Annotated in this window: 61 protein-coding genes (1 of these 61 cut by a window edge); 32 read left to right on the top strand and 29 right to left on the bottom strand. The window is 72.1% G+C overall.

Annotated elements, in window-relative coordinates; translation table 11 throughout:
• Positions 1 to 76, bottom strand: partial view of an SgcJ/EcaC family oxidoreductase gene (locus tag HJC40_RS36525; RefSeq protein ID WP_250008057.1) — the start only. Its footprint begins 335 nt before the window's first position; 76 of the gene's 411 nt are visible here — the first part of the coding sequence; it begins with the start codon at positions 74 to 76; its stop codon lies off the left edge, out of view.
• A 418-nt stretch (positions 77 to 494) separates the two neighbouring features.
• On the opposite strand from HJC40_RS36525, the gene HJC40_RS36520 reads away from it, so the two are divergent.
• A complete protein-coding gene (locus HJC40_RS36520) occupies positions 495 to 1,355 on the top strand; it encodes an NmrA family NAD(P)-binding protein (protein ID WP_250008056.1) in 861 nt (286 codons plus the stop codon).
• Positions 1,356 to 1,636: 281 nt separating this feature from the next.
• Here HJC40_RS36520 and HJC40_RS36515 read toward each other — a convergent pair whose 3' ends face one another.
• Positions 1,637 to 2,464, bottom strand: a complete 828-nt coding sequence (locus HJC40_RS36515; protein WP_250008055.1) for an SAM-dependent methyltransferase — start codon at positions 2,462 to 2,464, stop codon at positions 1,637 to 1,639.
• Positions 2,465 to 2,526: 62 nt separating this feature from the next.
• Here HJC40_RS36515 and HJC40_RS36510 point away from each other — a divergent pair, with 62 nt between their 5' ends.
• Positions 2,527 to 2,910 carry an ester cyclase gene (locus HJC40_RS36510; RefSeq protein WP_250008053.1) on the top strand — a complete coding sequence of 128 codons (384 nt, stop codon included), beginning with the start codon at positions 2,527 to 2,529 and terminating at the stop codon, positions 2,908 to 2,910.
• 11 nt (positions 2,911 to 2,921) lie between these two features.
• On the opposite strand, the gene HJC40_RS36505 is transcribed toward HJC40_RS36510, so the two are convergent.
• On the bottom strand, positions 2,922 to 4,316 hold the full coding sequence (locus HJC40_RS36505; protein WP_250008052.1) for an APC family permease: 1,395 nt from the start codon (positions 4,314 to 4,316) through the stop codon (positions 2,922 to 2,924).
• 80 nt (positions 4,317 to 4,396) lie between these two features.
• Here HJC40_RS36505 and HJC40_RS36500 point away from each other — a divergent pair, with 80 nt between their 5' ends.
• A complete protein-coding gene (locus HJC40_RS36500; RefSeq protein WP_250008051.1) occupies positions 4,397 to 4,816 on the top strand; it encodes a universal stress protein in 420 nt (139 codons plus the stop codon).
• Here HJC40_RS36500 and HJC40_RS36495 read toward each other — a convergent pair.
• Genes HJC40_RS36495 through HJC40_RS36485 form a run of 3 tightly spaced genes read right to left on the bottom strand, consistent with a single transcriptional unit; the run spans position 4,813 to position 5,854 of the window.
• Entirely contained in the window at positions 4,813 to 5,199 is a 387-nt protein-coding gene (locus HJC40_RS36495) for a CPCC family cysteine-rich protein (RefSeq protein WP_250008050.1), read from the bottom strand. The genes HJC40_RS36500 and HJC40_RS36495 overlap by 4 nt on opposite strands.
• Entirely contained in the window at positions 5,199 to 5,432 is a 234-nt protein-coding gene (locus HJC40_RS36490) for a hypothetical protein (RefSeq protein WP_250008049.1), read from the bottom strand. The genes HJC40_RS36495 and HJC40_RS36490 overlap by 1 nt, the downstream gene beginning before the upstream one ends.
• A complete protein-coding gene (locus tag HJC40_RS36485; RefSeq protein WP_250008047.1) occupies positions 5,423 to 5,854 on the bottom strand; it encodes a hypothetical protein in 432 nt (143 codons plus the stop codon). Before HJC40_RS36485 ends, HJC40_RS36490 begins: the two co-directional genes overlap by 10 nt.
• Positions 5,855 to 6,067: 213 nt before the next feature.
• Between HJC40_RS36485 and HJC40_RS36480 the strand changes: the two genes are divergently transcribed.
• A complete protein-coding gene (locus HJC40_RS36480) occupies positions 6,068 to 6,313 on the top strand; it encodes a hypothetical protein (protein WP_250008046.1) in 246 nt (81 codons plus the stop codon).
• 154 nt (positions 6,314 to 6,467) lie between these two features.
• Positions 6,468 to 8,012 carry a hypothetical protein gene (locus HJC40_RS36475; protein ID WP_250008045.1) on the top strand — a complete coding sequence of 515 codons (1,545 nt, stop codon included), beginning with the start codon at positions 6,468 to 6,470 and terminating at the stop codon, positions 8,010 to 8,012.
• A gap of 85 nt (positions 8,013 to 8,097) precedes the next feature.
• Here the strand turns inward: HJC40_RS36475 and HJC40_RS36470 are convergent, their stop codons facing one another.
• Positions 8,098 to 8,967 (bottom strand): NAD(P)-dependent oxidoreductase, encoded by an 870-nt coding sequence (locus HJC40_RS36470; protein ID WP_250008044.1) that lies wholly within the window; start codon positions 8,965 to 8,967, stop codon positions 8,098 to 8,100.
• Positions 8,968 to 9,121: 154 nt separating this feature from the next.
• Here HJC40_RS36470 and HJC40_RS36465 point away from each other — a divergent pair, with 154 nt between their 5' ends.
• The 8 genes from HJC40_RS36465 (at position 9,122) to HJC40_RS36430 (ending at position 13,629) form a co-directional block, all read left to right on the top strand.
• Positions 9,122 to 9,424, top strand: coding sequence for a helix-turn-helix domain-containing protein (locus HJC40_RS36465; protein WP_250008043.1), 303 nt, complete (start codon positions 9,122 to 9,124; stop codon positions 9,422 to 9,424).
• A 58-nt stretch (positions 9,425 to 9,482) separates the two neighbouring features.
• Complete coding sequence (locus HJC40_RS36460) at positions 9,483 to 10,094, top strand: YdeI family protein (protein ID WP_250008042.1); 612 nt, start codon at positions 9,483 to 9,485, stop codon at positions 10,092 to 10,094.
• A gap of 302 nt (positions 10,095 to 10,396) precedes the next feature.
• Complete coding sequence (locus HJC40_RS36455) at positions 10,397 to 10,732, top strand: hypothetical protein (protein ID WP_250008040.1); 336 nt, start codon at positions 10,397 to 10,399, stop codon at positions 10,730 to 10,732.
• 58 nt (positions 10,733 to 10,790) lie between these two features.
• Complete coding sequence (locus tag HJC40_RS36450; protein ID WP_250008039.1) at positions 10,791 to 11,294, top strand: pyridoxamine 5'-phosphate oxidase family protein; 504 nt, start codon at positions 10,791 to 10,793, stop codon at positions 11,292 to 11,294.
• 22 nt (positions 11,295 to 11,316) lie between these two features.
• A complete protein-coding gene (locus HJC40_RS36445) occupies positions 11,317 to 11,640 on the top strand; it encodes a helix-turn-helix domain-containing protein (RefSeq protein ID WP_250008038.1) in 324 nt (107 codons plus the stop codon).
• Positions 11,637 to 12,128, top strand: coding sequence for an SRPBCC domain-containing protein (locus HJC40_RS36440; RefSeq protein ID WP_250008037.1), 492 nt, complete (start codon positions 11,637 to 11,639; stop codon positions 12,126 to 12,128). Before HJC40_RS36445 ends, HJC40_RS36440 begins: the two co-directional genes overlap by 4 nt.
• The gene (locus HJC40_RS36435) at positions 12,125 to 12,763 is read left to right on the top strand and encodes a dihydrofolate reductase family protein (protein ID WP_250008036.1); all 639 of its coding nucleotides are present in this window, start codon (positions 12,125 to 12,127) and stop codon (positions 12,761 to 12,763) included. The genes HJC40_RS36440 and HJC40_RS36435 overlap by 4 nt, the downstream gene beginning before the upstream one ends.
• Before the next feature lie 20 nt (positions 12,764 to 12,783).
• On the top strand, positions 12,784 to 13,629 hold the full coding sequence (locus HJC40_RS36430) for a DUF1028 domain-containing protein (RefSeq protein ID WP_250008035.1): 846 nt from the start codon (positions 12,784 to 12,786) through the stop codon (positions 13,627 to 13,629).
• A gap of 3 nt (positions 13,630 to 13,632) precedes the next feature.
• On the opposite strand, the gene HJC40_RS36425 is transcribed toward HJC40_RS36430, so the two are convergent.
• The gene (locus HJC40_RS36425) at positions 13,633 to 15,114 is read right to left on the bottom strand and encodes a polysaccharide biosynthesis protein (protein ID WP_250008033.1); all 1,482 of its coding nucleotides are present in this window, start codon (positions 15,112 to 15,114) and stop codon (positions 13,633 to 13,635) included.
• Positions 15,115 to 15,198: 84 nt separating this feature from the next.
• On the opposite strand from HJC40_RS36425, the gene HJC40_RS36420 reads away from it, so the two are divergent.
• The 9 genes from HJC40_RS36420 (at position 15,199) to HJC40_RS46385 (ending at position 26,105) form a co-directional block, all read left to right on the top strand.
• Positions 15,199 to 15,873, top strand: coding sequence for a hypothetical protein (locus HJC40_RS36420; protein WP_250008032.1), 675 nt, complete (start codon positions 15,199 to 15,201; stop codon positions 15,871 to 15,873).
• Positions 15,874 to 15,963: 90 nt separating this feature from the next.
• Entirely contained in the window at positions 15,964 to 17,511 is a 1,548-nt protein-coding gene (locus tag HJC40_RS36415; RefSeq protein ID WP_284044239.1) for a long-chain fatty acid--CoA ligase, read from the top strand.
• Between the two features lie 91 nt (positions 17,512 to 17,602).
• A complete protein-coding gene (locus HJC40_RS36410) occupies positions 17,603 to 18,904 on the top strand; it encodes a hypothetical protein (protein ID WP_250008030.1) in 1,302 nt (433 codons plus the stop codon).
• Positions 18,904 to 19,863, top strand: a complete 960-nt coding sequence (locus HJC40_RS36405; protein ID WP_250008029.1) for a glutamate ABC transporter substrate-binding protein — start codon at positions 18,904 to 18,906, stop codon at positions 19,861 to 19,863. The genes HJC40_RS36410 and HJC40_RS36405 overlap by 1 nt, the downstream gene beginning before the upstream one ends.
• The gene (locus HJC40_RS36400) at positions 19,860 to 21,038 is read left to right on the top strand and encodes a hypothetical protein (protein WP_250008028.1); all 1,179 of its coding nucleotides are present in this window, start codon (positions 19,860 to 19,862) and stop codon (positions 21,036 to 21,038) included. The genes HJC40_RS36405 and HJC40_RS36400 overlap by 4 nt, the downstream gene beginning before the upstream one ends.
• Positions 21,035 to 23,221: a serine/threonine-protein kinase gene (locus HJC40_RS36395; protein WP_250008026.1), complete on the top strand. Its 2,187-nt coding sequence runs from the start codon at positions 21,035 to 21,037 to the stop codon at positions 23,219 to 23,221. The genes HJC40_RS36400 and HJC40_RS36395 overlap by 4 nt, the downstream gene beginning before the upstream one ends.
• A 30-nt stretch (positions 23,222 to 23,251) precedes the next feature.
• Entirely contained in the window at positions 23,252 to 24,190 is a 939-nt protein-coding gene (locus HJC40_RS36390) for a protein phosphatase 2C domain-containing protein (protein WP_250008025.1), read from the top strand.
• Between the two features lie 2 nt (positions 24,191 to 24,192).
• Positions 24,193 to 25,467 (top strand): VWA domain-containing protein, encoded by a 1,275-nt coding sequence (locus HJC40_RS36385; protein ID WP_250008024.1) that lies wholly within the window; start codon positions 24,193 to 24,195, stop codon positions 25,465 to 25,467.
• Complete coding sequence (locus HJC40_RS46385) at positions 25,464 to 26,105, top strand: FHA domain-containing protein (RefSeq protein ID WP_250008023.1); 642 nt, start codon at positions 25,464 to 25,466, stop codon at positions 26,103 to 26,105. Before HJC40_RS36385 ends, HJC40_RS46385 begins: the two co-directional genes overlap by 4 nt.
• A 15-nt stretch (positions 26,106 to 26,120) precedes the next feature.
• Here the strand turns inward: HJC40_RS46385 and HJC40_RS36375 are convergent, their stop codons facing one another.
• Positions 26,121 to 26,312 (bottom strand): hypothetical protein, encoded by a 192-nt coding sequence (locus HJC40_RS36375; protein WP_250008022.1) that lies wholly within the window; start codon positions 26,310 to 26,312, stop codon positions 26,121 to 26,123.
• Positions 26,313 to 26,399: 87 nt separating this feature from the next.
• On the opposite strand from HJC40_RS36375, the gene HJC40_RS36370 reads away from it, so the two are divergent.
• A complete protein-coding gene (locus HJC40_RS36370; RefSeq protein ID WP_250008021.1) occupies positions 26,400 to 27,092 on the top strand; it encodes a carbon-nitrogen hydrolase family protein in 693 nt (230 codons plus the stop codon).
• Positions 27,093 to 27,098: 6 nt separating this feature from the next.
• Here HJC40_RS36370 and HJC40_RS36365 read toward each other — a convergent pair whose 3' ends face one another.
• From HJC40_RS36365 to HJC40_RS36355, 3 genes are all read right to left on the bottom strand, one after another.
• On the bottom strand, positions 27,099 to 27,902 hold the full coding sequence (locus HJC40_RS36365) for an inositol monophosphatase family protein (protein ID WP_250008019.1): 804 nt from the start codon (positions 27,900 to 27,902) through the stop codon (positions 27,099 to 27,101).
• Positions 27,903 to 28,000: 98 nt separating this feature from the next.
• The gene (locus HJC40_RS36360) at positions 28,001 to 28,744 is read right to left on the bottom strand and encodes a methyltransferase domain-containing protein (protein WP_250008018.1); all 744 of its coding nucleotides are present in this window, start codon (positions 28,742 to 28,744) and stop codon (positions 28,001 to 28,003) included.
• Positions 28,741 to 29,733: an NADP-dependent oxidoreductase gene (locus tag HJC40_RS36355; RefSeq protein ID WP_250008017.1), complete on the bottom strand. Its 993-nt coding sequence runs from the start codon at positions 29,731 to 29,733 to the stop codon at positions 28,741 to 28,743. Before HJC40_RS36355 ends, HJC40_RS36360 begins: the two co-directional genes overlap by 4 nt.
• 23 nt (positions 29,734 to 29,756) lie before the next feature.
• Between HJC40_RS36355 and HJC40_RS36350 the strand changes: the two genes are divergently transcribed.
• Positions 29,757 to 30,290 carry a GNAT family N-acetyltransferase gene (locus tag HJC40_RS36350; protein WP_250008016.1) on the top strand — a complete coding sequence of 178 codons (534 nt, stop codon included), beginning with the start codon at positions 29,757 to 29,759 and terminating at the stop codon, positions 30,288 to 30,290.
• A 376-nt stretch (positions 30,291 to 30,666) separates the two neighbouring features.
• Here HJC40_RS36350 and HJC40_RS36345 read toward each other — a convergent pair whose 3' ends face one another.
• Entirely contained in the window at positions 30,667 to 31,176 is a 510-nt protein-coding gene (locus tag HJC40_RS36345) for a GNAT family N-acetyltransferase (RefSeq protein ID WP_250008015.1), read from the bottom strand.
• A gap of 10 nt (positions 31,177 to 31,186) precedes the next feature.
• Complete coding sequence (locus HJC40_RS36340; protein ID WP_250008013.1) at positions 31,187 to 31,762, bottom strand: hypothetical protein; 576 nt, start codon at positions 31,760 to 31,762, stop codon at positions 31,187 to 31,189.
• Between the two features lie 225 nt (positions 31,763 to 31,987).
• Between HJC40_RS36340 and HJC40_RS36335 the strand changes: the two genes are divergently transcribed.
• Positions 31,988 to 32,545 (top strand): helix-turn-helix domain-containing protein, encoded by a 558-nt coding sequence (locus HJC40_RS36335; protein ID WP_250008012.1) that lies wholly within the window; start codon positions 31,988 to 31,990, stop codon positions 32,543 to 32,545.
• Positions 32,542 to 33,759, top strand: coding sequence for an MFS transporter (locus tag HJC40_RS36330; protein WP_250008011.1), 1,218 nt, complete (start codon positions 32,542 to 32,544; stop codon positions 33,757 to 33,759). The genes HJC40_RS36335 and HJC40_RS36330 overlap by 4 nt, the downstream gene beginning before the upstream one ends.
• 130 nt (positions 33,760 to 33,889) lie before the next feature.
• Here HJC40_RS36330 and HJC40_RS36325 read toward each other — a convergent pair whose 3' ends face one another.
• Positions 33,890 to 34,381 (bottom strand): DUF2306 domain-containing protein, encoded by a 492-nt coding sequence (locus HJC40_RS36325; RefSeq protein WP_284044226.1) that lies wholly within the window; start codon positions 34,379 to 34,381, stop codon positions 33,890 to 33,892.
• A gap of 21 nt (positions 34,382 to 34,402) precedes the next feature.
• Between HJC40_RS36325 and HJC40_RS36320 the strand changes: the two genes are divergently transcribed.
• A complete protein-coding gene (locus tag HJC40_RS36320; protein ID WP_250008009.1) occupies positions 34,403 to 34,987 on the top strand; it encodes a TetR/AcrR family transcriptional regulator in 585 nt (194 codons plus the stop codon).
• Positions 34,988 to 35,117: 130 nt separating this feature from the next.
• Here the strand turns inward: HJC40_RS36320 and HJC40_RS36315 are convergent, their stop codons facing one another.
• From HJC40_RS36315 to HJC40_RS36305, 3 genes are all read right to left on the bottom strand, one after another.
• Positions 35,118 to 36,770, bottom strand: a complete 1,653-nt coding sequence (locus tag HJC40_RS36315) for an RNA polymerase sigma factor (protein WP_250008007.1) — start codon at positions 36,768 to 36,770, stop codon at positions 35,118 to 35,120.
• A 13-nt stretch (positions 36,771 to 36,783) separates the two neighbouring features.
• Complete coding sequence (locus tag HJC40_RS36310) at positions 36,784 to 37,128, bottom strand: YciI family protein (RefSeq protein WP_250008006.1); 345 nt, start codon at positions 37,126 to 37,128, stop codon at positions 36,784 to 36,786.
• 348 nt (positions 37,129 to 37,476) lie between these two features.
• Positions 37,477 to 40,230, bottom strand: a complete 2,754-nt coding sequence (locus HJC40_RS36305) for an RNA helicase (protein ID WP_250008005.1) — start codon at positions 40,228 to 40,230, stop codon at positions 37,477 to 37,479.
• 87 nt (positions 40,231 to 40,317) lie between these two features.
• Here HJC40_RS36305 and HJC40_RS36300 point away from each other — a divergent pair, with 87 nt between their 5' ends.
• Complete coding sequence (locus HJC40_RS36300) at positions 40,318 to 41,058, top strand: HAD-IA family hydrolase (protein WP_250008004.1); 741 nt, start codon at positions 40,318 to 40,320, stop codon at positions 41,056 to 41,058.
• A 62-nt stretch (positions 41,059 to 41,120) separates the two neighbouring features.
• Here HJC40_RS36300 and HJC40_RS36295 read toward each other — a convergent pair whose 3' ends face one another.
• A complete protein-coding gene (locus HJC40_RS36295; RefSeq protein WP_250008003.1) occupies positions 41,121 to 41,609 on the bottom strand; it encodes a group II truncated hemoglobin in 489 nt (162 codons plus the stop codon).
• 73 nt (positions 41,610 to 41,682) lie between these two features.
• Here HJC40_RS36295 and HJC40_RS36290 point away from each other — a divergent pair, with 73 nt between their 5' ends.
• Positions 41,683 to 42,027: a helix-turn-helix domain-containing protein gene (locus HJC40_RS36290; protein ID WP_250008002.1), complete on the top strand. Its 345-nt coding sequence runs from the start codon at positions 41,683 to 41,685 to the stop codon at positions 42,025 to 42,027.
• A 3-nt stretch (positions 42,028 to 42,030) separates the two neighbouring features.
• On the opposite strand, the gene HJC40_RS36285 is transcribed toward HJC40_RS36290, so the two are convergent.
• The 8 genes from HJC40_RS36285 to HJC40_RS36250 form a co-directional block, all read right to left on the bottom strand.
• On the bottom strand, positions 42,031 to 43,674 hold the full coding sequence (locus HJC40_RS36285) for an alkaline phosphatase (protein WP_250008000.1): 1,644 nt from the start codon (positions 43,672 to 43,674) through the stop codon (positions 42,031 to 42,033).
• Positions 43,675 to 43,741: 67 nt separating this feature from the next.
• On the bottom strand, positions 43,742 to 43,975 hold the full coding sequence (locus tag HJC40_RS36280) for a hypothetical protein (protein ID WP_250007999.1): 234 nt from the start codon (positions 43,973 to 43,975) through the stop codon (positions 43,742 to 43,744).
• 30 nt (positions 43,976 to 44,005) lie between these two features.
• A complete protein-coding gene (locus HJC40_RS36275; protein ID WP_250007998.1) occupies positions 44,006 to 44,905 on the bottom strand; it encodes a diacylglycerol kinase family protein in 900 nt (299 codons plus the stop codon).
• A 30-nt stretch (positions 44,906 to 44,935) separates the two neighbouring features.
• Positions 44,936 to 45,898, bottom strand: coding sequence for a twin-arginine translocase subunit TatC (tatC, locus tag HJC40_RS36270; protein WP_250007997.1), 963 nt, complete (start codon positions 45,896 to 45,898; stop codon positions 44,936 to 44,938).
• A gap of 9 nt (positions 45,899 to 45,907) precedes the next feature.
• A complete protein-coding gene (gene tatA / locus HJC40_RS36265; RefSeq protein WP_250007996.1) occupies positions 45,908 to 46,258 on the bottom strand; it encodes a Sec-independent protein translocase subunit TatA in 351 nt (116 codons plus the stop codon).
• A gap of 137 nt (positions 46,259 to 46,395) precedes the next feature.
• The gene (locus tag HJC40_RS36260; RefSeq protein ID WP_250008150.1) at positions 46,396 to 46,641 is read right to left on the bottom strand and encodes a hypothetical protein; all 246 of its coding nucleotides are present in this window, start codon (positions 46,639 to 46,641) and stop codon (positions 46,396 to 46,398) included.
• A gap of 15 nt (positions 46,642 to 46,656) precedes the next feature.
• A complete protein-coding gene (locus HJC40_RS36255) occupies positions 46,657 to 47,619 on the bottom strand; it encodes a YafY family protein (protein WP_250007995.1) in 963 nt (320 codons plus the stop codon).
• On the bottom strand, positions 47,616 to 48,596 hold the full coding sequence (locus tag HJC40_RS36250; RefSeq protein ID WP_250007994.1) for a YafY family protein: 981 nt from the start codon (positions 48,594 to 48,596) through the stop codon (positions 47,616 to 47,618). Before HJC40_RS36250 ends, HJC40_RS36255 begins: the two co-directional genes overlap by 4 nt.
• Positions 48,597 to 48,685: 89 nt before the next feature.
• Here HJC40_RS36250 and HJC40_RS36245 point away from each other — a divergent pair, with 89 nt between their 5' ends.
• Together HJC40_RS36245 and HJC40_RS36240 are read left to right on the top strand one after the other, a co-directional pair.
• Positions 48,686 to 49,729, top strand: coding sequence for a cation diffusion facilitator family transporter (locus HJC40_RS36245; protein WP_250007993.1), 1,044 nt, complete (start codon positions 48,686 to 48,688; stop codon positions 49,727 to 49,729).
• Positions 49,730 to 49,739: 10 nt separating this feature from the next.
• The gene (locus tag HJC40_RS36240) at positions 49,740 to 50,819 is read left to right on the top strand and encodes a DUF3866 family protein (RefSeq protein ID WP_250007992.1); all 1,080 of its coding nucleotides are present in this window, start codon (positions 49,740 to 49,742) and stop codon (positions 50,817 to 50,819) included.
• On the opposite strand, the gene HJC40_RS36235 is transcribed toward HJC40_RS36240, so the two are convergent.
• Together HJC40_RS36235 and HJC40_RS36230 are read right to left on the bottom strand one after the other, a co-directional pair.
• On the bottom strand, positions 50,768 to 52,228 hold the full coding sequence (locus HJC40_RS36235) for a GGDEF domain-containing protein (RefSeq protein ID WP_250007991.1): 1,461 nt from the start codon (positions 52,226 to 52,228) through the stop codon (positions 50,768 to 50,770). The genes HJC40_RS36240 and HJC40_RS36235 overlap by 52 nt on opposite strands.
• A gap of 59 nt (positions 52,229 to 52,287) precedes the next feature.
• Positions 52,288 to 52,935 carry an O-methyltransferase gene (locus HJC40_RS36230; protein WP_250007990.1) on the bottom strand — a complete coding sequence of 216 codons (648 nt, stop codon included), beginning with the start codon at positions 52,933 to 52,935 and terminating at the stop codon, positions 52,288 to 52,290.
• 89 nt (positions 52,936 to 53,024) lie between these two features.
• On the opposite strand from HJC40_RS36230, the gene HJC40_RS36225 reads away from it, so the two are divergent.
• Positions 53,025 to 54,305 (top strand): MFS transporter, encoded by a 1,281-nt coding sequence (locus HJC40_RS36225; protein ID WP_250007989.1) that lies wholly within the window; start codon positions 53,025 to 53,027, stop codon positions 54,303 to 54,305.
• Positions 54,306 to 54,727 lie beyond the last annotated feature (422 nt).

The raw sequence follows: 54,727 nt of genomic DNA, 5'->3' as shown, positions 1-54,727 counted from the left end.
ACGCGTCGTTCGAGTTGAAGGCAGCCTCGTACTGCTTGATGAGCTCGATCAACTCCTGGTGTCCCTCAACGTGCATGAGAACCCCTTCTCTTCGCTGACTGCTGGAAGTCTGCAATCTCTACCGCACTTCAAGTCAAGAACGTCGCGGCGGCTATCGGCGGTGGAGTACGAGGCATCAACGCACTCTCATCGGCAGTTCGGTGTGCGGCCAGGCGCCGCGGGACACGCTGCGCTGACGGTTCAGGTGCTCGTTCCGAAGTTGCAGATCGAATCCGCGTGCGGGACGGCCGAGTTGTGCGGGGTCGGAGAAGAGGCCCAGCGCCTGGGCCGCGCGAGGGTCGCCAGCACGAGACCAGGCAATCGGCAGCTGTCGCGTCACCCGCAACGCGTCTCGCCCCTATCGTCCGGGCCGCTCCGCGTAGCCGGCTCTTGACCTGAACTTCGGTTGAGGTACCAGGATGTGCGGATTCTCCCGAGGGAAAGGCTCATGTCGGATGTCTGTAGATCCAACCGTCCTGGTCACCGGCGCTACCGGGCGCGTCGGCCGTCGCGTTGTGGCCGGTCTTCTCGACCGCGGCGTCCGTGTTCGTGCCTTGGTCCGTGCGCCGCGTGCAGCCGGCCTGGCGCCCGAAGTGGATCTGGTCCAGGGTGACATGTTCAGGCCCGACACGATTGCGGCGGCCGCAGCCGAAGCGGATGCGGCTTTCCTGCTCTGGCCCGGCTATTCCGCCGATGGCGCAGCACAAGTGATCGCCGAGCTGTCACACCACGTTTCTCATGTCGTCTATCTGTCGGCGGCCCGCCTGCAACGCGACGAGGACGGTCCCATGCCGGGAGTTTGGGAAGAAATCGAAGCGATCCTCCGGAGAGCGCCCATAACGTGGACATTCATACGGGGCGGAGGATTTGCGGCCAACACGCTGGAGTGGGCTGAGCAGATCCGCTCCGGCGTGGTGGTGCGCATGCCCTATCCCGAGGCCGCACGGTCCTTGGTGCACGAACACGACGTCGCCGACCTGGCCGTGCCGGCGTTGCTGGATCGCGCGCGCGCCGGCCGCGCCTACGTTGCCACGGGTCCGGAGACGCTTACTCAGCAAGATCAAGTAAGGATCATCGGTGACGTGCTGGGGCGCCCTCTACGGGTAGAACGCCAATCACCCGACCAGGCTGAGGCCGAGCTGGCCGAGTCTGCCGGGAAGGCTTTCGCCCAGCAGGCCCTTGCCTATTGGGCGGGGCTCGTCCGCGATCCCGAACGGGTTTCCACCGACGTCCAGGACATCACCGGGCGTCCAGCCCGCTCGTACGCGCAATGGGTCAGTGACCATGCGAGTGACTTCGCTTCCCCCTCGACGTGACGGCTGTTGCACGAACGATCACGGAAACAACCCCATACAGGGCGTGCTCTCATCGGCAGATCCGCGCAGAGGGCACCACAGCTGCTGGACCGTCGCGTCACACAGCAGCGTAACGGGCCATCAAACGATCAATCACACTTCCCGTGCCAGAACCCCTCACCCGCGCCCAGAACCATTCCCCGCATGGCCGGGTGGTGCACCATGCCGGGGCCGGCACGACCGCCGCCGGGCTGCGGCAGCGCCGCCATGGTTGCGGTGCCGGCCGGGCTGGGTTGGGACGGTCAGGGTTTGCGGGCGACGGCGCCGTACACGGAGACGTGCTCGGCCGGGGGCGGGGTGACGCCCGGGTCGGGACGCCACTCACTGGCCACGGTCAGGCCGGGCTCGAGCAGTTCGAGCCCGTTGTCGTCGAGCAGGCGGGTGATCTGCGCGCGCGAGCGGCCCTCGAAGCTGCCCGCCCCCTTCACCTTGCCGCTGGTCAGGGCGGCGGCGATCTCGGGCGGGAGGAAGTCGGCCGTGGCGTGGGTCAGGGCCAGGAAGCTGCCCGGTGGCAGCGCGCCCATCAGGGTGGCGATCGCCGCGTTGGCCTCGTCGTCGTCGTGCACGAAATGCAGGACCGCGATCAGCATGACCGCGACGGGCCGGCCCAGGTCGAGCGTGGCGGCCAGATCGGGGTTGGTCAGTATCCGGCCGGGCTCGCGCAGGTCGGCCGGGATGTAAGCGGTGCGCCCGCGCGGGTCGCTGGTGAGCAGCGCCCGGGCGTGGGTGAGCACGAGCGGGTCGTTGTCCACGTAGACCACGTGGCTCGTCGGGTCGATGCGCTGGGCGACCTGGTGCGTGTTGTCGGCCGTCGGCAGTCCGGTGCCGACGTCGAGGAACTGGCGGATGCCGTACTCCTGGGTGAGCGCGCGGACGGCGCGGCCCAGGAACCGGCGGTTCTCCACCGCGGCCGTCCGGATGTGCGGGAAGACCGCCTCGATCGCGTCCGCGGACTCGCGGTCGGCGGCGAAGTTGTCCTTGCCGCCCAGCCAGTAGTTGTACCGGCGCGCCGGGTGGGGCACCGAAGTGTCCACCGTGGAGCTATCGACGTTTCCCGCTGCCTCAGTCACGCGGTCACCCTACCGGCTGTGACCAAGCCGGCGGAACCAGGCGGCCGGGGCATGATCTCCGCATGACCCTGGAAGACACCTACCGCGACTATCTGCGGGCTCTCAACGACCGCCGGCTCGACGATCTCGTGTCCTTCGTCCACGACCAGCTCACCTACAACGACCGGCCGATGAGCCGCGACCAGTACGCGGCATCGATCGCCTCGGACGTCGACGCCGCCCCCGACCTGTTCTACGACGCGCGGATCGTCGTCGCCGCCGGCAACCGGCTCGCGTGCCGGCTGCTGTTCGCTCGCACCCCCCGGCGACCGTTCCTGGGCCTCGAGCCGACCGGCCGGAGCGTGAGCTTCGCCGAGCACGTCTTCTACGACTTCCGCGACGACCGCATCGCGGCGGTCACGTCCCTCATCGACCGCGACACCGTACGGAAGCAGCTGGGCGCCTGAGACGGCCGCGATCAGTCGCGCAGGTTGGTCGGGTCGAGGGTGGTCTCGCGGTGGCGGACGTTGCGGTTGTAGAGGTACGTGATCAGCCACAGGATGACGCCGATGACCAGGAGGATGCCGGCGATGCGGTAGTCGTCGGCTGCCCGGCCCGACAGCGGGCTGGCCAGGTAGGCGCAGACCACGGCGCCGATCACCGGGATGACCGTCGGCGCCTTGAAGTGCTTGTGCTCGACCGGGTCGCGGCGCAGGACCAGGACGGCGATGTTGACCACGGTGAAGACGCACAGCAGCAGCAGCGACGTCGTGCCGCCCAGCGCCGACAGGTCGGCGAACCAGATCAGCCCGAAGGCGATGACCGTGGTGAAGACGATGCCGACCCACGGCGTACGGCGGCCGGGGTGGACCTTGCCCAGGACCTTGGGGAGCACGCGCTCGTTGGCCATGCCGTAGAGCAGCCGGCTGGCCATCAGCATGTTGATGAGGGCGGAGTTGGCGACGGCGAACATCGTGATGAAAGCGAAGATCCACAGGGGGAAGGCCGACGCGCCCGCCTCGACCACCTTGAGCAGGGGCGCGTCGCCCTCGCCGAGCTCCGCCGGGGACACCAGCGCCACCGCCGAGATCGACACGAGCACGTAGATCACGCCGGTGATGCAGAGACCGGTCAACATCACCTTGGGGAAGATGCGTACCGGGTCCTTGGTCTCCTCGGCCATGTTGACCGAGTCCTCGAAGCCGACCATGGCGAAGAAGGCCAGCGCGGTGGCCGCCGTGACCGAGAAGAACGCGGACTCGCCCTCGGCCGCCGTGAAGTCGGTGAGCCGGGACAGGTCGCCGTTGCCGCCGCCGATCGCCCAGGCGCCGATGCAGATGACGATCAGCAGGCCGGTCAGCTCGACGCAGGTGAGCAGCACGTTGAGCTTGACGCTCTCGCCGACGCCGCGGAAGTTGATGAGCCCGATGAGCAGCATGAAACCCAGCGCGACGGCGGTCAGCGCGGCGCCGTCGCCCAGGGACAGGTCGAACGCCTCGTCGAAGTTCGACGCGAACGCCTTGGACGCGCTGGACGCCGAGGTCAGGCCGGAGCACATCACGGCGAACGTGACGATGAACGTCAGGAAGTGGATGCCGAAAGCCTTGTGCGTGTAGAGCGCCGCGCCGGCCGCCCGCGGGTACTTGGTGACCAGCTCGAGGTAGCTGAACGCGGTGAGCAGCGCGACCAGGAACGCGATCAGGAACGGCAGCCACACCGCCCCGCCGACCTCGGACGCGACGCGGCCGGTGAGCGCGTAGACGCCCGTGCCGAGGATGTCACCGACGACGAAGAGCAGCAGCAGGCCCGGGCCCAGGACCCGCTTGAGTTCCGGTTCGCTTCGTGCTTCCTTCACTACCGCGTCGTCCGCCATGACCACGACACTGGTACAGATCACCGCATCTGTCGAGTCAGAGCTATCGACGAGTCGCGATCACCCGCTAACGTCGGGTGATGCGCATCGTCGTCGCCACCAAGCCCGAAGCCGATCAGCCGTGGCTCGCCGACGCGGTGATCAGCCTGGCCAAACAGACCGGCGCCTCGGTCGCGGTGGTCGCCGCCGACGAGGTCGAGCTCGAGCGGCTGGCCGCCGTGCCCCGCAAGGTGTTCGCCGACAACGCGTACGCGTCGGCCGCCTCCATCGCGCGCCGGCTCGCCGAGGCGGGGGTCGAGGCGAGCGTGACCGTGCTCGCGGGCCGCGCGGTGCCGGCCGTGCTCGAGTTCTCCCGGCAGCACAACGCCGACCTGATCGTCGTGGGTTCGAGCACCCGTCCCAAGGTGGCCGAGCGGCTGCTGGGCAGCGTGCCGCTCGACCTGATCAAACAGTCGACGAAACCGGTCCTGGTGATCACCCATCCCGGGCATCCCGCTTAGCTCGGGCCCGCCCGCCGCCAGAAACCCGTGTCGCGGTAACGCCACCAGTACAGGACGGTGAGGTCGGCCGGCCACGCCGCCAGCGCCACACCGCGCGGCTCGAACCGGTCGCGGCCGAGGTCGATGGGCCGCCAGGCCGGGTCGGCCGGCTCGTCGTCCCCGGGCGGCCGCACGAGATGCCGGGTCCGCTCCTCGCAGCCGCCGATCTGCTGGTAGGAGCGCTGGGCGTCGATCAGGCAGGGCCGGTTGGCGCCACCGGCCCAGTCCGGCCAGCGGAGTTGCAGGTTGTCGTCCTCCCAGAAGCAGACCGGGCAGATGAAGAACGAGCCGGGCGGCTCGTCCATCGTCAGGTGCCCGCAACACACGCACGGGTATCTCGGCATCACGACATCCTGCCCTCCAGCCAGCGGAGCAGGTGCCCGGCCTGCTCCCGCTGCATCCTCCGCAGTCCGGGCACCTCCGGCGGCTCGGGCCGGTGACCGTCCCGCCAGGCCCGACCGGCCAGCCCGGCCAGGGCCACGTCGACCAGCCCGGCCGGGGCGCCGGCCCAGCCGGAGCGCCGCAACTGCTCCTCCGGGTCGTGCCCACAGGCAGCGAGGTCGGGAATCAGGCGCACGACATCGAGCCATCCCGGCGCGGTCCACAGATGACTCCAGTCCACGATGCACAGTCGGCCGTCCGGCTGCCGCAACACATTGTCCCGCCGCAGGTCGCCGTGGTGCAGCGCGGCGCTTCGCCCTCGATCACCTCGTAGGCCGCCACCCGCCAGGCGCCGGTCTCGGCCGCGCCGACCAGCCGTGGACCGAGGTCACCCACGACCCCGGCCAGAACGACTCCGGCCGCCACCGCCTCGCCCAGCCCGTCCCCGACCGGCGCCGCCTTGACGAACAGCCACCCGCGCGGGCCGGCGACCACCGAGGCGATCGACGGCGTGAAGCCGGCCGTGGACGGGCGCTCGGCCCGGATCGGCCCGCAGAGCATCTCCGACACCGCTTCCCGTACGGCTGCGGGCGCCTCGGACAACCGTGGGCGCCTCACCCGGTGAGCGCCGCGCTGTCGATCACCCGGTAGGTCGTCGTCACCCGCCCATCTCAGCCCACGCAAACCGCCCTGTCGAAGCGTTTATCCGCTCCTGGGCTCCGAGGTGGTTGAAGCAGTAACGCGTGTCGCAGTCGCACCTGCCGGCGTTCGGCGCGGGATGTTGTCTACCCTCATCGCGTGAAGAAACGGACATATCGGATGAGTGCTGTGATGGTGCTGGCGCTCGGTTGCCTGACGGCTCAAGGGGCCCAGGCGGCGCAGGCCGGACAGCCGCGGGCGGCCGGCCCCTGCGATGCAAACTACACCGGCGGCTGCGTGCCGATCGCCCGCGACGTCGACTGCTCCTCCGGTTCCGGCAACGGACCGGCCTACGTCACCGGCCCGGTCCAGGTGATCGGAACGGACGTCTACGGCCTCGACCGGGATAACGACGGCATCGGCTGCGAACAGAGCTGACCCTTTGATCCGAGGGTGACCGCCTCGTTCGCCGGCGGGCGGATCAGGCGATCACGCCATACAGCAGGTACGGCTTCGCCCCTTTTGGTAGGCATGGAGTGAGAACGTCTCGCATCACCGCAGGCGTTGCCCGCCCGCTGCCGACTGAGGACCCATGATCCGGTTGCACCGTCTCGCTGCCCTGACGATGTTCCTCACGGTCGGGCTCACCCTGTTGTCCGCTCCGGCCCAGGCGGCTCCGGCCGACGTCGAAGGCGGGGTCTATCCGCGCAATCTCACGCTGCCGGTCGGCGGGAGCGTCGAGGAGAGCCTGTCCCCTCTGCTGTTCGCCGACGAGGACGGCTGGGCCGACCGGGTCACCCTCACCATCGACACGTCCCGGGTGGCCGTGGCCGACGTGGCCGTCGCCGGTTTCGCGGACGAGGCCAACTGCTCGGCCGGGCCCGTCGTGCGGTGCGTCCTACCCGGTCCGCATCGCGTCTACGAGCGCCCCGAGGGCGACGGCGCGTACGGTTTCGTGACGTTCAGTTCGGTCTCGCTGAGCTTCACCGCCAAGCAGAGCGCGCCGGTCGGCGACACCGGCACCCTGTCCATCGCGACGAAGGTCGACGACCAGCCGGCGACCACCGAGACCGCAACCGTCCGCATCGGGGAGGGCGTCAACCTGACGGCGGTCGACGACAAGCCGCGGACGGTGGCTCCGGGCGGCGGGGTGAAGCTGCAACCCAAGGTCCGAAACACCGGGCCGGTCGCGGTCGACGGACTCACGGCTGTGATCACCGCCGGCCAGGGTGTGCTGGCCGATACGAACTACGGCAACTGCACGTACGGCTTCTCCGTGGCCTGCGCCTTCGACACGACGCTGACCGCCGGCACCACGTACGGGATGTCCACGCCTTTCGCGCTGCGAGTGCCCGGGGACGCGGCGGCGGCCAGCCGGATGACGGTGAGCGTGCAGTGGATGACCGCCGCCGAGTGGGAGGACTGGGTGGGCGAATACGGCGACCTGCTCGGCGGTCGAGCGGGCACCGGGCCCGCGCTCAGGCTCGAGGAGGTGGCCGTGTCGGCCGCCGGCGTGCCCCAGGCGGACATCGACCAGGACGACAACGGCTCGTACACGACGGTGACCGTCTCCGGCCGGCGCACCGACGTGCGGGCCCTCGGCGCCACCGTCCCGGGCCGAGCCGGTGAGCACACGATCTCGGTGGGAGTCGTCAATCAGGGGCCGGGCACGCTGCGCTACCCGCCCTTCCAGAACAACCTGGGCATCGTACGGGTCTCCCTGCCCGGACCGATGTCGGTGGTCACCGCCGATGACCGTTGCACGTCGCGGTCCGACGACTACGACTTGCCACCCTCCTCCGCCCCTGACGAAGGTCCCCCCGAGTTCTCCTGCGCGCTGCGGCCGACGGCGCTGCGGCCCGGGGACCGCCTCATGTTCAGATTCACGGTTCGCATCGCGCCGACCGCGCAGGACGAGGAGGGGGCGGTGGGCTTCTTCCTGTACAGCGAGGACGTCGACGTCGATCGGGATCCGCGCAACAACCAGGCGCCGATCAAGGTGACCGGGACCGGCCGGGCACCGGGACTGCCCATCACCGGCACCATCGCGGCGACCATCACCAGCACCGGGATCATCCTCCTGCTCATCGGAGCGGCCGTCGTGGTGGCCGTGCGCCGCAGCGCCGTACGCAAGTAGGCCCGCCGGCTAGATCCTCCGCTCGACCGGCCGCTCGCGATCCCACAGCGCCGGATCGATGCCGAGCACCGGGCGGTCGGGCGATCTACCCGGCCTTGATGCTCTCGATGATGCGGGCGAAGCCCTCGGCGCCGTGGCCGGCGTCGACCTGGCGCCGGATCAGGGTCTGCACCATGTCGATCACCTCGGTGCTGATGCCCTGATCGGCGCTGGCGGCCACGATCGTCCCCAGGTCGGAGAAGAGGAGGCTCTGCTGCCCGGCCACCGCGTAGTCGCCGCCGTCGACGACGCGGGCGAACTCCGGCAGGCCGGTGGTCATCGCGGCCAGCCAGGGTGTGGCCCGGGCGGCGAACTCACCGGCGGTCACCCCGGCCGGCGCCACCATGGCCGCGCCGTGCAGGAATCCGGCGAACATGACGTACATCCCGGCCAGCAGAGCCAGGTCGTACAGTGCGGCCATTCCGGGATCGGGGCCGAGATAAGTGCTCTCCGCCCATTTGTCGGACAGCGGGCGGCACCTCTCGAAAACAGCACCGGATCCGCTGTAAAGAATGGACGCGCCGGCCTCTCCGATCATGGACGGAACCGCCAGGATTCCACCATCCAGGTATTCGGCCCCGAGCGCGGCGGACCAGGCGGCGAGTTCCCGGGCTTCCGCCGGCGAGGTGGTCGTCAGATTGACCAGCGCGCGGCCGTCCAGTTCAGCAGCGAGCGGATCCAGCACCTCATGAACCGATCGGTGGTCCAGGAGGCAGACAACGATGACGGGGCTGCTCCGGACCGCCTCGACGAGGGAGCCGGCTGCGACGGCCCCCCGTGCGGCGAGATCCTCGGCCGGGCCGGGTGAACGGTTCCACACAGTGGTTCGCAAGCCGCCCCTGATCAGCGCGGCGGTGAGGGCGGTGCCCATCGCGCCGAGCCCGAGGACGGTGACGGGGGATGCTTCGGTCGTCATGTGACCGATCCTCAGGGCCGGCTGGCCCGGTCCGCCAGTACACACTATTTTGTGGGGTACTCACTTTTCGGTAAGTATCAGGCGACGAGAATCGGGGGATGAAATGGTGCGGGGAACGCGGAACGGGCCCTATTTCTGCGGCATCGACGCGGCCATGGACGTCATTTCCGGAAAATGGAAGGTCCTGATCCTCTGGGAACTGCACCACCACGGCGTCCGCCGATTCGCGGAACTGCGGCGCGGGCTGCCCGGCGTCAGTGAGAAAATGCTGACCCAGCATGTGCGCGAACTGGAGGAGGACGGCCTGGTGCGTCGCGAGGTGTACCCGGAAGTACCGCCCAGAGTGGAGTACTCCCTCACCGACGACGGCACCTCGCTCAATGCCTCGCTGGCGTCGCTGGGCCTCTGGGGCACCGAGCGCATCCGCCGGACAGGCGCCGCGAAGGTCACCCCCTGACGATGGCGGAGGCCGCCGGTGGGCGATTCGCGGTGCGCCGACCCGTTAGCCTGCGGTGGTGGCCGGAACAGAACTGGACGAGTTGATCGTGGCTGACGGCCCGGCGCTGCGCGCGTGGCTGACGGACAACCACACCACCTCTCCGGGAGTCTGGCTCGCCCTGACCCGCAAGGGCGGCTCCGTCACCACGCTGACCTGGCAGCACGCGGTCGACGAGGCGCTGTGCTTCGGCTGGATCGACGGGCAGGGCCGTAAACGGGACGAGGAGAGTTCGTGGGTGCGGCTCACCCCCCGGCGGCCTCGCAGCGTCTGGTCCCGGCGCAACGTCGCCAACGTGGCCCGGCTGGAGGCGGCCGGCCTGATCCTGCCCGCCGGCCACGCCGCGGTCGACGCCGCGAAGGCCGACGGACGGTGGGCGGCCGCCTATGCGCCGCCCTCGGAAGCCGAGGTGCCCGCCGACCTGCGAGACGCGATCGCCGCCGACCCGGCCGCGCAGGCGATGTTCGACGTGCTCACCAAGACCAACCGCTTCTCCATCATCACCCGGGTCAACGCGGTCAAGCGGGCCGAGACGCGCACCCGCAAGATCACCGAGTACGTGGCGATGCTGGCCCGGCACGAGACGATCCACCCGCAGCGAGCCCGGCCGGCGGACCCGCCGGAGTCGTGACCGGGTCGTCCACGTCGGCCGCCGGGCCATCGAGTGTCCGCAATGGCCGGTGTCGGCTTCCCGTCAGGTGCGCGGCATCCATCGACCGGGTGGTGCAGTCTTCACGCAGCGATAGTTGAAATCAACACCAAATCGCGAAATTGGCCGGACGGCTGGGGCGAAGAGACCGATCGCGGTCGATGCGGGTGGATCAGTCCGGTCACTTATCCATAACAGCGGATATGCAGAAGGTGACGGGCGCGTTTAGGTAGATCTCGCCCGGACATCGAGAACCATCAGAGGCGTACGAAGGGACCGACCCGGTGCTTGACGCAGTCATTTACGTGCGACCGGAGAACTACAGCGCGAGCGCTGCCCGTTGCCTCGACTACTGCTCCGCCCGCCGCTACAACGTGGTCGGTCTGATCCCGGGCGACTGGGACGCCGCGATGCGCATGCTCCACGAGGGCAAGGCTTCCGTCGTCGTGGTGTCGTCGGTCGAGCAGATGGAGCCGCAGCCGGGCGTGGAGATCGCGCCCAAGCCGTCGTCGCGCCGCCGCTCGGGCGCGCGCTCGACCGGGAACGCGGCCCGCAACCGGTGGTCGGCCGAGACGCCGCCGACGGCCCAGCCGGCCGCGGCCAAGCACTACCGCTACTGAGCCGCCACGCCCGGCGGAAGGGCGAAAAGCGGCCCCTCCCGCCATTACCATGCGGGAGATGAGCGATCCCGTAGGCGAACTCGACCAGCGATTCAGCGACCCCGCAGCCACGGCCCGGCCCTGGTCCGAAGTGGACGGCATCCTGACCCGGGCCGAGATCTTCTGGCTGTCGACGGTACGCGGCGACGGCCGGCCGCACGTGACGCCGCTGCCCGCCGTCTGGGCGTTCGACGCGCTGCACTTCTGCACCGGCGCCGGCGAGCAGAAGGGCCGGAACCTCGAGCGCAACCCGCACGTGGTGCTCGCGACCGGCACTCCCGAGCAACGGGCGGGCCTGGACGTGGTGGTCGAGGGGGCCGCGGTCCGGGTGAGCGACGAGCGGCGCCTGACCGAGCTGGCCGCGCTCTGGAAGGACCGTCTGGACTGGGACTTCGCGGTCCGCGACGGGGTCTTCGCGCCGGACGGCGAGCATCAGGCCCTGGTCTTCGCGGTCTCCCCGGCCAAGATCCTGGCTTTCGGCAAGGGCGACCCTTTCTCGCAGACCCGCTTCCTTTTCTCCTGATCGGCGAGTAACGTACAACCACATGGTTGTAGGTGACGGCGCCGACCGCGTGTTCCAGGCGCTGGCCGACGGCACCCGGCGCGACATCCTGGCCCGGGTGATCCACGACGGCCAGTCCGTGTCGGCGCTGGCCCGGCTCTATCCGATGAGCTTCGCCGCGGTGCAGAAGCACGTGGCCGTGCTGGAGCACGCCGGGCTGGTCACCAAACAACGCCGCGGCCGGGAGCAGGTCGTGCACGGCGAGGTCGACGCGCTGCGCCGGGCCGCCGGGCTGCTCGCCGGGCTGGAGGAGATCTGGCGCCACCGGGTTCGCGGCATCGAGGACGTTCTGAGGGGAGAGACATGACTGTGCTGGACGTACGCCGTGACGAGGAGGCGCTGACCTTCACGCTGGTCGCCGAGTTCGACGCGCCACCCAGCCGGGTGTGGCTGGTGTGGGAGGACCCGCGCCGGCTCGAGCGCTGGTGGGGCCCGCCGACCTGGCCGGCCACGTTCGACGGGCACGACTTCCGGGTGGGCGGTCGCTCCGCGTACCACATGACCGGCCCGGACGGCACCGAGGCGCACGGCTGGTTCGCGTTCACCGTGGTCGACGCGCCGCACCGGCTCGAGTTCGACGACGGGTTCGCCGACGAGCGGGGCGAGCCGGTCGCGACGATCGAGTCGACGCATGCCACGGTCACGTTCGAAGCGCTCGGCGACCGCACCCGGATGACCGTGCTCTCCCGCTTCACCAGCCTCGATCAGCTGCACGAGATGGCGAAGATGGGCATGGAGGAGGGACTGCGCCTCTCGCTCGGGCAGATCGACGCCGTGCTGGCGGAGCCCTCATGAGGGAGCTGGTCGTGGTCGGCTCGATCAGCCTGGACGGGGTGATGCAGGCGCCGGGCACCCGCGACGAGGACGAAAGCGGCGGCTTCGCGCACGGCGGGTGGCTGGTGCCGTGGTGGGACGACGACCTCGGCGCCTTCCTCGGCGAGACGATGGGCAAGCCGTTCGACCTGGTGCTCGGGCGCCGCACGTACGACACGCTGGCCGCGTATTGGCCGACCGCGCCGGCCGAGGCGGGCGCCGAGCCGCTCAACAACGCGACCAAGTACGTCGCCTCGCGGGCCGCGGACCCGGAGCTGCCCTGGCAGCATTCGGTGCTGCTGCGCGGCGATGTGGTGGCGGCGGTGACCGAGCTCAAACAGCAGGACGGTCCCGAGCTGCAGGTGCACGGCAGCGGTGACCTCGTCCGGACGCTGTGGGGCGCCGGGCTGGTCGACCGGTTCCGGCTGGTCGTCGCCCCGATCGTGCTGGGCGCCGGCAAGCGGTTGTTCGCCGACGGCTCGGCCGCCGGCGCGCTGCGCCTGGTGAGCAGCCGGGTCACCGGCAAGGGGGTCCTGACGGCGACCTACGAGCCGGCCGGCGAGGTGGCCACCGGGTCGTTCGCCGACGGGGAACCGGCGACGGTCAGCTCCGGCTGAGGCGGCGTTACAGTCGCGGCATGACGTTTTCGATCGTGGCCCGGTCCGCCGACGGGCAGGCCCTCGGAGTGGCCGTGGCCAGCAAGTTCCTGGGAGTCGGCGCGGCCGTGCCGGCCGCTCTGACCGACGTCGGCGCGGTCGCCACCCAGTCGTACGCGAACCTGGCCTACCGCCCGCAGGCGCTCGCGCTGCTGGGCACCGGCGTGGCCGCGACCGAGACGGTGAAGGCGCTGATCGCCGGGGACGACGGCCCGATCGAGCACCGCCAGGTCGGCGTGGTCGGCCCCGAGGGCGCCGGGGCGACCTTCACCGGCGAGAAGTGCCACGACTGGGCCGGCGGCGTGGCCGGCGACGGGTACGCGATCCAGGGCAACATGCTGGCCGGCGAGGCGGTCGTGGCCGACATGGAGGCGGCCTGGCTGGGCGGGGACACCGGCCGGCCGCTGCCCCGGCGGTTGCTCGACGCCCTGCGCGCGGGCGACCGGGCGGGCGGCGACCGGCGCGGCCGGCAGAGCGCGGCGCTGCTGGTCGTGTCCCGGGGCCGGGGCTACGGCGGCACCAGCGACGTGTGGGCCGACCTGCGCGTCGACGACCACGCCGACCCCGTGTCCGAGCTGGGCCGGCTGCTCGGGATGCACGACCTGTACTTCGAGTTCCCCGATCCCGCGACGCTGCTGCCGCTGACCGGCGCGCTGGCCGACGAGGTCGCCGAGCGGCTGGCCCGGGCCGGCCACACCGGTCCCGACCTCGACGAGTCGCTGGCGTCGTGGGCCGGCATCGAGAACCTCGAGATGCGCATCGTGGCGGGCAGGATCGATCCCCTGGTGCTCGAGCAGCTGAGGTCGGGCGGCCCGGAACACGCGTGAGGGTCAGGCGGCCCGGCTCTCCAGGGACGGCGTGGCACACAGTTCGGCCAGAGCCGCCGCGTCCGGTAGTGCGGCCGGCCCGCGTACGAGGGAAGGGTCGAGCGGCGGCACCGGGACGTGCGCGATCAGCGGGTGGTGCGGGCGGTGGTCGGGCTCGCCGGGGCCGAACAGGGTCTCGCCGAGCTTCTCCCCCGGCCGCAGCCCGGTGTGGACGATGTCGACCGGCTCCCCGGCCAGCTCGGCCATGTCCCGGGCGACGTCGGCGATCCGCACCGGCTCGCCCAGCTGCAGCACCAGCGCCTCCCCGCCGTGGCCGACCACGGCGGCCTGGATGACCAGCTTGACCGCCTCCTGCGTGGTCATGAGATAGCGCGTGACCTCGGGATGGGTGACGGTGATGGGGCCGCCGTCGGCGATCTGCGCGGCGAACGTGGTGAGCACCGAGCCGCGGGCGCCCAGCACGTTGCCGAAGCGGACGCTGACGAAGACGCCCGGCCGCTGCCGGTCGAAGTCCGCGGTGAGCCGTTCGGTGATCCGCTTGGTGTAGCCGAGAACGCTGACCGGGTCGGCGGCCTTGGCGGTGGAGACGGTGACGAACCGCTCGACCTCACCGGCCGCCTCCAGCAGCGTGAGGGTGCCGAGGACGTTGGTCTTGACGGCTTCGCCCGGGTGGCGTTCCAGCAGCGGCTGATGGTGCAGGGCGGCCGCGTGGAAGACGACTTCCGGTTCCCGGGTACGGAAGATCTCGCGCACCCGCTCGCCGTCGCGCACGTCCGCGAGCACGACGGACGGGTCGTGCAGCTCGGCCCGCGGGTCCACGCTGAGCTGCACCGCCTGCAGCGCGGCCTCGTCGTGGTCGAGCATGATCAGCTCGGCCGGCTCGAACCGGTGGATCTGCCGGCACAGCTCCGAGCCGATCTCCCCGCCCGCGCCGGTCACCAGCACCCGCTTGCCGCGCAGGGCGGCCGTGATGCCCTCGGCGTCGGTCTCCAGCCGATGCCGCCCGACCAGGTCGGTGATCCGCACGTCCCGGATGTCCTGGGCGCCGAGCTGGTGGTCGAGCAGCTCGCTGGCCTCGGGCACCACGAGGAACCGCGCGCCGGCGGCCCGGGCGAGCGCCCGGATCTCGCGGACCAGCGACCCCTCGGCGTTGCCGATCGTGAAGATGACGGCGGTGGCGCGGGTCCGCCCGACGGCACTGGCGAGCGCGGCGCGGGTGCCCACGACGGCGATGCCGGCCAGCCGCTCCCCCTGCTTGGCCGGGTCGTCGTCGAGCACGCCGACCGGCTCGAAACGGCTGCGCGGGTCGAAGATCATGCTGTGCAGCAGCGTGCGCGCCGCACTGCCCGCCCCGAACAGGACGGCCCGTGTCCGTGGCTCGCGCCGCGCGGGCGGCCCGGCGTGCTCACGCCGCCACCGTTCGTACCGCACGGTCAGCGCGTACAGCAGGCTTTCGCTCCGGGTGTCCCTCGATCCACGCACCATCGCACCCCCTTTGGGGGTAATTGTGCCCTGCCGATGATGCCGAGGGAGCGGGATGGTCAAGCGATCGCCTCGTAGGCTTCGCCCGTGGCGGAGCGCAAGGTCGACGTACTCGTGGTGCGGTGGTACGAGCGGCGCGGGGCGCCGGACATCGTCGGGCGCTGGTTCGACGCGGCCCAGGAGCATCTGCCCGAGGCGGTGCCGGTGCGGTTCGGCGACTACGAGCCGCTGCGGGGCCGGGGTGGCCGGGCCGAGGTCCAGGCGGCCTGGGCACGGGCCGATCCGTTGTTGTTCCTGACCGGGACGGCGCCGGTCTATCACGCCTCGTTCGACGCCGGCGCCGGCGCGCGGCTCGGACCGGTCATGGCGCACTCGATGCAGGCCGAGCTCGACCCCGGTGACGAGCGGGTACGCCGGTTCGCGCTGGCGGTGACCGGTGCCGACACCTTCTACGTGTCGGCGTCGGTGGGCGGCGGGATGACGCTCGACCGCAAGACGTTGTGGGGCCCGGCCGAACGGCCCGAGGAGCCCTACCTGGCCCCGCTCGGCGACTGGCTGGGGCTGCCGCCGGAGCCCCCGGCGTGGTGCTGGTTCGGGCCGGCCTACGCGCGCAAGACCAGGACCGAATTCTACGCCGGCGGGCCGTGGGTGCCCGAGCGGCTCCGGGCCCGGCTGGGCGAGGCCGAGCCGAGCCGGCGGCACGCGCCCTGGCTGCCCCGGGGGCTGCGCCGCTCACCGTGGCAGCTTCTGATCAGGCGCTGAAACAACACCGAAACGGAGGGTTTCTCAGGTAACCGAGTAATGGTGGGATGAGACCGCAGTCACATCAGCACCGTGAAGGGGACCGACCGCATGCTCAACCTCTCGATTCTGCTCGAGGACAGCGCCCGCACCTTCCCGGATCGCACGGCGGTCGTCCTGGGCGACCGGCGGCTGACCTACGCCCAGGTCGACGCGGCCGCCAACCAGGTGGCCAACCTCCTGGTCGAGCGGGGCATCGAGCCCGGCGACAAGGTCGCGCTCTCCTGCCCCAACCTGCCGTTCTTCCCGATCGCCTACTACGGCATCCTCAAGGCGGGCGCGGTCGTCGTGCCGCTCAACGTGCTGCTCAAGGGCCGCGAGATCGCCTACCACCTGCGGGATTCGCAGGCCAAGGCCTACCTGTGCTTCCAGGGCACCCCGGAGCTGCCGATGGGCGCCGAGGGCTTCGACGGCTTCAACCAGGTCGGCGAGTGCGAGACGTTCTTCCTGATCACCGCCGACCCGGCCGCGCCGTCGCCGATCGAGGGGGCCGAGACGCTGGGCTCCGGCCTGGCCGGGAAATCGCCGGTCTTCGAGGCGGCGCTGCTGCCCGAGACCGACCCGGCGGTCATCCTCTACACCAGCGGCACGACCGGCCAGGCCAAGGGCGCGGAGCTGTCGCACTCCAACCTGCTGCTCAACGCGCTCACCTGCAACCGGCTGTTCGGCAGCGCCCCGGGCACCGACACCCACCTGGTCGTGCTGCCGCTGTTCCACTCGTTCGGCTCGACGGTGAACATGAACGCGGGCTTCGCCACCGGCGCGACGCTGGTGCTGCTCCCCCGTTTCGACGCGGCCGCCGCGGTCAAGCTGCTCGAGAGCGAGGACGTCACCTTCTTCGCGGGCGTCCCGACGATGTACTGGGGGCTGCTCAACGCGCTCACCGAGGGCGTCGACGTCGAGCGCATCGCCCGCACCATGCGGGTCGCCGTGGCCGGCGGTTCCAGTCTTCCCGTCGAGATCATCAAAGAGGTCAAGGAGCGCTTCGGGGTCACCATCCTCGAGGGGTACGGGTTGTCGGAGACCTCGCCGGTGGCCACCTTCAGCAAGCCGGGCGCCGACCCGCGGCCGGGCTCGATCGGCGTACCCATCTGGGGTGTCGAGGTGAAGCTCATCGACCCGGAGTGGAACACGGTCGAGAGCGCCGACGAGATCGGCGAGATCGCCATCCGCGGGCACAACATCATGCGGGGCTACTACAACCGGCCCGAGGCGACCGCCGAGGTCATGCGGGACGGCTGGTTCCGCAGCGGCGATCTGGGCCGGCGCGACAAGGACGGCTACTACTACATCGTCGACCGGGCCAAAGACATGATCATCCGCGGTGGCTTCAACGTCTACCCGCGCGAGATCGAAGAGGTCCTGCTGACCCACGAGGCGGTCTCGCTGGCCGCGGTGATCGGCGTGCCGCACCCGAGTCACGGCGAGGAGATCAAGGCGTTCGTGATCCTCAAGCCGGGCGCGAGCGTGACCGAGGAGGCGCTGGTCGAGTGGGGCAAGGAGCAGATGGCCGCCTACAAGTACCCGCGCGTGGTCAGCATCGTCGAGTCGCTGCCGATGACCGCCACCGGCAAGCTGCTCAAGCGTGAGCTGAGCTGATCCGTCGGCCCCGAGGCGCCCGGCGGCCCCGCCGCCGGGCGCTTGCGCCGATGGCGCACAGTGAAGGCCGCACAACAGCGGGGAGGAAAGCTTGAGCACTGCGCTGGCGGCCAGGCCCGGCGTGCTGCGCCGGGTCGGCGGGCTGCGGCACTCGTCTCCGGGGCGGCTCCAGCTGCTCATCGCCGCGCTGCTCGGCCTGGGGTTGCTGGCCGGGGTGCTGGCCGGCGTGGCCGGGTCGTCGGCCCGGGCCGGCACCAGCGACCTCGGCGGGCGCGCGCAGCCGCTGCTGGTCGAGGCCGAGACCATCTATTCGGCGCTGGCCGACGCCGACACCACCGCCGCCCAGGCGTTCCTGGCCGGCGGGCTCGAACCGGCCGCGCTGACCCGCCGCTACGACGACGACCTCGCGCGGGCGACCACCGCGCTCACGTCGGCGGCCCGGCGCACCGCCGAGGACGGTTCGGCGGCCGGCGCCGTGCGCACCCTGTCGGCCGGTGTCGCCGACTACGCCGCCCTGGTGGCGACGGCCCGCGCCAACAACCGCCAGGGCCTGCCGATCGGCGCGTCGTACCTGTCGGAGGCCTCCCGGCTCAACCGCGACACCCTCCAGCCGCAGGCCCGCCAGTTGTTCGGCGACGCCCAGCGGGAGGTCGAGGACGGCTACGGCGAGGCCGCCGCGCTCGGCTGGGTGTCGTTGCTCCTGCTGTCGTTGCTGGCGCTGCTGGTCGCGTTGATCCTCACCCAGCGCTACCTGAGCCGCCGCACCCAACGCACCTTCAACGTCCCGCTGGTCGCCGCCACGGCCCTCACGGTGGTGCTGCTGCTCGGCGCCGGGACGATCCTGCTGACCCAGCAGACCCGGCTCGAACGCGCGGCCGGTCGGGGTTCCGGCCCGGTGGCGTCGATCGCCGAGAGCCGCATCCTGGCCCTGCAGGCGCGCGGCGACGAGGCGCTCACCCTGGCCGCCCGGGCCGGCTCGGGGCCCTACGAGCAGGACTTCGCCACCGTGGCCGAGCGCCTGGCCCAGCCGGGCGGTCCGATGGTCAACCAGTACGGCGAGCTCGACCCCGCGCTCGGCCGGATGATGACCCGGGCCGCGGAGGGGTTCCAGCGGTACGTCACCGCGCATCGCGACGTCCGGGCGCTCGACGACAGCGGCGACTACGAGGGCGCGGTCAAGCTGGCGGTCGGCCCCGAGACGACCAAGACGTTCGAGGGCGTCCGGGCCGATCTCGACCAGGCGTACGAGAACCGCAAGGCGTTCTTCACCGAGGAGATCAGCGCCGCCGGCAGCGGGCTCGGCCTGCTCACCGTCGGGGGCCCGCTGCTGGCGCTGGCGATCTGCGTGCTCGCCTTCGCCGGTCTCCGCGCCCGACTGGAGGAGTACCGCTGATGCGCATCCGGGCCGCCCTGGTCGTGACCGCGCTGGCCGCCACCGCCCTGGCCGGCTGTTCCGGTGACAGCACGCCGCTGCCGGTGACGCCCGACCGGCGCGACGCGGTGGCCACCGTCCCCGCGCCGGGCGGGTCCCAGCCGGCGCCGCCAGCCTGCGACCCGCGAGCCAGCCTGCGGCCCGCCGGGGCGCTGCCCGCGCCCGGCGACATGCCCCCGGGCAGCTACATGGCCACCATCCAGGAACGCGGGCGGCTGATCCTGGGCACGAGCCAGGACACGCTGCTGTTCAGCTCGCGCAACCCGTTCTCCGGGCGGATCGAGGGCTTCGACGTCGACATGGGCCGCCAGGTCGCGCAGGCCATCTTCGGCGATCCCGACAAGATCCAGATCAAGGTCATCGGGTACGACCAGCGCGTCAGCTCCGCCGCGGACGGCACTGTGGATCTCGTCGCCGACACCATGACAGCCAACTGCGAACGCTGGACGGACGTCAACTTCTCCAGCGTCTACTACGAGGCCGGGCAGAAAGTGCTCGTGTCCAAGTCCTCGACGGCCAAGAGCATCGACGACCTCGGCGGCAAGAAGATCTGCTCGGCTGCCGGGTCCACCTCGTTCGACAACATCGGCAAGGTGCGGACCAGGCCGGTGGCGGTGGCCCGGCCCGCGTTCGGCGACTGCCTGGTGGCCTTCCAGCGCAACGAGGTCGACGGCATCTCGACCGACGACACGATCCTGGCCGGCATGGCCGCGCAGGACCCGTACGCCAAGGTCATCGGGCGCCGGTTCACCGAGGAGCCGTACGCGATGGCGATGGGCAAGTCGAACCCGGAGTTCACCCGGTTCGTCAACGCCGTGCTCGAGCGCAACCGGGCCGACGGCACCTGGCGCAAGACGTACGACAAGTGGCTGGGCGACGTCGGCCCGGCGCCCACGCCGCCGAAGGCCCGATACCGATGACCGGGGCGGCCGAAGCCGAACTGCTGCGGCTGGAGACCGCGGTGACGGCGATCGCGGCCAACCTGGTCGAGCTCGACGACAACCCGGCCCGCAAGGAGCTCGACCGGTCGCGGCTGACCGGGCGCACGGCGACGGCCTGGGCCGACGCGACCGAGGCGCTGACCGAGCTGTGGGAGGGCTACCGGCTGCTGACCGAGGTGATCGCCCGGGCCGCGGCGATGCGGGACAAGCGCCGGCCCAGCGACAGCGACCGCACCCGCTTCGCCCACGAGGTGCTCGGCCGGTCGGTCACCCTGTCGACCAAGGTGGTGCCGCTGGCCCAGCGCGGGCTGCTCGGCCCCGGCCAGGTGCACACGACGTGCACGCCCGCGCAGCTGCTGTCGGCGATGGAGGCCGCGTTCGCCACCGCGGTCGGCGTGGCCACCCGGGCCGGCGAGGCCTGGGACACGCTGGTGCCGGCCGCCGCCGAGGCGGCGAGCGCGCTGGAGAACGTCCGCCGGTTGACCCGCGCCTCGGCCGGCTCGCTGACCGCGCTCGACGAGGCCGACCGGCGGCTCGGGTTGTTCACGGCGACGCTGGCCACCGATCCCCTGGGCGTGGAGGAGCGCGACCTGGCCGCCGTCCGCAGCCTGATCCGCCGGGCCGACGCCGAGCGCACCTCGGCCGGTGAGCTGCGCGAGACACTGACCCAGCGGCTGGCCGACGCGCACCGCCTGGCCGCCGACGTCGACGCGGCCGCCGAGGAGGCCCGGGCCGCCGCCGAGAAGGCGGCCGGCCGGTTCCCCCCGCACGAGATCGCCGCCGTTCCCCTCGCCTCGCCGCGGCCCGACCTGGTCGCGATCGACGCGCTCGCCACGGCCGGCCACTGGTCGCTGATCAGCCCGCGGCTGGCCGGGTGGACGCGGCAGGCCCGCGAGCTCCTGGCCGTCCTGCGCGACGGCGCCGCCCGCAACGCCGGCCTGCTGGCCACCCGCAACGAGCTGCGCGGACGTCTCGACGCCTACCAGGCCAAGGCGCTGCGGCACGGGCTGGCCGAGCAGGCCCAGCTCAGCCCCCTGGCCGCGGCCGCGCGCGACGCGCTCTACGTGGCGCCGTGCGAGCTGTCCGCGGCCCGCCGCGCCGTCAACGCCTACCAGGATGCGCTCACCGCCATGATCACGAGGAACGGCCGATGACGTGCGAACGCGACTGCCCGGGAACCATCGAGGACGGGTATTGCGACACCTGTGGGCTGGCGCCGCGGGCCGGCACCAAGCCGGCGGCGCCCCGGCCGCGGGAGGCGACGAGCCCCTCGGTCCGGACGTCCGCGCTCTCGACCCGGACGTCCGGGTCGGCCCGCACCGGCAGCGCCCGCACCGGGACCCGCCGCCGTTTCGCCGGCGGTCTGGTCGACATCGAGCCGATCGTCCAGGCCGATCCGGCCACGGCGGTCATGGCCACGGCCGAGGTGCCGGAGCCCAAGCGGTACTGCGCCAAGTGCGGCAACGCGGTGGGCCGGACCCGCGGCGACCGCCCGGGACGCACCTCGGGCTTCTGCCCGGCCTGTGGCGAGGCGTTCAACTTCACCCCCAAGGTCGTCAAGGGCGACCTGATCGGCGGGCAGTACGAGGTCGTCGGGGCGCTCGCGCACGGCGGTCTGGGCTGGATCTATCTGGCCGTCGACAAGAACGTCTCGGACCGCTGGGTGGTGCTCAAGGGCCTGCTCAACGCCGGCGACGAGGACGCGCTGGCCGCGGCCGTGGCCGAGCGGCGCTTCCTGGCCGAGGTCGAGCACCCCAACATCGTCAAGATCTACAACTTCGTCGAGCACGACGGCGCCGGCTACATCGTCATGGAGTACGTCGGCGGCGAGTCGCTCAAGGGACTCCTCAAGGAGCGCCGCGCGGCCAACGGCGGCCGGCTCGACCCGCTGCCGGTCGAGGTGGCCCTGGCCTACGTCCTGGAGATGATGCCGGCGTTCGGCTACCTGCACGACCGGGGGCTGATCTACTGCGACTTCAAGCCGGACAACGTGATCCAGGCCGGCGACCAGATGAAGCTGATCGACCTCGGCGGGGTCGTGCACGTCGACGACCAGGAGGCCGCGCTCTACGGCACGGTGGGCTACCAGGCGCCCGAGATGGCGACCCTCGGGCCGTCGGTGGCCTCGGATCTTTACACCATCGGCCGTACGCTGGCCGTCCTCACGACCGACTTCCGGGGCTACCAGACGACGTACGCCGACAGCCTGCCCGACCGCGCCGAGTTCGAGGTGTACCAGCGGTTCGAGTCGTACTACCGGCTCATCCGGCGCGCCACGCTGCGCGACCCGGGCGAGCGGTTCGTCGACGCCGCCGAGATGGCCGAGCAGATGACGGGCGTGCTGCGCCAGGTGCTCGCCGCCGACGGCCGGCCGCAGCCGGCGCCGTCCCGGTTGTTCACCGGCGAGCTGCGCACCGACCTGCGCTCGGAGACGCCTCGCTGGCAGGACCTGCCGACCCCGCTGATCGACCTGAACGACCCGGCCGCCGCGTTCCTGGCCTCGGTGACGGTGACCGACCCGGCCGAGGTGCTCACCCTGCTGCGCTCGGCGCCGGCCGAGACGCTCGAGGTGGCCCTGCGCGGCCTGCGCGCGCTCATCGACCTGGGGGTGCGCGACGGCGCCTTCGCCGGCGCCCGGCAGGAGTGCGGCCGGCTGGCCGTCACCTACGGCGCCGACTGGCGGGTGGCCTGGTACGACGGGCTGCTCGGGCTGGCCGAGGGCCGGCACGACGACGCCCGGCGGCAGTTCGACGCCGTCTACTCGGCGCTGCCGGGCGAGCTGGCGCCGCAGCTCGCGATCGGGCTCACCCGGGAACTGGCCGGCGACCCGGCCGGGGCGGCCGGCTACTACGACGTGGTGAGCCGCACCGACCCGTCCTACACGACCGCGGCGGCCGGGCTGGCCCGCTGCCGGCTGACCACCGGCGACCGCAGCGGCGCGGTCGAGGCGTACAACCGGGTCCCCGGCACCTCCTCGGCCTACCGCAGCTCGCAGGTGGGGGCGGTACGTGCGCTCGTGCGGGCGCACCCGGCGGCCGCGCCGGACGTCGACTCGCTCGCCGCGGCGGCCGCGCTGATCGAACGGCTCGAGGTGGAGGCCGCCCAACTGGCCGCTCTGCGCGCCGAACTGCTCGAACAGGCGCTGCGAAACATCAACGGAGGATTTACGCTGCCCGCGGCGGTGCTCGGACCGGACCGCAACGGCACGGTCCGCGAACGCGACGTCCGCTTCGCGCTCGAGGAGGCGTACCGCGAGATGGCCCGCGCGGCGCACGGCCCGGAAAAGATCCGCCTGGTGGATCTGGCCAACGCGTCGCGCCCCCGGACCCGTACATGACGATTTGGCCGGCTGTGTGAGCGAGGCACGATGACGATGACCGACTGCGCCGCGTGCGCCGATGAGCGCACCACCGGGGCGGCCTTCTGCGAGGTCTGCGGACGGTCGCTGATGCCCGAGCCGGGGTGCCCCCATTGCGGGACACCCGGCGGCGTGGGCGAGGACGGGTACTGCGAGCATTGCGGGATGCTTGCCGGGCGCGAACGCGATCACCTCGAGACCGACTGCGGCGCCACGGCGGCCGCGGTGACCGACCGCGGACTGCGGCACCACCGCAACGAGGACGCGATGTGGCTGGCCACCCGCGGCGACGAGATCGACGTCGTGGTCAGCGACGGCGTCTCCTCCTCGTTCGATCCCGACGTGGCCTCGCTGACCGCGGTCCAGGCGGCCGGGGAGCTGCTGCCCGCAGGCGATGTCGCCGAGGCGATCGGGGCGGCCCAGGTCGCGGTGGCCGGTCTGGCCGCCGAGGGCGACCCGCGGCGGCAGGCGTCCAACCCGGCCTGCACGATCGTCGCGGCGGTGATCCGCGGCGACGCGGTGACCGTCGGCTGGATCGGCGACAGCCGCGCCTACTGGGTGCCCGAGGTCGGGCCGGCCGAGCAGCTCACCGAGGACGACTCGTGGGCGACCCACGTGATCGCCCTGGGCGCCGACCCGGAGCAGGCCATGCGCGACCCCAAGGCGCACGCGATCACCGCCTGGCTGGGCGCCGACGCCGGCAAGATCGCCCCGCGGACCGCGGAGTTCATCGTCGGCGACCCCGGCCATCTGGTGCTGTGCAGCGACGGGTTGTGGAACTACCTGACCGACCCGGCCGCCTTCGCCGCGGCCGTGCGCGAGGGGTTGCGCGAGCAGGGCACGCTGATCTCCGCCGCCCGGTGGCTCGCCGACTACGCGAACACCGCCGGCGGCGCCGACAACATCACCGTGGCACTGATCCCCGTGAAGCCTCTTGTGAAGGGATAGGGATGACGTACTCCGCCGAGGCCTTCCAGAACGAGTTCCTCGCCCTCGGAGCGACCGAGGTCAACGCGATCGTGACGGTCACCTCGTCGGGCGGCACGGGCGGCGGAGGCGGGCGGCGTACGGCCGGCGCCACCGAGGTCATCATCGTCGACGCGTCCGGCTCGATGCAGGCCGAGGGCCGCATCGCCGCGGCCCGGCAGGCGGCCAAGGCGGCGGTGGCGTGCCTCGACGACGGCGTGCACTTCGCGCTGATCGCCGGGGTGGGCACGGCCCAGCAGCTCTTTCCCGCGCCCGGCGAGCTCGCCGTCGCGACGGTGCAGACCCGGGCCGAGGCGACCTGGGCGATCGACCGGCTGCACGCCGCCGGCGGCACGGCGATGGGCGCGTGGCTGCTGCTGGCCGCGCAGCTGGTCGCCCAGCGGCCCGGCACCATCGCGCACGCCATCATGCTCACCGACGGCGACAACGGCGAACGCGAGGGCTACCTGCAGAGCGTGCTCGACACGATCGCCGGCAAGTTCACCGTCGACTGCCGGGGTGTGGGCACGAACTGGAAGGTGTCCGAACTCCGCAAGATCGCCGACGCGATGCTGGGCACGGTCGACATCGTGGCCCGGCCGGCCGACCTGACCGTCGCCTTCGAGCAGATGATGACCACCGCGATGGGCAAGACCGCGGCCGACGTGCAACTCAAGGTCTGGACGCCGGTGAACGCGACTGTCCGGTTCGTCAAGCAGGTCGAGCCGCAGGTGGCCGACCTGACCGGCAAGCGCGTGGCCGACGGCCCGCGGGCCGCGCGCTACCCGCTGGGCTCCTGGGGCGCCGAGAGCCGCGACTACCACCTCTGCGTGGACGTGCCGCCCGGCGCGGCGGGCGACGAGATGCTGGCCGCGCGGGTCTCGATCGTGGAGGGCGACACCGTCCACACCCAGGCGCTGGTGCGCGCGGTGTGGACCGACGACGCCGCGCTGTCGACCCGGATCAACCGGCAGGTGGCCCACTACACCGGGCAGGCCGAGCTGGCCGACACGATCCAGGCCGGCATCGAGGCGCGCAAGGCCGGCGACGACCACACGGCCACGATCAAGTTCGGGCGGGCCGCGCAACTGGCCCACGAGAGCGGCAACCAGGCCACCTCCGAGCTGCTGGCCACCGTGGTGGAGATCGAGGACGCGGCGACCGGCACCGTGCGGCTGCGGCGCAAGGTCGCGGCGGCCGACGAGATGGCGCTCGACACCCGCTCGACCAAGACCGTGCGGGTGGGGCGCGGCCAGTGAGCACGTACGCCTGCCCCAAGGGCCACGTCTCCGGGGAGAGCGACTTCTGCGACACCTGCGGCGCGAAGATCTCGTCCTCCGCGCCGGCCCCGGTCACCGCCTCGGCCGGCCCCGTGGCCCCCGCCACCCCGCCCTGCCCGAACTGCGGCACGCCCCGGTCGGGCACCGCCCGGTTCTGCGAGGACTGCGGCTTCGACCACGACACCGGTCGCGTCCCCGCGCTCACCCAGCCGACGGCCACGCCCGTCGTCACGACCGGGTGGACCGTGACGATCGCCCCCGACCGCGCCTACTTCGCCGAGAACGCGATCGACGGCATCGAGTTCCCCCCGTCGCCGGCGTCCCGCACCGTGACGTTGCCCCCGCCGCAGGTGCGGATCGGGCGCGGAAGCACCTCGAAGGGCATGCACCCCGAGATCGACCTGGCCGACGACGATCCCGGGGTCTCCCACTCGCACGCCCTGCTGACGCTCAGCGTCGACGGCGTGTGGCTGGTCTCCGACCTGGGCTCCACCAACGGCACCTACATCAACGACGACCAGCGGCCGCTGACCGCCGGCGAGTCCCGCTCGCTGACCCCCGGCGACCGCGTCCACGTGGGCGCCTGGACGACCCTCACCCTCAACGCCCCCGTGTGACACCGGCGCCGCCGGTCAGTCCGGCGGCTCGGGGAGCTTGTCCTCGCCCTCGTCGCGGTTGGCCCGCAACTCGTTGATGCCCGCGTTGCTGCTGCCACTGGCCGGTGTGTCGGCCGAGGGCGGCGTGTCGGTGGTGAACTCACCGGTCTCCGGGCCGCCGGTGACATGCTGATCCGTCTCGGAACCCGCTCGTGGATGGTGTGTCATGCCCCGATCAGTACCCGTCCGCGGGCGCCCGGAACGTGCCGGCTCAGGGCAGACCGGCGGCATGCTTCCGCCCGGAGCGAGGCCCTGATGCGTGTCGGGGTCTGCCAGACACCGGAGATCCTCGGGGACGTGCCGGCCGCGCTCGAGCTGGTCCGGTGGTTCGCCGCACGAGCCGACGACGTCGACCTGCTGGTCTTCCCGGAGTGTTTCCTGCAGGGCTACACGGTCACGCCCGAGCACGTGCGCGCTTTCGGCCGGCCGGCCGACCTCCGGCTCGACCTGCGGCCGACCGTCGTCCTGGGCATGATCGAGCGGCAGGGCGACCGCTACTACAACACGGCGGCGGTTCTGCGGGGCGGGCGCACCGTCGGGGCGTACCGGAAGACGTTCCTGACCCGCGGCGAGAGCGTCTTCACGGCGGGCACGGACTACCCGGTCTTCGACTGCGCTGGTGTTCGCTTCGGCATCAACATCTGCTTCGACGCGCAGTACCCGCACGCGGCGGCGGCCGTCGCGGCCCGCGGCGCGCGTCTGCTGGTGCACCCGGCGCAGAACATGATGCGCCGGGAGAAAGCCCACCGCTGGCGGGACCGGCACAACGACCTGCGCCGCAAGCGGGTGCTCGAGACCGGCCTGTGGATGGCCTCGGCCGACGTCACCGGCGAGCGCGGCGGCACGCATCTCGGTTTGGGACCGACCTGCGTCCTCGATCCGGCCGGCGAGGTCGTCGCGCAGGTGCCGCCGGGCGTCGTGGGGATGGCCGTCGCCGAGATCCGGTGAGGCTGCTCAGGTGGCGGCGCGGGCCGCCTGGTCGGCGATGAGATCGAGCGTCGCCTGCCGCAGCGGCTCGCCGTTGGTGTACACCGAAGCCCCGGGGCCCGGCCGCAGGCGGCCGTTGATCCCGCTGTAGCTGCCGCCCGCCTCCTGCACGATCAGCGACGTCGCGGCGAAGTCCCAGATCTGGCCGCCCGTCTGCACCGCCAGGTCGAGGTCGCCGCGGGCGACCATCAGCGCGGGGTGGATCGGCCACGGCAGCGCGGGCGTGAGCTCCTTGATCGGCGCCACCAGCTCGCGCCCCCACGCCTCGGGCACCACCCCGAGGCGGCACCCGGCCACCGCGCCCGGCCCGGCCGCGACGAGCACAGGCGTCTCGGCGACCACCCGGCCGCCGACCACCCGGCCCTCGAACGCGCCGCCGCCGCGGGTGGCCCACCAGACACTGCCCTGCGCCGGGTGCGCGGCCACCGCGGCGACCACGTCACCGTCGATCTCGAGCGCGATCAGGATCAGCCACCGGTTGTCGCCGGCGACGAACAGCGCCGTCCCGTCGATCGGGTCGATGATCCAGCGACGCCCGGCCGAACCGGTCTGCCCCTCCTCCTCGCCCAGGATCGCGTCACCGGGCCGGGCCGCGGTCAGCACGTCACGGATGGCCGACTCCACGGCCCGGTCGGCCGCGGTCACCACCGAACCGTCCGCCTTGACCTCACGGGGCAACTCGGCCAGCGCCTCGAAGTGCGGCAGCGCCACCGCCGCGCCGACCAGCGCGGCCCGCTGCGCGAGCTGAAGATCAGTCTCCACGATCGCCATCCTCCCTCCGATCGACAGCCGCCGGAGGCGACTCGCCGACCATGTCACCCCAGCCGGTTGAACGCCCGGCCAAGCCCACCCGAACGGCAGCCGCTGTCTCAGCCCGGAACCGAGGCGGTCACCAGGACGGCATGCTGACGGACGTGGAAGGCCCCGTCCGCGGCCACCCGGGCCGCGACGGTCTCGCGGACACCCGCCTCCTGCTCCGGCGTGAGCGGCGCGCGCCCCTGGCTGGCCAGATAGCGCAGCACCGGCTCGACGCCGGGGATCGCCAGCCCGCCCGGGTAACGCTGCACCCCGACGCCGGTGAAGAACCGGCCGACCCGCTCGGCGACGTTCTCGGCCAGGACCCCGTTGTGCACCCGCGGCGTACGGCCGGGCAGCAGCTCCTGGATCTCGGCCAGGTGATCGCCCCCGTTGACCGACACGGCGAGCCGTCCGCCGGGCCGCAACACCCGGGCGAACTCGCGCAGCCCCGCGTCGGGATCGTCAAGGTGGTAGAGCATGTGGTTGGCGACCAGACCGTCGAAGCGGCCGGCGGCGAACGGAAGGGCGGTGGCGCTGCCCCGGACGACCGACGCCCCGGACACACCGCGCAGCCGTTCACACATGGCGGGCGAGAAGTCCACCAGCGTGAGGCGGGCCGGACGAGCGGCCCGGGTCCACAACGCACCCGTGCCGGCACCCACCTCGACCACGTGCCCGTCGAGCGGAAGCCGCTCGGCCGCCCAGGCGTACCAGTCCTGCGGGTTGACGCGGTGGTCGTAGATCGCTATCCGGGCGGACAGGTTGGCCGTCGTCGACGCGTACTGGTCGACGGCGTGGCCGGCCGGGGTGCTCACAGACGGACCAGCATCTTGCCGGTGTTCTCGCCCCGCAGCAGACCCAGGAAGGCGGCCGGCGCGTTCTCGAGCCCGTCGACGATCGTCTCGCGCGCCTCGATCCGGCCGGCGCGCACCCACGGGCCCACCTCGGCCAGGAAGTCCGGCATCCGGCGGCCGTGGTTGCCCACGATGAAGCCGCGCAGGTTGAGCTCCTTGCCGATCGCCGCGGACAGATTGCGCGGCCCGGCCGGCGCGGACGTCTCGTTGTACGCGGCGATCGCCCCGCACATCGCGACCCGGCCGTACTTGGTGAGCGACCCGATCGCCGCCTCCAGATGGTCACCGCCGACGTTGTCGAAGTACACGTCGATACCGTCCGGCGCAGCCTGGCGCAGTTGTTTGCGGACCGGCTCGTCCCGATAGTTGAAGGCCGCGTCGAACCCGAGGTCGTCGACCAGGTGGCGCACCTTCTCGGCCGAGCCGGCGCTGCCGATCACCCGCTTGGCCCCGCGCAGCCGGGCGATCTGCCCGGCCACACTGCCCACCGCCCCGGCCGCGCCCGACACGAAGACCGTCTCACCCTCCTGGAATTTCGCGATGTCGAGCAGTCCCACATACGCCGTCAGGCCGGTCATACCGAGCACCCCGAGATACGTCGACAGCTCCCCCGCCGCCGGGTCGACCACGCGGGCCCGGGACGCCTCCACCACCGCGTAGTCCCGCCACCCCAGACCATGGACGACGTACGCCCCCACCGGCACGTCGGGCGACCCGGAGGCCACCACCTCACCGACCGCGCCGCCCTCGAGCGGCTTCCCGAGCTCGAACGGCGGCACGTACGACTTCGCGTCGTTCATCCGCCCCCGCATGTACGGGTCCACCGACATGAAGACGTTGCGGACCAGCACCTCCCCCGGCCCCGCGGTGGGCGTCGGCACGTCGGCCAGCTCGAAGGTCTCGTGTGTGGGCCACCCGTCCGGCCGGGCAGCGAGCCGAATCTCTCTCACAAGGCCCTACGGTACGGTGCGGCGTGGCCCGTACGATCCCCACCGCCGGCCTGACGGCGGCTCAGCGTACCGAGATCCGCCGCCTGCTCGACGCGGCCTTCCTCGGCACCTTCAGCGACGACGACTGGGACCATTCCCTGGGTGGACTGCATTTCGTGGTCGAGGAACGCGGCGTCATCGTCGCCCACGCCGCCGTGGTCCAGCGCAGCTTCGTCCACGGCGGGCGCGCCTGGCGATGCGGCTACGTCGAGGCTGTTGCCGTCGACGCCGACCGGCGCGGTCAGGGGTTCGCGGCCGAGGTCATGGACGCGGCGGAAAGCGTGATCGACCGGGCCTACGACTTCGGGGCGCTGTCGGCCTCCCATGCGGGGCGCGGTCTGTACGTCGCCCGGGGCTGGCTGCCGTGGCGCGGCCGGACCGCGGTCCTGGCCCCGACGGGCCTGACGCCCACCCCCGAGGACGACGACAGCACCTTCGTCCGTCTCGTGCCGGACGGGTCCGAACTGGATCTCGACGGCACCCTGGCCTGCGACTGGCGCAACGGCGACGTCTGGTAGCCACGAACCGCTGCCGTCTCGTGCGGCGTCGGCCCCGCCCTATGTTGCAGCCGTGGGCACACCGCCTTTGGCATCCTAGGAGGCTAGGATCCTATTCTGCCGGCTGGAGCCGCAGCGAACCGTCACGCCCGCGACAGCTCCCTCGCCGGCGAGGGCCCCCCCTCGGGAACGACACCCCGCCCAGCGCCGACCCGAAATGAACGCTGCCGTCCGCCCGCTCCTCGTACAGATGCAGATCGAGTCGCAGACGCTCGCCGTCGTGCAGCACGAAGTTCCACGGCCGATCGCCCGGCCGGGGGTGGATGCGGTCGATCCCTGACGAGGACAGCCCGGTGAAAGCCTGTTCCAGGTGGTCGGCCGGCCAATCGAACCGCCCTCATCGCGCGGGTCGGCCCCCATCGCCGGGTCGGCGCATCTCGAGGACCAGCTCATCGTGGATCTCGATGCCGTGGTCGCCGACCAGCGGGATCGTCGGCTTGAGCCGGCGGCCCTCGTCCACCGCGCCCGGCACGACCGCGACGATCCGCAGGCCACGACGCTGATAGAAGCGCAGCGCGTCGAGGTTGTCGTTCGTGGTGATCAGCCACAGGCGGTCGGCACCCGCGGCCCACGCCCGCTCGGCCGCGGCGGCCAGCAGGGCGGTGCCTGCACCGGCCCGCGGCACCACCGCGTCGAGCGTGACAACCTCAAGACCGTCGTCGCCGATCACATAGGTGAGCAGGCCGACCGGCTCGCCCTCCGACCAGGCCAGCAGGGCCGGCAGCTCAGCCGCGTCGTAGCGCACCCCGTGCGCCACGACGACGGTGGAGCCCCACGAGCCGGTCAGCAAAGCGACGACGGTCTCGCGCTCCGCCGGTCCCGCCTCCCGCACGACGACCTCGGCCATGGCGGAGATCCTAAACCGCCGGCAGGAACGGCCGGAAATGCGCGGCGACCTCGTCGGCGATCACTTCCGCGGGCCGCGATCCGTCCACCTCGATCACGGGCATGCCGAATTCCCGCGCGCGTTCCACCGCGTCCCGGGCGAGCAGCCGGTCGCGTTCGATCCGATTGCGGGCAGCGAGCTCAGGATCGCTCACCCGGTGTCCTAGAGACCCGGCCCGGGGCAATTGGGCGGCCTGTCGCAACCGCCACTCGTCGGTGGGCACAAGCACGACCATCCGGGCCGGGTCGGTCACGGCCGCGACCAGCTCGGGCCGGCATCCCCAACCGTCGACCACCACCGGTCGCGAGGTCACGAGTCCGCTCAGATCATCGAGCACCCACCGGAACCGCTCCGGGAAGCCGGCCAGCACGGTCGCGGCCATCTCGGCCGGCGAAGGCCCGATCCAGACCGATTCCCAATCCGTCTCGGCATAAGGCTCGCCCCGGCGGGCCCGGGCCGCGATCCGCCGGTCCTCGTGTCCGCGCGCGGCATGGAAATCGTAGTGATAATGCGTCACTCCCAGCCGGTCGACGAGAATCCCGGCCACCGTCGTCTTTCCGGCCCATTGGCCGCCACAGATCCACAGAGCATTTCGAACAGTGCCGTCCGGAGTCCATTCCACGAGAAAAAGCTGCCCGTTTCGTACGGGATTTTCAAGTCTTGTTCTTTTGCCGCCGCCGTGATTAATTAACCTGAGAGCGCGGATTCGATGCAGAGGACCTATGCATAGGTCGCTTGCCGCCCGATCCGCTCCGCCCCTAGCGTCTCCGCCATGGCTGACAAGAACACGGTCGTCCTGAGCGACGCCGCGATGATGCGGGCGATGGCCCACCCCCTGCGCATGGGCATCGTCGGCTCGCTGCGGCTCGACGGCCCGGCCACCTCGGCGATCCTGGCTCGCCGGCTGGGCACCGACTCCGGTCAGACCAGCCACCACCTGCGCCTGCTGGCCCGGCACGGTTTCGTGGTCGAGGCGCCCGAGCAGGGCCGCGGCGCGCACGGCCGGGAACGCTGGTGGAAGGCGGCCCACGCCACAACTCTGTGGACCGATGCCTCGCAGGAGGACGCCGCGGCCGTCACTCGTGCGTCGCGCGCCCTGTACGACCAGGTTGTCGACCAGTTCCTCGCGGAGGCGGCGCATCAACGCTGGAGCCCGGAGTGGTCCGCCGCCGCGGCCAGCTCGGACTACCCGGTCCGGACGACCCCGGCCGGCCTGGAACGGCTCCGCGAGCGGATCGCCGAGCTCATCCGCGAGGCCGACGATCCCGGACCCGGCGCCGAGACGGTTCTGGTCGTCCTGCACACCTATCCCCGACGGACGCAGCGGTGACAAGCCTGGGGCGCAACCGCGAGTTCAACCTCCTGTGGACCTCGCAGTCGCTGTCCGACCTGGGCGATGGCATCGCCTCGCTGGCCCTCGCGTTGCTTGTCCTGACCAAGACCGGCTCCCCGGTCAGCGCCGGCCTCGTCGGCACCGCCACGGAGGCCGCGCGTCTGCTGTTCCGGCTGCCCGCCGGGGTGCTCGTCGACCGGGTCGACCGGCGCCGGGCGCTGCTCGCCGCTGATGCCGTACGCCTGATCGCCTTCGCCGCCCTGACCGCGTCCGTGCTCACCGGCCGGGCCGGGCTCGCGCTGATCCTGGCGGTCGCCGTCGTGGACGCGGCCGCGAGCGCCGTCTTCTCGACCGCCGAGGACGCGTCGCTGCGCAGCATCGTGCCCGTCGAGCAACTCCCCGCCGCGGTCGCCCGCAACGAGGCCCGTTCCTACGGCACCGCGCTGGCCGGACCGCCTCTGGGCGGCCTGCTCTTCGGCCTGGGCCACGCCGTGCCGTTCGCCGCCAATGTCGTCTCGTCCCTCGTCTCGATCATCGCCGTGTCCTTCATCCGGAAGCCGTTGCAGGCGCAGCGGGAAGACAAGCCGCAGGCGTACGGGGCAGCGCTGGCCGAGGGCATCCGATTCGTCCTCACCCACCCGTTCCTGCGGGCGGCGATGCTGGTGGCCGCGCCGCTCAACTTCGCCATCACCGGCGTCATCTTCACGGTCATCGTCTCCCTGCAGCGCCAGGACACCGCCCCCGCCGTCATCGGCCTGACCGAGACCATCGTCGCGGCGGGCGGCCTGCTCGGCGCGTTCGCCGCCCCCGCCATTCAGCGCCGCGTGGGCCTGGTGCCGCTGGTCCGCACCCTGTGCTGGGCCGCCGCCGCCCTGCTGGCCACCGCCGCGCTGCTCAGCTCCGGCCTCGCCGCCGCGATCCCCGTGGCCCTGACCGTCTTCCTGGGCCCGGCCGGCAACGCCGCCCTCTTCGGCTATCAGGCCGCCATCACCCCCGACCGCCTCCAGGGCCGCGTCATCAGCGTCATCATGGTCGCCGCCACGTCGCTGGCCGCCTCGGCGCCGCTGGTGGCCGGTGCGCTGCTGGCCTGGCAAGGCCCCACCACCGCGATCCTGTTCTTCGCCGCCGCCGTAGCCGCGTCGGCCCTGACCGCCACCCTGGGCACGGGCCTGCGCTGGACCGAGCACCCCGAGCCCGCCACCGTCGCCTGACGGCCGAGCCGGTTCGCCTCGACAGACCTTCGGGTACGCGTCTCCGCTCAACCGAGCGTCCCGGCGCCCACCGCTTCACCGGGCACTCTTGCCGCACCCGGCTTACAAGGACCGAGCATCCCGGCGTCCTTTACCGGCGACGGGTAGCGGCTTGGACGGCCGGCGTGCGGCTCGACGACGCGGCTCGAACGACGGCGCCGGCGATCAGCAGGCAGACGACGAGCCCGAGAGCCAGCCCGGCCGGCTCGTGCACCGTCCACTGCGGAATGTCCCGCGACGGCACGACGACAGCCCCCACAAAGGCGCCCAGCAGGCCCAGATACGACCCGATCATGAACTGTCTGTGCGCCTCGACGCGATGGGTGACGGCAGCCCACAAGCCGATCGACAACGTCACGAAGGTGAACGCCGACAGCCCGTGGATCCAGCTGAAGCGCCCCGGACGCAGCTCCTGGATCGCGAACGAGCTGAGGATCGTCCAGTACATAGCGCCGACCCAGACCCGCCCGATCCAGCGGTGCGGCCGGTTCCCCTTGGGCCGTCGGGCCAGGTTGTACGCCCCCAGCGCCATCGCAACGGTCGCTCCTCCGGCATGCAGCACGATAACGGCGTTATTTGCCATAACACCGTTATAGTGGCGGACGTGCCGACAGTCAATGGACCCGAGCTGACCGTCCGCCTGGTCGACGAGGCGGCCCGGCTCCTGGGCGAGCAGGGCCCGGCCGGTTTGTCGCTCCGCAAACTGGCCGCCCAGGCCGGTGTGTCGACGATGCCGGTGTACACGCTCTTCGGCGACAAGAACGGCCTGCTGGGCGCCATGCACCGTGAGGGATTCCGGCGGCTCGGCGCGGCCCTCGACGCGGTCCCCCACACCGACGAGCCGCTGACCGACCTCACCGAGCTCGGACTGGCCTACCGCCGCGCCGCCCTCGAAAGCCCCCACCTGTACGGCTTGATGTTCGGCCGGATCGTCCCCGAGTTCAGCCCCGGCGCCGACGACCGCGCGGCCGCCGACCTCTCCTATCAGCCCCTGGTAGCCGGGGTCGCCCGCTGCCAGGCCGCCGGCGTCTTCACCGACGGCGACCCACAGCGCATCGCCCTGCACCTCTGGGCCGTCTCACACGGCATGGTCAACCTCGAGCTCAACGGCCAGCTCCCCCCGATAGCCGACCCGCAGCAGCTCTACCTCGAAGCCCTCGACTACGCCGGCCTGCCGTTCCTGACCTGACCCCGTCCGCACCCGCCGGAGGCCTCGACCTCCAAGCCCCTCAGCCACGCCGAGCCACCTGTTTGGAACGACCTCCGGACCTCTACCTCCAAGTCCTCAGCCACGCCGGCCTCCCGTTCCCGGGCCGACCTCATCGCGCACCCGGCGGAGGACCTTCCGGGCGAGCCGGCAACGCGGCCGCGCGCCGCTCGAGGAAGGCCCGCTCCGCGGCGTTCCCGGCCAGATCCCGAGCCTTCCCGTACGCCTCGGCGGCTTCCGCGACCCGACCCAGCCGGCGCAGCAGATCAGCCCGGACGACGTGCCACACGTGGTGCCGTTCGAGTCCGTCGAGGTCGTCCACGATGGCCAGCGCCATCGCCGGGCCGTGCACCTCGGCCACGGCCACCGCCCGGTGCAACGCGACGATCGGCCCACCGGCGAGCGCGGCCAGGTGGTCGTAGATCCGCAGGATCTGCGGCCAGTCCGTCTCCGCCGCCGTGGCCGCGTCGGCGTGCACCGCGTTGATGGTGGCCTGCAGCTGATACGTGCCCGGGCGACCGCGACGCAGACAGTCCCGCAGCAGCGCCTGACCCTCCGTGACGAGCGCGCGGTTCCATAACGTACGGTCCTGGTCCGACAGTGACACGGCGTCACCGTCGGCCGTTGTCCGTGCGGGCCGCCGAGCCTCGACCAGCAGCATCAGCGCGAGCAGACCGCGCGCCTCCGGCTCGTCCGGCATGAGCGCCACCAGCAGCCGGGCCAGCCGGATCGCCTGGTTCGCCAGATCGTCGCGGGTCAACGCCGGCCCGGCCCCGGCCGCATACCCCTCGTTGAAGATCAGATAGAGCACCGAGAGCACCGCGCCCAGCCGGTCGGGCAACTCCTCGTCGCGCGGCACCCGATAGGGAATCCCCGCGTCCCGGATCTTGCCCTTGGCCCGCGACAACCGCTGCCCCATGGTGGTCTCCGGCACCAGGAACGCCCGCGCGATCTCCACGGTCGTGAGCCCACCGAGCAGCCGCAACGTCAGCGCGACCCGGGCCGCCGGCGCCAACGCCGGATGACAACACGTAAAAATCAGCCGAAGCCGGTCGTCCACCACACCGCCGCCCTCCTCTCCGCCCACAGCCGACTCCAGCCCGCCCTCAGCAGCCCCCGGCCGCTCGACACGGCCCGCCGCATCCCATCCAGCCCGAGCCGCCGCATCCCTTTCGACGCGAGCCACCGCCGCATCACCCGCAGCGCCGGTCGCCGCCGCATCACCCCCGGCCCGAGCCACCGCCGCATCACCTGCAGCGCCGGCCGCCGCCCCGTCCTCTTCGGCCCGAGCCGCCAGGGCCCCTTCGACGCGAACCACTGCCGCCTTCTCTCCGGCTCGGGCAGCCGCGTCCCTTTCGGCTCGAGCCGCCAGGCCCCGTTCAGCCGGTGCCGCCGAGGTCCCGTCGGCGCGAGCCGCCGCGTCCCGTTCGGCGCGGGCCACTGCCGCATCCCAGCCAGCCCGAGCCGCCGCCATGTCGTCGTCGGCGTGGGCGGCCGCCGCATCCCACTGGGCGCGCGCCGCCTCCGACTCGCGCTCCGCGCGGGTCCTCTCGCGACGGACGCGGTCGAGCGCCCGGTTCCGCGCCGTGGTGATGATCCAGCCGGCCGGGCTGGCCGGGATGCCGTCGCGGGGCCAGCGGAGCACGGCCGTGACGAAGGCGTCCTGCACGGCTTCCTCGGCGACGTCGATGTCACCGAAGTGCCGGATCAGGACCGCGACAGCCCGGCCGTACTCCGCTCGGAAGATCCGCTCGATCTCGGTCATGCCCGCCGGTTCTTCACCACGCGATCGGCCGGACCTCGATCGCGAGCGGCGCCAGCACGCCCGCCAGGCGGCTGCCCCAGCTCAGCGCCTCGTCCAGGTCTGCCGCCTGGACGATCGTGAAACCGCCCAGGTGTTCCTTGCCCTCGGTGAACGGGCCGTCCGTGAGCAGTGCGTCGCCGTCCTTGTCGCGGATGACGGTCGCCGTCGACGGCGGATGCAGCCCGGCCGCGAACACCCAGGCGCCCGCAGCCTTCATCTCGTCGTTCAGCTTCCCGAGCTCCGCCATGATCGGTTCGAGCACGTCCGGCGGCGGCGGGTTTCCGTCGGGCTGATAGATGCTGAGCAGATACTGCTTCATCGTTCCTCCTCGTGATCGGTGTCTCGCCACCTACACGAACGAGGATCCCGTTCTTCGACACCCTCGCAGAATTTTTCGCCAGAAATCAAGGCCCCGAAACACGGCCAACGACGAGACCCGCGAACCTCGAGACGCGCGAACGTCGAGACCCGCGAACGTCGAGACCCGCGAACGTCGAGAACCCTGATCCGCCGCCACGCCACCCTCACAACGCCGACCCGCCGACGGCGAAGCTCTGCGCCGCGGGGCGGACGAGGCGGGGCGGGGCGCGCGAACAACAACACCGCCGGCGCCGGCTCCGGCTCCGGACCCCGAACGACGAGACCCGAGACCCGGCACGAGCCGCTGTCACATGCCGGCGTGGTAGGCCAGCACCCCCCGGTTGATCGCCGTGATCGCCTTGCGGGCCGTGTCGCGCAGCTCCTGGGAGGCGGCCGACGCCTCGCGGAGCTGGCCCAGCAGGTCGAGCACCTGCCGCGCCCAGCGGACGAAGTCGCCCGCGGGCATGTCGGCGTCGTAGTTGTGGCCGCTGGCGAGCACCTTGGCCAGCGGCTCGCCCCGCGCCCAGCGGTACATCGGCCACACGAAGCCGGGATCGGGCTCACGGGTCAGCGTCAGCCCGTGCTCGGCCTCGTCGCCGGCGATGTCGGCCCACAGCTTGCCGCACTCGTCGACCGCCTCGGTGATCGCGCCCTTGGGCACCGAGGCGCGGTCGTCGCTCTCGCGGCGCGACTCGTAGAGCACCATCGACACGGCCGCGGCCAGCTCCTCGGGGTCCAGCCCGTCCCAGACGCCGTGCCGCAGGCACTCGGCCACCAGCAGGTCGGCCTCCGACCAGATGCGGCCCAGCATGCGGCCGGTCTCGGTGACGTCGCCGGTCTCGGTCAGGTAGCCGCGGTCGGCCAGCACCGCGCACACCTCGTCGAACGTGCGGGCCAGCGAGCCGGTGCGGCCCGCGACCTTGTCGCGCAGGGCGTCGGTGTCGCGCTGCAGGCGGTGCCGGCGCTCGGCCCAGCGGGCGTGGTCCTCGCGGTCGGGGCAGGCGTGACACGGGTGCTGCCGCATCTGCATCTTGAGCAGGGCGATCTCGGCGTCCTCGCCGGTGTCGCCGCCGCGCGAACGGCGCCGGCTGCTGCCGTGCCGGTCGTGGCCGGTCGCGCTGACCTGGGCGGCCAGGTCGCGGCGGGCGGCGGGCGAGCGCGGGTTGAAGTGTTTCGGCACGCGGATGCGCTCGAGCACCTCGGCCTCGCCCGAGAAGTCGGCCGGGCTGACCCGGCCGGCCCACCTGTCCTGGGTGAGCACCATCGGGCGGGGCTCGCCGAAGCCGCCGGTCGGCGCCTCCAGCACCACGGCCAGGCCGGCGCGGCGGCCCTGGGCGACCCGGATGACGTCGCCGACGCGCAGCCGCTCCAGCGAGGTGACCACCGCGGAGCGGCGTTGCGACGCGCCCTGACGGGCGATGGCGCGTTCCCGGTCGGCGATGGCTATCCGGAGGGCGAAGTACTCGTCGAAGTCGCCGTGGTGGCAGGCCTCGTCGTTCGCGTACGTCTGCATGGTCTCGACGTTGCGCTGCACCTGGCGGGCCAGGCCGACCACCGAGCGGTCGGCCTGGAACTGGGCGAACGACGACTCGAGCAGCTCACGGGCCTTGTCGGCCCCGACCGTGCCGACCAGGTTGACGGCCATGTTGTAGGAGGGCCGGAACGAGGACCGCAGCGGGTAGGTGCGCGTGGAGGCGAGCCCGGCCACGTGCCGCGGGTCGACCTCGGGGCTCCACAGCACCACCGCGTGGCCCTCGACGTCGATGCCGCGACGGCCGGCCCGGCCGGTGAGCTGGGTGTACTCGCCCGGGGTGAGGTCGACGTGGGCCTCGCCGTTGAACTTGACCAGCCGTTCGAGCACGACGCAGCGGGCCGGCATGTTGATGCCCAGGGCCAGCGTCTCGGTGGCGAACACGGCCTTGACCAGCCCCCGGACGAAGCACTCCTCGACCGCCTCCTTGAAGGCGGGCAGCATGCCGGCGTGGTGGGCCGCGATGCCGCGCTCGAGGCCGTCGAGCCACTCCCAGTAGCCCAGGACGGACAGGTCCTCGCGGGGGATGCTGGCCACCTTGGCCTCGGCGATGCGGCGGATCTCGGCGCGTTCCTCGGCCCCGGTCAGCCTCAGCCCGGCCGACAGGCACTGCTGTACGGCGGCGTCGCAGCCGGCCCGGCTGAAGATGAACAGGATGGCCGGAAGCAGGTCGGCCCGCTCGAGCCGGTCGACCACCTCGGGGCGCGGCGGCGGCTGCCAGCGGCGCCCGCGACCGCCGCGGCCGGGGCCGTGCGCGCGGTCGGTGAACTCGAGCCGCCGTTCCATCTCCCGGGTGTACCGCAGCAGCTCGGGGTGCACGTCGTGCTTCTTGGCCGCGTCGGCGTCGTGGAACAGGTCGAACATCCGCCGGCCGACGAGCATGTGCTGCCAGAGCGGCACGGGCCGGTGCTCGCTGACCACGACCTCGGTCGTGCCGCGCACGGTGACCAGCCAGTCGGCGAACTCCTCGTAGTTGCTGACCGTGGCCGACAGCGACACCAGGGTCACCGAGGCCGGGAGGTGGATGATCACCTCTTCCCAGACCGCGCCGCGGAACCGGTCGGCCAGGTAGTGCACCTCGTCCATCACGACGTAGGCCAGGTTCTTCAGCGCGGACGAGCCCGCGTACAGCATGTTGCGCAGCACCTCGGTGGTCATCACGACCACGGGGGCGTCGCCGTTGATGGCGTTGTCGCCGGTCAGCAGGCCGACCTGGTCGGGGCCGTAGCGCTCGACCAGGTCGTGGTATTTCTGGTTGGACAGCGCCTTGATCGGCGTCGTGTAGAAGCACTTACGCTCGCCGGCCCGCAGGGCGAGGTGGACGGCGAACTCACCGACCACCGTCTTGCCGGCACCGGTGGGGGCGCACACGAGCACGCCACTGCCACGTTCGAGCGACTCGCAGGCGGCTCGCTGGAAATCGTCCAGGTCGAAGCCGACGTCGAGCATGAAATCCTCGAGCGCCGGAAACTCGGCCACCCTGGCCGCCCGCCGCTGGGACTGCGCATACCTCTCGGCGGGACTCGTCATGACCACAAGGCTAGTCCGGACGTATGACAAGAAGCAGCACGGGCGGTTGCGTCCCGGTCCACTCGGCGTGGTGGGTATGGTGCACCCGTGCCGGATGTTGCATCGACCGACCACCCTCCCCATCGGCCGCACCGTCAGGTCGACGCCGTGCTGTTCGACTTCCACGGCACGTTGGCCCAGGTGGAAGACCCGGTGACCTGGGTGCTGGCCGCCGCCGCGGCCTGTGGCCGCGAGCTCGACCGGGGCAAGGCGACCGTGCTGGCCGACCGGCTGGTCACCGCCGGGCGGGCCGGCGGACCGCTGCCGCACCGGGTGCCGCCGCAGCTGGCCGAGCACTGGGCCGACCGGGATCTGTACGCCCAGAGCCACCGGGCCGCCTACACGGGCCTGGCGGCGACCGTGACCACCGACGTCGAGGGCCTGCCCGACGCGCTCTACGACCGGCTGCTCGAGCCCGGCGGCTGGCTGCCCTATCCCGACACCGAGCCCACGTTGCGCACGCTGCACGACGCCGGCATCAAGGTGGCCGTGGTCAGCAACGTCGGGTTCGACATCCGGCCGCTGTTCGACGCCTGGGGCATGACCCCGCTGATCGACGCGTACGCGCTGAGCTACGAGGTCGGCCGGATCAAGCCCGACCCGGCCATCTTCCTGCGGGCCTGCGGCATGCTGGGCGCCGATCCCGAGCGTACGCTGATGGTCGGCGACACCCCGGCCGACGCGGGCGCGGTGCGGGCCGGTTGTGCCGCCCTGGTGCTGCCGGCCGCCGAGCCGGGCCGCCCCAACGGCCTCGGCGCCACGCTGGCCCTGGCCGGCTGCGCAGCCTGAAACGGCCCCACCCGGGCGCAGCCTGAAACGGCCCCGCCCGGCTGCGCCGCCGGAGAGGCCGATCAACCCTGGTAGGGCGGGGCGACACCCCACCCCCACCGGGGCACCGGAGCCCGGCGCACCGGGTCGGCGCCGGGCTGTGAGTTCTCCCGGGCCAGCCGCGTACCCCACTCGAGATAGCCGACGAAGGCCGCGCGGAACTCCGGGTCGGCCGGCAGACCCACCTCGTCGGCCGCGTCCTGCATCAGGTTGACCCAGCGGCGGCGCTGCGGTTCGGTGATCGCCTTGCCGAGGTGCATGCGCAGCATGTGCGGATAGCCACCCCGCTCGGCCGTGTAGCCGGCCGGCCCGCCGAACACCTCGGCCAGCCACAACGCCACGTAGCGGGGATGGTCGGGCGACATCCCGGCGAACACCGGGGCGAGCAGGTCGTCGGCGCGGACGAGCCGGTAGAAGGCCTCGCACAGCGTGGTCAGGGCGTCCAGGCCGCCCGCCCACGCGAAGAGGGAGGGCGGCGCGGCGGTCTCGTTGCTGGTGTACTCGGTAACCACGGGGACCAGCGCACCATCCGCGCCCGGGCCCGGCAAGTACGCACTTTCCGGTTCGTGCCCGCCCGGAGGCGAGATGAGCAAGGTGTACCACTGCCCGGTCGAGGTGACCTTCGACGTGATCGGCGGCCGGTGGCGGGCGGTGATCCTGGCCCACCTCAAGGAGGGCACGCACCGTTACGGCGAGCTGCGCCGCCGGATGCCCGGCATCAGCGAGAAGGTGCTGACCCAGCAGCTGCGCGAGCTGGAGGGGGACGGCCTGGTCGCCCGGCACGACCACCGGACCGTCCCGCCGCACGTCGACTACCGGCTCACCGCCGAGGGGCACAGCCTGGCCCCGGTGCTGCAAGCGCTCTACGACTGGGGCCAGGCCAGGGCCGGCCGCACCGGCACGCCGATCGCGGCCGTGGGCGGCGGCTGAGGGTCAGGGGCGCTCGGTCTCCTGCCGTACGGTCTCCGCGCCGAGGTCGGCCGCCGAGCGCAGGGTCGACGGCGTGGGGTTGTCGGCCGTCTGCTGCAGACCGGGCACCCGGTCCTCGACGACGAAAGTGGCCCGGGTGTGGACCGGCGCGCCGGGCGTGGTCACGAACGGCACGACGCGGAAGTCCGCCGTCATCCCGTCCGGGGCGATCCGCGTACGGACGTACCCGCGCTGGTTGTTGTAGAAGCGCAGATGCGGGTTCCAGGCCGCCCACGGGTGCTGCCCGCTCGCCACGTCGGCGCCGTTGCCGGTCGAGGTGATCGAGGAGCAGACCAGTTCGGTGCCGACGGTCTTCGAGGTCGGGTCGGCGTAGTCCAGCTTCAGCTCGTCGGCCCAGTGCGCGTGGACGTCGCCGGTGAGCACGACCGGGTTGCGGACGCCGGCGTCGACCCAGCCCCGGGTGATCCGGTCGCGGGAGGCGGCGTACCCGTCCCACGAGTCCATGCTGGTCACCACCTGCGGGCCCGAGTTGTTGTCGCGCTGACCGAAGAACACCTGCTGGCCGAGCACGTCCCAGCGGGCCGACGACCGGCGGAAGCCGTCGAGCAGCCACTTCTCCTGCCGCTCGCCGGTGATCGAGCGGGCCGGGTCGTACGCCTCGGCGCAGTCCTTGTAGCCGTCGCCGCACGCCTGGTCGTCGCGGTACTGCCGGGTGTCGAGCAGGTGGAACGTGGCCAGCCGGCCCCAGTGCAGCCGCCGGTAGAGCTGCATGTCGACGCCGTGCGGGATCGACGTACGGCGCAGCGGCATGTTCTCGTAGTAGGCCTGGAAGGCGGCCGCGCGCCGGGCCGGGAACGCCGGGTCGGCCTGCTCGGGCACCTCGTCGGCCCAGTTGTTCTCGACCTCGTGGTCGTCGAAGACCACCGCCCAGGGCGCGACGGCGTGCGCGGCCTGCAGGTCGGCGTCGGTCTTGTACTGGGCGTGGCGCTGCCGGTAGTTGGCCAGCGTGACGGTCTCGGGCCCGGCGTGGTCGCGCGGGTTGCCGCCGGGGACGTTGTAGACGCCGGCCTGGTACTCGTACTGGTAGTCGCCCAGGTGCAGGATCAGCTCGGGCTCGTCCGCGGCGAGGTGGCGGTACGCCGTGAAGTAGCCGTGCTCGTACTGCGAGCAGGAGGCGAACGACATCGCCAGCGTGCCGCCGGTGGCCCACAGCGGCGGGGCGGTGCGCGTGCGGCCGACGGGCGAGACGTAGCCCTCGGCCCGGAAGCGGTAGAAGTATTCACGGCCGGGCAGCAGGTGGTGCAGCTCGACGTGCACGGCGTGCGCCGACTCGGGGCGGGCCGTGGTCACCCCGCGCCGCACGATCCGGCGGAACCGCTCGTCGGCGGCCAGTTCCCACTGCACGGGCACGACGCGCGACGGCATGCCGCCCAGGCCGTCGTCGGCCAGCGGCGCCGGTGCGAGGCGGGTCCAGAGCACGAAGCCGTCCGGTTCGGGGTCGCCCGAGGCGATGCCCAGGGTGAACGGGTCGGTCCGCAGCGGGCCGCGGTAGGGCGCGGCGGTGGCGGCGAGCGGCCACGTGGTCGCGGCGCCGGCGACGCCGGCCGCCGCCGAACTGAGCAGGAGGGTTCTTCTCGAGAGGACCATGCCCGCAGCCTCGCGGGCATAGATGGAATCGAATCGGTCCTGACCTTAAGCGTCGGGAAAGACCGGTTTAGGCATACGCGTCGAGGCTGACGCCCTGGCGCTGCCCCTTGACGGCGGATCCTTCGGCGGCGGCGGGGTCGGCGGCGGGGACCGGCGCGGGGGCGGGAACGGGAGCGGGCACGACCTCGGGGGTGCGCTGCTCGGCGGCGGCCTCGGCCATGCTCTTGAGGTTCGAGCGGACGGTGTCGTAGGCGGAGGTGGCGAACGAGCTGAACGAGTTGATCTGCATGACCTCCCCCATCGGCCGGTCCGCCGCGATCTGATGACAAGTTCAGCGGAGCAACCGAACCGCACCCGGCTCGCACGTCAGGTCGAGGTCCAGAGGTCCGAGGCGCTCCCCGTCGGCGTACGCGATGATCCCCTCGGACCGCAGGCGGACGTGGCGGGCCCGATGGACGGTGACGCGGGGATCGGTGACGTGGGTGCCCCGCCGCAGCCGGGGTTTGAGCCGGGCCAGCGCGGCCCGCCCGAACGGCGCGGCGATCAGGACGTCGAGCAGCCCGTCGGTGGGGTCGGCGCCGGGCAGGATGCGCATGCCGCCGCCGTAGCTGGCGCTGTTGCCCACGGCCACCAGCATCCCCTCGAAGCTGCGGTCCACCCCGTCGAGTTCGAGCGTGTACGCGCGGGGGCGCAGCCGGGCCAGCTCGAGCAGGATGGCCAGGTCGTAGCGGCGCGGGCCGCGCGGCCGGCGCATCAGGTTGGCCCGCTCGTTGACCAGCGCGTCGAACCCGCCGGCGAGCACGGCCCCGAACCAGCGGACCTCACCGCCGGGGTTCACGGCGCGGGCCAGGTCGATCGGGGTGTGCCGGCCCGACGCGAGCGCCTCCACGACGACGCCGGCCGCCGCGAGGGGGTCGTCCGGCATCCCGACGGCGGCGGCGAAGTCGTTGCCGGTGCCGGCCGGGATCACCCCGAAGCCGACGGGCTGCTCGGCGACAGCCTGCAACGCCCGGTGGACGGTCCCGTCCCCGCCGACGGCGACGACCGCGCTCACCCCGGCCGCCACAGCGGCATGGCAGGCCGATTCGGCGGAGGCGCCGCTGTGGGCCTCCAGCAACCGGACCGTACGCCCCGGGCCGTCCAGCCGGCGCAGAACCCCGGAAACCAGATCGCGGTGCCGGCCGCGCCCCGCTGTGGGGTTGGCCAGCACCGCGATCTCGAAGCTCGTCACAGCCGGGCAGCATAGCCGCCCGGCGATGGCTCACGTCATGTCGTCGAAGCGTCCCTCGAGCGGCCGGGGCCGGGCGACCGGCTCGGGCGCCTCGATCGGGGACGGGGCCTCGACCGGGTCGAACGCGCCGACCGGCACCCGCTCCTCCTCGAGCGGCGAGATCTGGTCGTCGTCGAGCTCGGCGTAGATCTCCTCCTTGCGGCCCTTGCGGCGGTCGTTGAGCGCCGCCACACCGGTCGCGATCAGGTAGAGCACCACCATGCAGAGCGCCAGCAGCGTCATGCCGAACGGGCCGGGGTCGGGCGTGGCGATCGCGGCGAACGCGAACGACAGGAAGACCACGATCCGCCACCAGCTGAGCAGCTTCTTCGCCGAGACCACACCGGTGAAGTTGAGCATCAGCAAGATCAACGGGAACTCGAAGGCCACCCCGAAAATCAAGATCATGTTGGTGACGAAGCCGACGTACGACGAGACCTCGAGTTTCGTGGCCTCGCCGAGCACACCGGCTTCCATGATGAACGCGAGGCTGTGACCGACCACGAAGTAGGCCAGCACTCCGCCCGCGGCGAACAGCGGGGCGGCGATCGCAACGAACACGTACGCCCACTTGCGCTCGTGACGGTGCAGGCCCGGGGCGATGAACGCCCACAACTGATAGAGCCAGACCGGTGACCCGACGATCAGGCCGACCCACAGCGCGATCTTGAGCCGCAGGATCAGCGTGTCCGTGACGTTCAGCACGACCCAGTCGCAATACGGCGTGCCGTCGGCGTTGATGGCGATCGACGACGGCAACCGGCAGTAGGGCTGCTCGAGCAGGTGGAACACCGGCTGCGACACGATGAAGCCGATGATCAGACCGACGATGAGACCCAGCGAGGCGATGAACAGCCGGTTACGGAGCTCCCGGATGTGGTCGATCAGCGTCATGGAACCGTCGGAGGCCTGCTGAAACTTGGTGGGCCCCTGACGGCGAAGGGCTAGCTTCATGCCCGCGGGTCAGCGATCGTTGGTGCGCTGCACCGGGTCGACATAGGGCTGCGCCGGCGGCTGCTGGGCGTAACCCTGCGGCGGGGGCGCCTGCTGCTGGTAGTTCTGCGGCGGCGGCGTCTGCTGGTAGCCCTGCGGCTGGTAGGGCTGCTGCACCTCGCCGTTGAGCGGCTGGCGCGAGTACGGCGGCTCGGCCTTCTCAGCGACGTTGTCGTCGTCGACCAGGCCCTTGGTCTCGGCCTTGATGATCCGCAGCGACCGGCCCAGCGACCGCGCCGCGTCCGGCAGCCGCTTCGCGCCGAACAGCAGCACGAGGACGACCACGAAAACGATGATGTGCCATGGCTTGAGGACGCCCATGGGTTAACTCCAGTCGGTCGGATCAAGTTGTGCGGGGTCCATCGTACGTGTCAAAACTGGTGATGCAGCCCACGGACCCTCACGGGTTTCGCCACCATCGCCCAAATCCTTGGACAACGGGGAAGGAACGCCGCGGCCTAGGCTTTCTTCGACGCCGGTGACAACGCCTCGACGTGCTCCTGCACGAGCTCGGCCCGCTGCTGCACCGCGAGCACCGTTTCCTGCAGCGTGAGGGCACTCTGCTGCACCCTGGCCGCCTCGGCCTGCCGCCTCTGCAGCCGCACGGCCGCCCGGTGCAGCCCGTCGAGCCGGCCGAACAGGCGCACCCCGGCCGCTCCGAGGATGAGCAGGGCGACGACGACCACGGCGATCCAGATCCACATCAGCACCGGGTCACCCTACCGGCCGGGGGTGCTGTACTGGTCGAGCGCGGCCGTGGCCTGCTCGTGGATCCGGCGCAGCAGCTCCGGCGGGCCGACCACGGTGACGTCGGGCCCGAGGCCGAGCAGCAGCCGCTGCGCCCAGCCCAGGTCGGTGACCCGCATGGTCACGACCCACTCCTCGCCCCCGCTGCGGCGCACCTCCTCGACCGGGTAGTACTCGGTGATCCACCGGCTGCCCCGGCCCACCCGCAACGTGACCAGCTGCAGGTCGGGGGTCGGGCGGAAGACGCCGTCGCTGACGTCGTGCGGGACGGCGTCGGCGGGCGGGCGGGACGGCTCGTCGAGCTCGGTGAAGTCGTCGATGCGGTCGATGCGGAACAGCCGGGTCCCCTCGGCCCGGCGGCACCACGCCTCCAGGTACGCCTTGCCGCCGACCATCAGCACCCGCATCGGGTCGACGACGCGTTCGGTCGTCTCGTCGCGGGCCGCCGTGTAGTAGGTCATCCGCAGCGCGTGCCCGCTCTCGACCGCGGACCGCACCTTGTCGACGCGCTTGCTGTTGGCCGGCAGCCGCACGGCGACCGGCGCGTCGGCCAGGTCGCCGGCCGCACTCTCGATCTTGGCCAGGGCGCGTTCGATCACGTCGCGGTGGCCGGTGCCCGGGGTCTCGGCCAGCATCCGCAGCGCCACCACGAGCGCCAGGGCCTCGTCCTGGGTGAGGCGCAGCGGCCGGTCGATGCCGGCGTCGTGGCTGATCGTCACCCGGTCGCCGTCCAGCGCCATGTCGATCAGGTCGCCCGGGCCGTAGCCGGGCAGGCCGCACACCCAGAGCAGCTCCAGGTCCTCGCGCAGCTGCCGCTCGCTGACCCCCAGGTCGGCCGCCGCCTCGGCGACCAGGATCCCGGGCCGGGCCAGCAGGTACGGGACGAGCAGGAGCAGCCGGCCGAGCCGGTCGGCGCTCTGCCGGGGGCCGGTCATGCCGCCACCTCGTGCCGGGCCACGACCTCCTTGAGCAGCTGGATGACGGCCTCGCGGACCTCGGGCGGGCCGTCGGCGCGCACGTCGGGCCCGTAGCCGACGATCGTGGCGGCCAGGCGCTCGGCGTCCGAGTACGGGATGGTCAGCCGGTCGCCGTCCGGCCCCGGCACCGAGTCGGTGGCCCAGCGCCGCAACCCGGCGGCCCGGCCGGGCCGCGCGGTCACGGTGGCGCGGCCGGTGTGCGGCACCGGCCCCGACCACTGGGCGACGTGGCTGATCAGGTCCTCGTTCTGGGGCGGGGTGAACGCGCCCGGCCGGCCCAGCGGCTTGACCGCGCCGACGATCCGCGACAGACGGAAGCAGCGGGTGGCGGCCCGGTCGCGGTCGTGACCGACCACGTACCACCGCCCCTGCCAGCAGACCACGCCCCACGGCTCGAGGCGGCGGGTGGCCGGGTCGTCGACCTCGGGCACCCGGTAGCTGAACGTGACCGCCCGCCGGTCGCGGGCCGCGCTGGTCAGCGGGCCGAACGCCGGGTCGACGGTGACCACCGGCTCGACCCCGAGGGTGGCCTGCGGGTCGACCTCGACCCCGGCCGCGCGCAGCTTGGCCAGGCCGGACGACGCCGCGGCGGCCAGGCCGGCGTGCTGCCAGAGGCGGGCCGCGATGCCCACCGCGGCGGCCTCGTCGGGCTCGAGCAGAATGTCGGGCAGCGCGTACTCCCGGTGCGCGATGCGGTAGCCCGGCTCCTGGTCGAAGACGCTGGCCGTACCGGTCTCGAGCGGAACGCCGAGCTCGCGCAGCTCGGCCTTGTCGCGTTCGAACTTGCGCTGGAAGGCCTCGTGGTCGCGTGGGTCCTCGGGGTCGTGCTCGTAGCCCGGCACCGTCGCGGCGATCTGCGCGGCGGTCAGGAACCGACGCGTCGACAGGAGGCAGATCACCAGGTTCACCAGGCGCTCAGTGCGGGTGCGCGACACGGTTGGCAACGCTAGCAGGGTGGACGCCGACGTGACGTACACGCCAGCCGCGGGCGGTTTCCGGCGGGCGAACCGCGGAAAGATAGGCCATGGTGAGCACCGCAGAGACCCCTGAAGAGCAGCTCCCGGTCGGTCTGGCCGCTGCGCTGCCGCTGAGCCCGAGCGATTCGCCCGAAGGGTCCGAAGAGCCGGAGAACGAGAGTGTGGGCACGGTCGTCATCGCCGGCCTGGCCAACCTGGCCATCGCCGTGGCCAAGCTCCTCGCCGGTCTGGTGTCGGGATCGGCCGCCATGGTGTCCGAGTCGGCCCACTCGCTGGCCGACACCATCACCGAGGTTTTCCTCTTCGTCGCGCTGCGCCGCGGCGCCCGCCCGGCTGACGAAGAGCACCCGTTCGGGTACGGCAAGGAGAGCTTCGTCTGGGCGTTCATCGCTGCGGTGTTCACCTTCGTGGCCGGCGCCGGCTTCTCGATCTACCACGGCGTCGAGACGATCGTCGACGGCGAGCACACCGGCGAGTACCTCTGGTCGTACCTGGTGCTGGCGCTCTCGTTCGTCGCCGAGGGCACCTCGTTCCTGCGCGCCCGCCGCCAGGTCGCCGGCGAGTCCCGGCGCTGGGGCGTCTCGCCGTTCCGGTTCCTGCGGCTGACCTCCGACACCACGGTCAAGGCGGTCTACTTCGAGGACTCGGCCGCGCTGATCGGCCTGATCGTCGCGGCCGGCGGGCTGGCCCTGACCGAGGTCACCGGGAACGGGATGTGGGACGGCATCGCCTCCATCCTGATCGGCCTGCTGCTGTTGCTGGTCGCCGTGACCCTGGCTCGGGCCAACGCCTCCCTGCTGGTCGGCCGGGCCGTGCCGCGCCGGATGCACAACGAGATCTCCGCCGACCTGGCCTCGATCCCGGCCGTGGTGTCCGTGCCGACGCTGCTGACCATGCAGCTCGGCCCGGACGAGATCCTGGTCGCCGCCAAGGTCGACTTCCGGAACGACGTCAACGGCGGCGCCATCGAGGCGGCCAGCGACGAGGCCGAGCGCCGCCTGCGGGCCCGCTACCCGCAGATCCGCTACGTGTTCCTCGACCCGACCCGGGGCTCGGCGGGCCGCAACCACGTCGACGGCGGGGTCGAATAGGGTTCCGGCCATGGTGCGGTGGCGATCGGGGACGGTCCAGGCGGTGCGGCGGCGGTGGCACGGCGCGGCCGAGCTCGAGGTCACGACCGACGACGGCCCGGTGCGCGCGCTGGCCTATCCGGAGCTGGTCGGCGAGCCCCGGCCGGGCGACCGGGTGCTGCTCAACGTCGGCGCCCTGGTCATGGGCCTCGGCACCGGCGGGTACGCGCTGGTCGTCGCGCTGCCCGACCGGTTGCCGGCCGATCCGCCCGACGCCGGCACCGATCGCGACGCCGGTCACCTGGTCAAGGCCCGCTACACGCCGCTGCAGGCCATCCGGCTCGGGGTCGACGAGGAAGCCTCCCCGCACCGCGAGGTCATGGCCGCGGCCACGTCGCTCGAGGGCATGCCGGTGGTCACGGCCGACCTGCACTCCGCGCTCCCGGCCGTCGTCGCCGCCGTCCGCCTCGACCGGCCCGGGGCCCGGATCGCGTATGTGATGACCGACGGCGGGGCTCTCCCGGCGTGGTTCTCGCGCACCCTCGACGGGCTGCGCGACCAGCTGGCCGGCACGATCACGACCGGGCAGGCGTTCGGTGGCGACCTCGAGGCGAGCACCGTGCACACCGGGCTCCTCGCCGCCCGCCACGTGCTGCGGGCCGACGTCACGGTCGTCGCGCAGGGGCCGGGCAATCTGGGCACGGGCACAACGTGGGGGTTTTCCGGCGTCGCGCTGGGTGAGGCGATCAACGCCATCGGCACGCTCGGCGGGCGGCCGGTCGGGTCGCTGCGCCTCTCGACCGGCGACGGACGGCCGCGGCACCGGGGCGTGTCGCACCACAGCCTCACCGCGTACGGGAAGGTGGCGCTGCTGACCGCCGACCTGCCGGTGCCCGACGGCCTCGAGCCGGGCCTGGCCGCCGAGATCGACGCGGCGCTGGCGCCGCTGGCGGCGAGGCACCGCCTGCCCCGGGTGCCGGTCGACGGGCTCGACGAGGCGCTGCGGGCCAGCCCGGTGCCCCTGTCGACGATGGGCCGCAAGCTCGACCAGGACCACGCCTACTTCATGGCGGCGGCCGCGGCGGGCCGGTTCGCCGCCTCCCTGATCTGATTGCGCCCGGCCGCCTTGGCCTCGTAGAGCGCGGTGTCGGCCCGCTCGATCAGCTCGTCCGACGTCTCGTTGCCGTCCCAGCGCGCCACGCCGGCCGAGAACGTCTGCCCCAGCGGTGTGCCGGCCAGCGCCCGTTCGACGACCTCACGCGCCTGGGCCTCGGTCGCGTCGGGCAGCAGCACGACGAACTCCTCGCCGCCGTAGCGGGCCAGCGTGTCGGCCGCGCGCAGGCAGGCCGACCAGGCCGCGGCCGACGAGTGCAGCAGCCGGTCCCCGGCCGGGTGGCCGTAGGTGTCGTTGAACAGCTTGAACCGGTCGAGGTCGAGCACCGCCACGCTGACCGGCCGTCCGTCGCGGCGGGCGTGCTCCAGGGCCCGGGGCAGCTCGTCGTTCCAGGCCCGCCGGTTGGGCAGCCCGGTCAGCTCGTCGCGCCGGGCCAGCTCCCGGACCTGCTGCGCCTGCTGCTCGACCTGCCGCAGCAACTGGGCCATCCGGGCCACCACCAGCGAGAACAGCGCCACCGAGGCGATCACGATGGCGAAACCGTCGGTGACGGCGCCCTGAGCCAGCTGCACCGCGAGCACCGCGGGCGCGACCAGCGACGCCAGGGTCAGAAGGGCCAGGTGTACGCGGCCGAGGCGCGCGACGGCCGGTCCGGCCGGCGCCCCCAGCGTGCGCGCGTCGTGGTGCAGCGCCCCGACGCCGAACAGCGCGAACGCCACCAGGAAGATCGACTCGACGGCCCGGTTGAACCACGCGAGGTCCTCGATCGCGAAGCCCAGGTCGATCAGGTGGCCGATCACGACCCAGGCGACGTCGCCCAGCAGGAACGTGGCCAGCGAGGCGGTCACCCACCAGAACGCCGCGCCGCGCCGGCCGCCACCGCGCAGGAGCCGGGCCATCATGGCGATCATGACCAGGTCGCCGATCGGGTACGCGGCCTGGGTGGCCTCGCCCAGCATGGTGATCTGGCCGCCGCCGGCCGACGGCGCGATCACGTACACCCAGGCCAGCAGCCCGAAACCGGTCGTGATCGTGGTCGCGTCGACCATCGCTGTCCAGTCCCGGCCGGTCTCGCGCCGCCGGATGAGCACCGCGATGCCGGCCGCGCAGAACGGGTAGAGCAGCAGGAACAGCGGATCGGCCGGGGTCGGCAGGTCGACCAGGTGCAGCACCTCGTCGCAGAACACGGCCACGCCGATGCCGGTGACGTTCGCGCCGAGCCCGGCCGCGAACAGCCGGAAGGGCAGCCGCTCCCCGCGGGGCAACCGCCGGGCGCCGACCAGGACCGCCCCGACCGCGGCGTAGCCGATGGCCATCTGCCAGCCCGCCACCCACCACGGGTCGTCGGGCACGAACTGATAGAGAACGACGGCCAGGGCAGCAGTGATCGCGAAGGCCTTCGGCATCCGTCCAGACAACGCCACGCCGGTGAGAATCGGGGCCGCTCCCGGGTGCGGTCCGGTTGCTATCCGCGCTTGCGGACCAGCGTCACCCCGTCCCGTACGGGGAGCATGACCGACTCGACGCGCTCGTCGGCCACGATCCGGTCGTTGAGGTCGCGCACCACCACGTCCGGCTCGTTCGCGGGGTCGAGCACCCGGCCGCCGCGCAGGACGTTGTCGAGCACCATCAGCCCGCCCGGCCGCAGCCGTGGCACCAGCTCCTCGTAGTAGCCCGGGTAGCCGGTCTTGTCCGCGTCGACGAAGGCGAAGTCGACGATCGGCTCGCGGCTCAGGGCCCGGACCGTCTCGATCGCCGGCCCGAGGTTGAGCTCGATCACCTGGTCGACCGAAGCCCGCGCCCAGTAGCGGCGGGCCACGTCGGTGAACCGCTCGGAGACGTCGCAGGCCAGCAGCCGGCCGTCCGGGGGCAGGCCGCGGGCGATGCAGATCGAGGAGTAGCCGGTGAACACCCCGATCTCCACCGCGTACCGGGCGCCGGTGAGCCGGACCAGCATGGTCAGCAGCTCGCCCTCGTCGTGCGAGATCTGCATGCCGGACTCGTCGGGGAAGGCGTCCCGGGTCTCGGCCGCGAGGTCGCGCAGCACCTGGTCGGCGGGGGTGCAGTGCGCCAGCAGGTAGTCGCCGATGGCCGGGTCGATGATGTCGCTCATCCGGTCAGTCTCGTACGTCTCACCCCTTTGCGGCTGTATGCATAAGGCACTTATGATTCAGGGCGACTATCGACGTACGGAGGTCCGCAGTGAGCGCTGCGCCAGGCGCCAGCCTGTTCAAACAACCGAAAGCGGTCTTCGCGGTCGCGTTCGCCTGTGTCGTCAGCTTCATGGGCATCGGCCTGGTCGACCCGATCCTGCCGGCGCTGTCCGCACAGCTGCACGCCAGTCCGAGCCAGGTCAGCCTGCTGTTCACCAGCTACCTGGTGGTCACCGCGATCGCCATGCTCGGCGTCAACTGGGTGTCCAGCCGCATCGGACCCAAGCGCACCCTGATCACCGGCCTCGCCGTGATCGTCGTCTTCTCCGCGCTGGCCGGCCTGTCCGGCTCGATCGGCGGCATCGTCGGCTTCCGCGCCGGCTGGGGCCTGGGCAACGCCATGTTCATCGCCACGTCGCTGGCGGTCATCGTCGCCTCCGCCTCCGGCGGCTTCGCCGGCGCGATCGTCCTCTACGAGGCGGCCCTCGGCCTCGGCATCGCCGCCGGCCCGCTCATCGGCGGCCTGCTCGGCGACATCAGCTGGCGCGGCCCGTTCTTCGGCGTCGCCGCCCTGATGGCCGTGGCGCTGATCGCCACGGTGACACTGCTCGACAAGACTCCCCCGCCGCCGCGCAAGATCTCCCTGAGCGAGCCGCTGCTGGCCCTGCGGCACCGCTCCCTGCTGACCATGTGCGTGGCCGCCCTGTTCTACAACTGGGGCTTCTTCACGATGCTCGGCTACGCGCCGTACCCCATGGAACTCTCGGCCATCCAGCTCGGCTTCGTGTTCTTCGGCTGGGGCATGCTCGTCGCCGTCTTCTCGATCGTCGGCGCGCCCCGCCTGCAGGCCCGCTTCGGCACCGCGCCGTCGCTGTACGGGGCGCTGGGCTCCTTCGCCGTGCTCCTACTGCTGATCGGGCTGTTCACCGACGTCCGCTGGGCCTTGATCGTCTGCGTGATCCTCTCCGGCATCATGGTCGGCATCAACAACACGCTGACCACCCAGGCGGTCATGCTCGTGTCCCCCGTCGAGCGGCCGATCGCCTCGGCCACGTACGGTTTCGTCCGCTTCATCGGCGGCGGCCTGGCCCCGTTCGTGGCCGGCAAGATGGTCGACCACTGGAACATCCACGTCCCCTTCGTGGCCGGCGCGGTCGCCGTGCTGCTCGGGGTGCTGGTGCTGTCGACCGGCCACCGCATGCTCGCCGACGCCGACAAGCGGCTGGACACGGCCGAGCCGGCGGTGGAGGGCGAGGTGGCCGACGAGTTCGGCGGCGCCCCGGACGCGATCGACGCCGAGCTGCGGCACGAACGGGTCGCACGCTCCTGAGCTACTCGCCGCCGGTCGCGGTGGCATCGCCTCTCCGTCAGGGGCCGTTCTCATACCTGAGGGCCGCCCCTGACAGCGGCGTTCGGCCGGACACGTTGGTCACGGTGCGGCCGGCTCCTCTCCACAGATGGCCGGGCACTCGCTGTCGCCAGCGATCGGCGGCGGATCGGGCCCCTGTGGGCGGCGCCGGCCCCGAGGTCCACCCGCCTGTGGACAGAGCGGCGCCCCTCTGACCGCCTGTGGACAGAACGGCGCCGCCCGCTTGACATCGATGTAGCGTCCCCCTCACGTCCCTGGGATGCTCCTATGGATGTCAAGGGGTTGGTTGTGGGTCGTTGGCGGTGATGAGCTGGTAGAGCTCGCGGGCGACATATCGTTTGAGGCAGCGGATGATCTCTTTTTTGGAGAGGCCTTCTTTGGTG

The sequence above is a fragment of the Actinoplanes sp. M2I2 genome (genome assembly GCF_023544445.1).
Lineage (GTDB): Bacteria > Actinomycetota > Actinomycetes > Mycobacteriales > Micromonosporaceae > Actinoplanes.
This window is presented reverse-complemented; position numbering and strand designations above follow the sequence as displayed.

Coding starts and splice junctions, on each gene's coding strand:
- HJC40_RS36520 (WP_250008056.1), top strand. CDS start 495: ATGTCTGTAGATCCAACCGTCCTGGTCACCGGCGCTACCGGGCGCGTC.
- HJC40_RS36510 (WP_250008053.1), top strand. CDS start 2,527: ATGACCCTGGAAGACACCTACCGCGACTATCTGCGGGCTCTCAACGAC.
- HJC40_RS36505 (WP_250008052.1), bottom strand. CDS start 4,316: ATGGCGGACGACGCGGTAGTGAAGGAAGCACGAAGCGAACCGGAACTC.
- HJC40_RS36500 (WP_250008051.1), top strand. CDS start 4,397: ATGCGCATCGTCGTCGCCACCAAGCCCGAAGCCGATCAGCCGTGGCTC.
- HJC40_RS36495 (WP_250008050.1), bottom strand. CDS start 5,199: ATGCCGAGATACCCGTGCGTGTGTTGCGGGCACCTGACGATGGACGAG.
- HJC40_RS36480 (WP_250008046.1), top strand. CDS start 6,068: ATGGTGCTGGCGCTCGGTTGCCTGACGGCTCAAGGGGCCCAGGCGGCG.
- HJC40_RS36475 (WP_250008045.1), top strand. CDS start 6,468: ATGATCCGGTTGCACCGTCTCGCTGCCCTGACGATGTTCCTCACGGTC.
- HJC40_RS36470 (WP_250008044.1), bottom strand. CDS start 8,967: ATGACGACCGAAGCATCCCCCGTCACCGTCCTCGGGCTCGGCGCGATG.
- HJC40_RS36465 (WP_250008043.1), top strand. CDS start 9,122: ATGGACGTCATTTCCGGAAAATGGAAGGTCCTGATCCTCTGGGAACTG.
- HJC40_RS36450 (WP_250008039.1), top strand. CDS start 10,791: ATGAGCGATCCCGTAGGCGAACTCGACCAGCGATTCAGCGACCCCGCA.
- HJC40_RS36445 (WP_250008038.1), top strand. CDS start 11,317: ATGGTTGTAGGTGACGGCGCCGACCGCGTGTTCCAGGCGCTGGCCGAC.
- HJC40_RS36440 (WP_250008037.1), top strand. CDS start 11,637: ATGACTGTGCTGGACGTACGCCGTGACGAGGAGGCGCTGACCTTCACG.
- HJC40_RS36435 (WP_250008036.1), top strand. CDS start 12,125: ATGAGGGAGCTGGTCGTGGTCGGCTCGATCAGCCTGGACGGGGTGATG.
- HJC40_RS36430 (WP_250008035.1), top strand. CDS start 12,784: ATGACGTTTTCGATCGTGGCCCGGTCCGCCGACGGGCAGGCCCTCGGA.
- HJC40_RS36425 (WP_250008033.1), bottom strand. CDS start 15,114: ATGGTGCGTGGATCGAGGGACACCCGGAGCGAAAGCCTGCTGTACGCG.
- HJC40_RS36415 (WP_284044239.1), top strand. CDS start 15,964: ATGCTCAACCTCTCGATTCTGCTCGAGGACAGCGCCCGCACCTTCCCG.
- HJC40_RS36405 (WP_250008029.1), top strand. CDS start 18,904: ATGCGCATCCGGGCCGCCCTGGTCGTGACCGCGCTGGCCGCCACCGCC.
- HJC40_RS36400 (WP_250008028.1), top strand. CDS start 19,860: ATGACCGGGGCGGCCGAAGCCGAACTGCTGCGGCTGGAGACCGCGGTG.
- HJC40_RS36395 (WP_250008026.1), top strand. CDS start 21,035: ATGACGTGCGAACGCGACTGCCCGGGAACCATCGAGGACGGGTATTGC.
- HJC40_RS36390 (WP_250008025.1), top strand. CDS start 23,252: ATGACGATGACCGACTGCGCCGCGTGCGCCGATGAGCGCACCACCGGG.
- HJC40_RS36385 (WP_250008024.1), top strand. CDS start 24,193: ATGACGTACTCCGCCGAGGCCTTCCAGAACGAGTTCCTCGCCCTCGGA.
- HJC40_RS36375 (WP_250008022.1), bottom strand. CDS start 26,312: ATGACACACCATCCACGAGCGGGTTCCGAGACGGATCAGCATGTCACC.
- HJC40_RS36370 (WP_250008021.1), top strand. CDS start 26,400: ATGCGTGTCGGGGTCTGCCAGACACCGGAGATCCTCGGGGACGTGCCG.
- HJC40_RS36365 (WP_250008019.1), bottom strand. CDS start 27,902: ATGGCGATCGTGGAGACTGATCTTCAGCTCGCGCAGCGGGCCGCGCTG.
- HJC40_RS36345 (WP_250008015.1), bottom strand. CDS start 31,176: ATGGCCGAGGTCGTCGTGCGGGAGGCGGGACCGGCGGAGCGCGAGACC.
- HJC40_RS36335 (WP_250008012.1), top strand. CDS start 31,988: ATGGCTGACAAGAACACGGTCGTCCTGAGCGACGCCGCGATGATGCGG.
- HJC40_RS36325 (WP_284044226.1), bottom strand. CDS start 34,381: ATGGCAAATAACGCCGTTATCGTGCTGCATGCCGGAGGAGCGACCGTT.
- HJC40_RS36315 (WP_250008007.1), bottom strand. CDS start 36,770: ATGACCGAGATCGAGCGGATCTTCCGAGCGGAGTACGGCCGGGCTGTC.
- HJC40_RS36310 (WP_250008006.1), bottom strand. CDS start 37,128: ATGAAGCAGTATCTGCTCAGCATCTATCAGCCCGACGGAAACCCGCCG.
- HJC40_RS36305 (WP_250008005.1), bottom strand. CDS start 40,230: ATGACGAGTCCCGCCGAGAGGTATGCGCAGTCCCAGCGGCGGGCGGCC.
- HJC40_RS36290 (WP_250008002.1), top strand. CDS start 41,683: ATGAGCAAGGTGTACCACTGCCCGGTCGAGGTGACCTTCGACGTGATC.
- HJC40_RS36285 (WP_250008000.1), bottom strand. CDS start 43,674: ATGGTCCTCTCGAGAAGAACCCTCCTGCTCAGTTCGGCGGCGGCCGGC.
- HJC40_RS36280 (WP_250007999.1), bottom strand. CDS start 43,975: ATGGGGGAGGTCATGCAGATCAACTCGTTCAGCTCGTTCGCCACCTCC.
- tatC (WP_250007997.1), bottom strand. CDS start 45,898: ATGAAGCTAGCCCTTCGCCGTCAGGGGCCCACCAAGTTTCAGCAGGCC.
- tatA (WP_250007996.1), bottom strand. CDS start 46,258: ATGGGCGTCCTCAAGCCATGGCACATCATCGTTTTCGTGGTCGTCCTC.
- HJC40_RS36260 (WP_250008150.1), bottom strand. CDS start 46,641: ATGTGGATCTGGATCGCCGTGGTCGTCGTCGCCCTGCTCATCCTCGGA.
- HJC40_RS36255 (WP_250007995.1), bottom strand. CDS start 47,619: ATGACCGGCCCCCGGCAGAGCGCCGACCGGCTCGGCCGGCTGCTCCTG.
- HJC40_RS36245 (WP_250007993.1), top strand. CDS start 48,686: ATGGTGAGCACCGCAGAGACCCCTGAAGAGCAGCTCCCGGTCGGTCTG.
- HJC40_RS36240 (WP_250007992.1), top strand. CDS start 49,740: ATGGTGCGGTGGCGATCGGGGACGGTCCAGGCGGTGCGGCGGCGGTGG.
- HJC40_RS36235 (WP_250007991.1), bottom strand. CDS start 52,228: ATGCCGAAGGCCTTCGCGATCACTGCTGCCCTGGCCGTCGTTCTCTAT.
- HJC40_RS36230 (WP_250007990.1), bottom strand. CDS start 52,935: ATGAGCGACATCATCGACCCGGCCATCGGCGACTACCTGCTGGCGCAC.